General features: G+C 64.4%; 64 protein-coding genes (2 of these 64 only partly in view). 27 read left to right on the forward strand and 37 right to left on the reverse strand.

Going from position 1 to position 55,410, the window contains the following annotated elements:
• The 3 genes in view from MAB_RS06405 to coaA are tightly spaced (at most 42 nt apart) and all read right to left on the reverse strand, a layout consistent with a single transcriptional unit that may run on beyond the window.
• Positions 1–202 carry the beginning of a GMC oxidoreductase gene (locus MAB_RS06405; RefSeq protein ID WP_005084295.1) on the reverse strand. It extends 1,481 nt beyond the left edge of the window, so only the first 202 of its 1,683 coding nucleotides appear in the window; its start codon is at positions 200–202; its stop codon lies beyond the left edge, outside the window.
• Positions 203–244: 42 nt separating this feature from the next.
• On the reverse strand, positions 245–643 hold the full coding sequence (locus MAB_RS06410) for a nuclear transport factor 2 family protein (protein WP_005110027.1): 399 nt from the start codon (positions 641–643) through the stop codon (positions 245–247).
• Between the two features lie 37 nt (positions 644–680).
• Entirely contained in the window at positions 681–1,613 is a 933-nt protein-coding gene (gene coaA, locus MAB_RS06415) for a type I pantothenate kinase (protein WP_005059370.1), read from the reverse strand.
• 53 nt (positions 1,614–1,666) lie between these two features.
• On the opposite strand from coaA, the gene MAB_RS06420 reads away from it, so the two are divergent.
• The 5 genes from MAB_RS06420 (at position 1,667) to MAB_RS06440 (ending at position 7,872) form a co-directional block, all read left to right on the forward strand.
• The gene (locus MAB_RS06420) at positions 1,667–2,875 is read left to right on the forward strand and encodes a DUF885 domain-containing protein (RefSeq protein ID WP_005084297.1); all 1,209 of its coding nucleotides are present in this window, start codon (positions 1,667–1,669) and stop codon (positions 2,873–2,875) included.
• 21 nt (positions 2,876–2,896) lie between these two features.
• A complete protein-coding gene (locus MAB_RS06425; RefSeq protein WP_005110028.1) occupies positions 2,897–4,354 on the forward strand; it encodes a glycine hydroxymethyltransferase in 1,458 nt (485 codons plus the stop codon).
• 136 nt (positions 4,355–4,490) lie between these two features.
• Positions 4,491–5,297 carry an acyl-ACP desaturase gene (locus tag MAB_RS06430; RefSeq protein ID WP_005084299.1) on the forward strand — a complete coding sequence of 269 codons (807 nt, stop codon included), beginning with the start codon at positions 4,491–4,493 and terminating at the stop codon, positions 5,295–5,297.
• Between the two features lie 316 nt (positions 5,298–5,613).
• Complete coding sequence (locus MAB_RS06435) at positions 5,614–6,972, forward strand: PhoH family protein (RefSeq protein ID WP_005088595.1); 1,359 nt, start codon at positions 5,614–5,616, stop codon at positions 6,970–6,972.
• A gap of 33 nt (positions 6,973–7,005) precedes the next feature.
• Positions 7,006–7,872: a polysaccharide deacetylase family protein gene (locus MAB_RS06440; RefSeq protein WP_005084301.1), complete on the forward strand. Its 867-nt coding sequence runs from the start codon at positions 7,006–7,008 to the stop codon at positions 7,870–7,872.
• A gap of 227 nt (positions 7,873–8,099) precedes the next feature.
• On the opposite strand, the gene MAB_RS06445 is transcribed toward MAB_RS06440, so the two are convergent.
• From MAB_RS06445 to MAB_RS06470, 6 genes are all read right to left on the reverse strand, one after another.
• Positions 8,100–8,309: a CsbD family protein gene (locus tag MAB_RS06445; RefSeq protein ID WP_005088593.1), complete on the reverse strand. Its 210-nt coding sequence runs from the start codon at positions 8,307–8,309 to the stop codon at positions 8,100–8,102.
• A 145-nt stretch (positions 8,310–8,454) separates the two neighbouring features.
• A complete protein-coding gene (locus MAB_RS06450; protein ID WP_005084303.1) occupies positions 8,455–9,009 on the reverse strand; it encodes a hypothetical protein in 555 nt (184 codons plus the stop codon).
• Entirely contained in the window at positions 9,006–9,779 is a 774-nt protein-coding gene (locus MAB_RS06455) for a hypothetical protein (RefSeq protein ID WP_005110030.1), read from the reverse strand. Before MAB_RS06455 ends, MAB_RS06450 begins: the two co-directional genes overlap by 4 nt.
• A gap of 2 nt (positions 9,780–9,781) precedes the next feature.
• Positions 9,782–9,964, reverse strand: a complete 183-nt coding sequence (locus MAB_RS06460; RefSeq protein ID WP_005059390.1) for a DUF2273 domain-containing protein — start codon at positions 9,962–9,964, stop codon at positions 9,782–9,784.
• A gap of 247 nt (positions 9,965–10,211) precedes the next feature.
• Entirely contained in the window at positions 10,212–10,505 is a 294-nt protein-coding gene (locus tag MAB_RS06465) for a hypothetical protein (protein WP_005084306.1), read from the reverse strand.
• Positions 10,502–10,969 carry an Asp23/Gls24 family envelope stress response protein gene (locus MAB_RS06470; protein ID WP_005074067.1) on the reverse strand — a complete coding sequence of 156 codons (468 nt, stop codon included), beginning with the start codon at positions 10,967–10,969 and terminating at the stop codon, positions 10,502–10,504. Before MAB_RS06470 ends, MAB_RS06465 begins: the two co-directional genes overlap by 4 nt.
• A gap of 148 nt (positions 10,970–11,117) precedes the next feature.
• Between MAB_RS06470 and MAB_RS06475 the strand changes: the two genes are divergently transcribed.
• Positions 11,118–11,678 (forward strand): RNA polymerase sigma factor, encoded by a 561-nt coding sequence (locus MAB_RS06475; protein WP_005092923.1) that lies wholly within the window; start codon positions 11,118–11,120, stop codon positions 11,676–11,678.
• 71 nt (positions 11,679–11,749) lie between these two features.
• Positions 11,750–12,268, forward strand: coding sequence for a hypothetical protein (locus tag MAB_RS06480; protein ID WP_005084310.1), 519 nt, complete (start codon positions 11,750–11,752; stop codon positions 12,266–12,268).
• A 22-nt stretch (positions 12,269–12,290) separates the two neighbouring features.
• Here MAB_RS06480 and MAB_RS06485 read toward each other — a convergent pair whose 3' ends face one another.
• Together MAB_RS06485 and glpX are read right to left on the reverse strand one after the other, a co-directional pair.
• Complete coding sequence (locus tag MAB_RS06485) at positions 12,291–13,691, reverse strand: class II fumarate hydratase (RefSeq protein ID WP_005088586.1); 1,401 nt, start codon at positions 13,689–13,691, stop codon at positions 12,291–12,293.
• Between the two features lie 30 nt (positions 13,692–13,721).
• Positions 13,722–14,750, reverse strand: a complete 1,029-nt coding sequence (glpX, locus tag MAB_RS06490) for a class II fructose-bisphosphatase (protein WP_005084313.1) — start codon at positions 14,748–14,750, stop codon at positions 13,722–13,724.
• Positions 14,751–14,845: 95 nt separating this feature from the next.
• Here glpX and MAB_RS06495 point away from each other — a divergent pair, with 95 nt between their 5' ends.
• Positions 14,846–15,418 (forward strand): DUF4245 domain-containing protein, encoded by a 573-nt coding sequence (locus MAB_RS06495; protein ID WP_005110031.1) that lies wholly within the window; start codon positions 14,846–14,848, stop codon positions 15,416–15,418.
• 77 nt (positions 15,419–15,495) lie between these two features.
• Here the strand turns inward: MAB_RS06495 and MAB_RS06500 are convergent, their stop codons facing one another.
• From MAB_RS06500 to MAB_RS06515, 4 genes are read right to left on the reverse strand one after another with little or no spacing between them, the layout of a single operon-like run.
• Complete coding sequence (locus MAB_RS06500; protein WP_005092926.1) at positions 15,496–16,578, reverse strand: D-TA family PLP-dependent enzyme; 1,083 nt, start codon at positions 16,576–16,578, stop codon at positions 15,496–15,498.
• 28 nt (positions 16,579–16,606) lie between these two features.
• A complete protein-coding gene (locus tag MAB_RS06505) occupies positions 16,607–16,816 on the reverse strand; it encodes an exodeoxyribonuclease VII small subunit (RefSeq protein WP_005074080.1) in 210 nt (69 codons plus the stop codon).
• Entirely contained in the window at positions 16,813–18,045 is a 1,233-nt protein-coding gene (gene xseA / locus MAB_RS06510; RefSeq protein ID WP_005110032.1) for an exodeoxyribonuclease VII large subunit, read from the reverse strand. The genes MAB_RS06505 and xseA overlap by 4 nt, the downstream gene beginning before the upstream one ends.
• Complete coding sequence (locus MAB_RS06515; RefSeq protein ID WP_005110033.1) at positions 18,038–18,733, reverse strand: lipid droplet-associated protein; 696 nt, start codon at positions 18,731–18,733, stop codon at positions 18,038–18,040. The genes xseA and MAB_RS06515 overlap by 8 nt, the downstream gene beginning before the upstream one ends.
• A 60-nt stretch (positions 18,734–18,793) precedes the next feature.
• On the opposite strand from MAB_RS06515, the gene MAB_RS06520 reads away from it, so the two are divergent.
• Positions 18,794–19,807, forward strand: a complete 1,014-nt coding sequence (locus tag MAB_RS06520) for a 4-hydroxy-3-methylbut-2-enyl diphosphate reductase (RefSeq protein WP_012296404.1) — start codon at positions 18,794–18,796, stop codon at positions 19,805–19,807.
• Here the strand turns inward: MAB_RS06520 and MAB_RS06525 are convergent.
• The 3 genes from MAB_RS06525 to MAB_RS06535 form a co-directional block, all read right to left on the reverse strand.
• Positions 19,804–20,742 (reverse strand): DUF6542 domain-containing protein, encoded by a 939-nt coding sequence (locus MAB_RS06525; RefSeq protein WP_005110036.1) that lies wholly within the window; start codon positions 20,740–20,742, stop codon positions 19,804–19,806. The genes MAB_RS06520 and MAB_RS06525 overlap by 4 nt on opposite strands.
• A 62-nt stretch (positions 20,743–20,804) precedes the next feature.
• Entirely contained in the window at positions 20,805–20,984 is a 180-nt protein-coding gene (locus tag MAB_RS06530; RefSeq protein WP_005074095.1) for a YbdD/YjiX family protein, read from the reverse strand.
• Entirely contained in the window at positions 20,981–23,245 is a 2,265-nt protein-coding gene (locus tag MAB_RS06535; RefSeq protein WP_005084321.1) for a carbon starvation CstA family protein, read from the reverse strand. The genes MAB_RS06530 and MAB_RS06535 overlap by 4 nt, the downstream gene beginning before the upstream one ends.
• Positions 23,246–23,365: 120 nt before the next feature.
• Between MAB_RS06535 and MAB_RS06540 the strand changes: the two genes are divergently transcribed.
• The 4 genes from MAB_RS06540 to MAB_RS06555 all read left to right on the forward strand — a co-directional run bounded on the left by MAB_RS06540 (position 23,366) and on the right by MAB_RS06555 (position 24,765).
• The gene (locus MAB_RS06540) at positions 23,366–23,689 is read left to right on the forward strand and encodes a hypothetical protein (RefSeq protein ID WP_005084322.1); all 324 of its coding nucleotides are present in this window, start codon (positions 23,366–23,368) and stop codon (positions 23,687–23,689) included.
• Between the two features lie 33 nt (positions 23,690–23,722).
• Positions 23,723–23,947: a PspC domain-containing protein gene (locus MAB_RS06545; RefSeq protein WP_005084324.1), complete on the forward strand. Its 225-nt coding sequence runs from the start codon at positions 23,723–23,725 to the stop codon at positions 23,945–23,947.
• A gap of 118 nt (positions 23,948–24,065) precedes the next feature.
• Positions 24,066–24,398 (forward strand): hypothetical protein, encoded by a 333-nt coding sequence (locus MAB_RS06550; RefSeq protein WP_005088575.1) that lies wholly within the window; start codon positions 24,066–24,068, stop codon positions 24,396–24,398.
• Entirely contained in the window at positions 24,382–24,765 is a 384-nt protein-coding gene (locus tag MAB_RS06555; RefSeq protein WP_012296406.1) for a hypothetical protein, read from the forward strand. The genes MAB_RS06550 and MAB_RS06555 overlap by 17 nt, the downstream gene beginning before the upstream one ends.
• 2 nt (positions 24,766–24,767) lie before the next feature.
• Here MAB_RS06555 and MAB_RS06560 read toward each other — a convergent pair whose 3' ends face one another.
• Positions 24,768–25,154 (reverse strand): DUF488 domain-containing protein, encoded by a 387-nt coding sequence (locus MAB_RS06560; RefSeq protein WP_005074111.1) that lies wholly within the window; start codon positions 25,152–25,154, stop codon positions 24,768–24,770.
• A gap of 3 nt (positions 25,155–25,157) precedes the next feature.
• Between MAB_RS06560 and ychF the strand changes: the two genes are divergently transcribed.
• On the forward strand, positions 25,158–26,231 hold the full coding sequence (ychF, locus tag MAB_RS06565) for a redox-regulated ATPase YchF (RefSeq protein ID WP_005059441.1): 1,074 nt from the start codon (positions 25,158–25,160) through the stop codon (positions 26,229–26,231).
• A 12-nt stretch (positions 26,232–26,243) separates the two neighbouring features.
• Here the strand turns inward: ychF and MAB_RS06570 are convergent, their stop codons facing one another.
• Positions 26,244–26,402, reverse strand: coding sequence for a hypothetical protein (locus MAB_RS06570; protein WP_005097949.1), 159 nt, complete (start codon positions 26,400–26,402; stop codon positions 26,244–26,246).
• A 336-nt stretch (positions 26,403–26,738) separates the two neighbouring features.
• Positions 26,739–27,017, reverse strand: a complete 279-nt coding sequence (locus MAB_RS06575; RefSeq protein WP_005110042.1) for a hypothetical protein — start codon at positions 27,015–27,017, stop codon at positions 26,739–26,741.
• A gap of 165 nt (positions 27,018–27,182) precedes the next feature.
• Between MAB_RS06575 and MAB_RS06580 the strand changes: the two genes are divergently transcribed.
• Positions 27,183–27,680, forward strand: a complete 498-nt coding sequence (locus tag MAB_RS06580; protein ID WP_005088566.1) for a PH domain-containing protein — start codon at positions 27,183–27,185, stop codon at positions 27,678–27,680.
• Positions 27,677–29,194 carry a YdbT family protein gene (locus MAB_RS06585; RefSeq protein WP_005084332.1) on the forward strand — a complete coding sequence of 506 codons (1,518 nt, stop codon included), beginning with the start codon at positions 27,677–27,679 and terminating at the stop codon, positions 29,192–29,194. Before MAB_RS06580 ends, MAB_RS06585 begins: the two co-directional genes overlap by 4 nt.
• Positions 29,195–29,336: 142 nt before the next feature.
• On the opposite strand, the gene MAB_RS06590 is transcribed toward MAB_RS06585, so the two are convergent.
• On the reverse strand, positions 29,337–30,860 hold the full coding sequence (locus MAB_RS06590; protein WP_005110043.1) for a multicopper oxidase family protein: 1,524 nt from the start codon (positions 30,858–30,860) through the stop codon (positions 29,337–29,339).
• Between the two features lie 136 nt (positions 30,861–30,996).
• Here MAB_RS06590 and lpqS point away from each other — a divergent pair, with 136 nt between their 5' ends.
• From lpqS to MAB_RS06610, 4 genes are all read left to right on the forward strand, one after another.
• The gene (lpqS, locus tag MAB_RS06595) at positions 30,997–31,416 is read left to right on the forward strand and encodes a putative copper homeostasis (lipo)protein LpqS (protein WP_012296408.1); all 420 of its coding nucleotides are present in this window, start codon (positions 30,997–30,999) and stop codon (positions 31,414–31,416) included.
• Positions 31,417–31,588: 172 nt separating this feature from the next.
• On the forward strand, positions 31,589–32,614 hold the full coding sequence (locus tag MAB_RS06600; RefSeq protein WP_005122125.1) for a PLP-dependent cysteine synthase family protein: 1,026 nt from the start codon (positions 31,589–31,591) through the stop codon (positions 32,612–32,614).
• An 8-nt stretch (positions 32,615–32,622) separates the two neighbouring features.
• Positions 32,623–33,885: an MFS transporter gene (locus MAB_RS06605; protein ID WP_005132388.1), complete on the forward strand. Its 1,263-nt coding sequence runs from the start codon at positions 32,623–32,625 to the stop codon at positions 33,883–33,885.
• Between the two features lie 7 nt (positions 33,886–33,892).
• Complete coding sequence (locus tag MAB_RS06610; protein WP_005092945.1) at positions 33,893–35,713, forward strand: ABC-F family ATP-binding cassette domain-containing protein; 1,821 nt, start codon at positions 33,893–33,895, stop codon at positions 35,711–35,713.
• 156 nt (positions 35,714–35,869) lie between these two features.
• Here MAB_RS06610 and MAB_RS25300 read toward each other — a convergent pair whose 3' ends face one another.
• Positions 35,870–35,995 (reverse strand): hypothetical protein, encoded by a 126-nt coding sequence (locus MAB_RS25300; RefSeq protein ID WP_005059458.1) that lies wholly within the window; start codon positions 35,993–35,995, stop codon positions 35,870–35,872.
• Positions 35,996–36,113: 118 nt separating this feature from the next.
• On the reverse strand, positions 36,114–36,632 hold the full coding sequence (locus MAB_RS06615; RefSeq protein ID WP_005110051.1) for a DoxX family protein: 519 nt from the start codon (positions 36,630–36,632) through the stop codon (positions 36,114–36,116).
• Between the two features lie 39 nt (positions 36,633–36,671).
• On the opposite strand from MAB_RS06615, the gene MAB_RS06620 reads away from it, so the two are divergent.
• The 3 genes from MAB_RS06620 to MAB_RS06630 are packed head-to-tail and all read left to right on the forward strand — an operon-like array spanning position 36,672 to position 40,077.
• Positions 36,672–38,216: an ArnT family glycosyltransferase gene (locus MAB_RS06620; protein WP_005110052.1), complete on the forward strand. Its 1,545-nt coding sequence runs from the start codon at positions 36,672–36,674 to the stop codon at positions 38,214–38,216.
• A 7-nt stretch (positions 38,217–38,223) separates the two neighbouring features.
• Positions 38,224–39,558, forward strand: a complete 1,335-nt coding sequence (locus tag MAB_RS06625) for a wax ester/triacylglycerol synthase domain-containing protein (protein ID WP_005059466.1) — start codon at positions 38,224–38,226, stop codon at positions 39,556–39,558.
• Between the two features lie 30 nt (positions 39,559–39,588).
• Complete coding sequence (locus MAB_RS06630; RefSeq protein ID WP_005092949.1) at positions 39,589–40,077, forward strand: VOC family protein; 489 nt, start codon at positions 39,589–39,591, stop codon at positions 40,075–40,077.
• Here the strand turns inward: MAB_RS06630 and MAB_RS06635 are convergent.
• The 6 genes from MAB_RS06635 to MAB_RS06660 all read right to left on the reverse strand — a co-directional run bounded on the left by MAB_RS06635 (position 40,074) and on the right by MAB_RS06660 (position 46,083).
• The gene (locus tag MAB_RS06635; RefSeq protein WP_005110053.1) at positions 40,074–41,366 is read right to left on the reverse strand and encodes a hypothetical protein; all 1,293 of its coding nucleotides are present in this window, start codon (positions 41,364–41,366) and stop codon (positions 40,074–40,076) included. The two genes, MAB_RS06630 and MAB_RS06635, sit on opposite strands and share 4 nt — an antisense overlap.
• Before the next feature lie 27 nt (positions 41,367–41,393).
• A complete protein-coding gene (locus MAB_RS06640) occupies positions 41,394–41,978 on the reverse strand; it encodes a DUF3558 family protein (protein WP_071997831.1) in 585 nt (194 codons plus the stop codon).
• Positions 41,979–41,999: 21 nt separating this feature from the next.
• Positions 42,000–42,395: a hypothetical protein gene (locus tag MAB_RS06645; RefSeq protein ID WP_005092952.1), complete on the reverse strand. Its 396-nt coding sequence runs from the start codon at positions 42,393–42,395 to the stop codon at positions 42,000–42,002.
• A gap of 118 nt (positions 42,396–42,513) precedes the next feature.
• A complete protein-coding gene (locus MAB_RS06650) occupies positions 42,514–43,320 on the reverse strand; it encodes a hypothetical protein (RefSeq protein WP_005084357.1) in 807 nt (268 codons plus the stop codon).
• Positions 43,321–43,385: 65 nt separating this feature from the next.
• On the reverse strand, positions 43,386–45,734 hold the full coding sequence (locus MAB_RS06655) for a TPR repeat domain-containing protein (protein ID WP_005092955.1): 2,349 nt from the start codon (positions 45,732–45,734) through the stop codon (positions 43,386–43,388).
• Between the two features lie 10 nt (positions 45,735–45,744).
• A complete protein-coding gene (locus tag MAB_RS06660; RefSeq protein ID WP_005084360.1) occupies positions 45,745–46,083 on the reverse strand; it encodes a WXG100 family type VII secretion target in 339 nt (112 codons plus the stop codon).
• Positions 46,084–46,268: 185 nt separating this feature from the next.
• Here MAB_RS06660 and MAB_RS06665 point away from each other — a divergent pair, with 185 nt between their 5' ends.
• On the forward strand, positions 46,269–48,479 hold the full coding sequence (locus MAB_RS06665; RefSeq protein WP_005110054.1) for an MMPL family transporter: 2,211 nt from the start codon (positions 46,269–46,271) through the stop codon (positions 48,477–48,479).
• Entirely contained in the window at positions 48,472–49,107 is a 636-nt protein-coding gene (locus MAB_RS06670; protein WP_005059489.1) for a TetR/AcrR family transcriptional regulator, read from the forward strand. The genes MAB_RS06665 and MAB_RS06670 overlap by 8 nt, the downstream gene beginning before the upstream one ends.
• Here MAB_RS06670 and MAB_RS06675 read toward each other — a convergent pair.
• Together MAB_RS06675 and tpx are read right to left on the reverse strand one after the other, a co-directional pair.
• Positions 49,098–49,910: a nuclear transport factor 2 family protein gene (locus tag MAB_RS06675; protein ID WP_005059492.1), complete on the reverse strand. Its 813-nt coding sequence runs from the start codon at positions 49,908–49,910 to the stop codon at positions 49,098–49,100. The two genes, MAB_RS06670 and MAB_RS06675, sit on opposite strands and share 10 nt — an antisense overlap.
• Before the next feature lie 17 nt (positions 49,911–49,927).
• Positions 49,928–50,422, reverse strand: a complete 495-nt coding sequence (gene tpx, locus MAB_RS06680; RefSeq protein ID WP_005059496.1) for a thiol peroxidase — start codon at positions 50,420–50,422, stop codon at positions 49,928–49,930.
• Positions 50,423–50,479: 57 nt separating this feature from the next.
• Here tpx and MAB_RS06685 point away from each other — a divergent pair, with 57 nt between their 5' ends.
• A complete protein-coding gene (locus tag MAB_RS06685) occupies positions 50,480–51,124 on the forward strand; it encodes a class I SAM-dependent methyltransferase (RefSeq protein WP_005110055.1) in 645 nt (214 codons plus the stop codon).
• 12 nt (positions 51,125–51,136) lie between these two features.
• On the opposite strand, the gene MAB_RS06690 is transcribed toward MAB_RS06685, so the two are convergent.
• Genes MAB_RS06690 through MAB_RS06705 form a run of 4 tightly spaced genes read right to left on the reverse strand, consistent with a single transcriptional unit; the run spans position 51,137 to position 53,925 of the window.
• Positions 51,137–51,946 carry a class I SAM-dependent methyltransferase gene (locus tag MAB_RS06690; protein ID WP_005110056.1) on the reverse strand — a complete coding sequence of 270 codons (810 nt, stop codon included), beginning with the start codon at positions 51,944–51,946 and terminating at the stop codon, positions 51,137–51,139.
• A 13-nt stretch (positions 51,947–51,959) separates the two neighbouring features.
• A complete protein-coding gene (locus MAB_RS06695; RefSeq protein ID WP_005088529.1) occupies positions 51,960–52,481 on the reverse strand; it encodes a DUF1697 domain-containing protein in 522 nt (173 codons plus the stop codon).
• Complete coding sequence (locus tag MAB_RS06700; protein WP_005110057.1) at positions 52,478–53,074, reverse strand: class I SAM-dependent methyltransferase; 597 nt, start codon at positions 53,072–53,074, stop codon at positions 52,478–52,480. The genes MAB_RS06695 and MAB_RS06700 overlap by 4 nt, the downstream gene beginning before the upstream one ends.
• A 2-nt stretch (positions 53,075–53,076) precedes the next feature.
• Entirely contained in the window at positions 53,077–53,925 is an 849-nt protein-coding gene (locus tag MAB_RS06705) for a class I SAM-dependent methyltransferase (RefSeq protein ID WP_005092959.1), read from the reverse strand.
• Between the two features lie 60 nt (positions 53,926–53,985).
• Between MAB_RS06705 and MAB_RS06710 the strand changes: the two genes are divergently transcribed.
• The gene (locus MAB_RS06710; RefSeq protein ID WP_005059509.1) at positions 53,986–54,171 is read left to right on the forward strand and encodes a DUF5302 domain-containing protein; all 186 of its coding nucleotides are present in this window, start codon (positions 53,986–53,988) and stop codon (positions 54,169–54,171) included.
• Here the strand turns inward: MAB_RS06710 and MAB_RS06715 are convergent.
• Positions 54,168–55,410, reverse strand: partial view of an acyltransferase family protein gene (locus tag MAB_RS06715; protein WP_005114093.1) — the 3' portion only. The gene runs 56 nt beyond the window's last position; 1,243 of the gene's 1,299 nt are visible here — the last part of the coding sequence; its start codon lies off the right edge, out of view — the gene reads right to left on this strand; the stop codon is at positions 54,168–54,170. The two genes, MAB_RS06710 and MAB_RS06715, sit on opposite strands and share 4 nt — an antisense overlap.

The raw sequence follows: 55,410 nt of genomic DNA on the forward strand, positions 1-55,410 counted from the left end.
GACGTTGGGGGCCGTAACAGCCCAGCGCCGGTGCCCACATCGCCTTGCGCACGTGCCAGTTATTCGGTGGGAAATCTTCGCGTTTCCAACGTTTTCCCATGTCCAATACGCCGACTCGGTAGCCCTTTTCGGTGAGGCGGAGGGCCGCAACGCTCCCACCGAAACCGGACCCGATGACGACTACGTCGTAGTCATAGTCCATGGCGGCCAACCTACTGGTTGGTCGTGCGCTGCGGGGTGAAAATCAGCCTTGTGCCTGAGCGAGTGCGGCGCGCATCTTCTCGTGGATCGCGTTGATGGCCTGTAGCGGCCGGATCATGACCTTGAACTCGATGATCTTTCCGGCATCGTCGCAGGTGACGATGTCGACGCCGTTGATGTACTTGCCGTCCACGGTGGATTCGAACTCCAGCACCGCCTGATTTCCGGCCAGGACTTCCTTGACGTAGTGGAACCCGCTATCGGGTCCGGCGAGGGTGGCGAAGGCTGCCAGCAAGTACATCGCGGTCACCGGCTTGCCGTGCTGTGGGGTGAAGACCACGGGGGAGTAAAAGACGACGTCGTCGGCCAGTAGATCGTTGAGTGCTTCGGGGTTCGCGCCGGAAATGATGCCGTGCCAGGTTTCAACCACGTTGTTGATCATCAGGCGAATATACCAGTCGGTCTACCTGGATTACCGATTACAGCTTGCGTAGCCGCAGCCGGTTGATCGAGTGGTCGGCATCCTTGCGGAGCACCAGCGTCGCGCGTGGGCGGGTCGGCAATATGTTCTCCAGCAGATTCGGCAGGTTGATCGAATGCCAAATCTCTTGTGCGGCCAGGGTTGCCTGCTTGTCGGAGAGCTTGGCGTAATGGTGGAAGTGCGATGAGGGATTCGCAAAAGAGGTGGACCGCATCGCGAGGAAGCGGGAGATGTACCACTGCTCGATGTCTTCGATGCGTGCGTCCACGTAGATCGAGAAATCGAACAGGTCCGAGACCATCAGCGTGGGGCCGGTCTGCAGCACGTTCAAGCCCTCAAGAATGAGGATATCGGGTTGCTGCACAACATGTTTCTCGTTTTTGATGATGTCGTACAGCAGGTGCGAGTACACCGGCGCGGTGACTTCCCGCGCGCCCGATTTGACCTCGGTGACGAACCGCAGCAACCCGCGTCTGTTGTAACTTTCGGGAAACCCCTTGCGGTGCATGATGTTGCGTCGCGATAGCTCGGCGTTGGGATACAAGAATCCGTCTGTGGTGACGAGGTCCACGCGTGGATGATGGTCCCACCGCGCCAGGAGCGCTTGCAGCACGCGGGCAGTCGTGGACTTGCCGACGGCGACGCTGCCCGCCACGCCAATGACGAAGGGAACCAGACGGTCCGGATGTTGGTCGCCGAGGAAGGTCGCCGTCGCGGCGAACAGCCGCTGCCGGGCGGCTACCTGCAGGTGGATCAACCGTGCCAGCGGCAGATAGACCTCGGCGACTTCGGTCAGGTCGATCTGCTCGCCCAGACCACGCAGGCCGATCAGCTCTTCTTCGGTAAGGACCAGTGGCGTGGATTTGCGCAGCGCGCGCCACTGTTTCCGGTCGAACTCCACGTAGGGGCTCGGCTCGCTCAGCCGCGGCATGAACGCAAGTCTTGCAGGAGCCATTCGTGAACGCGGCACTAGGGTTGTGTGACATGGGCGATAACGACGAGTCGAAGAACAGTGTCGTCACCGAATACCTGCTGCTCGGGCTGCGATTTGACCGTATTGAGAGCGGGTACGTCGACTCCTTCACCGGTGATCCCGCACTGCGGCAGCGTGTCGAGAATGAACCCACGCCCAACCCGGCCGACCTCGCCCGTCAGGCCACCACGCTGCGCGCGGAGCTGGCCGCCAGTGACCTCGACGGGGCGCGCAAGGCGTTCATCGACACTCATTTGAAGGCGCTGGCGTGTGCCGGGCGCAAGTTCGCCGGCGAAGACATCGGATTTGTCGACGAGGTGCATGACTACTTCGACGTGCGCATCGCCAAGGGAGATGAAGAGCGCTACCGGCAAGCCCATGAGGCGCTCGAAAACGTTCTACCCGAAGGCGGTTCACTCTTGGAACGCAAGACCGCCTATGACCGGTCGCAGGAGATCGACCCGAGTCGGCTGCGGGAATGTGTGGACGCCTTCTCCAGCGCGCTGCGCGACCGGGTGCGCGCGGACTTTCCGCTGCCTGACACCGAGACGGTGAAGTACGAGGTGGTCAGCGATAAGCCGTGGTCGGGATTCAACTACTACGAGGGCAATTATCGCTCCACGGTCGCGGTCAACTCCGACCTCAAGCAGTACCTGAATAACGTGCCCGCCCTGATCGCGCACGAGTCGTATCCGGGGCATCACACCGAGCACTGCCGCAAGGAGGCAGGGCTGGTGCGAATCGGAGAACAAGCGGAGCAAACGATATTCCTGGTCAACACGCCGCAGTGCCTGATGGCCGAAGGCCTCGCCGACCTGGCGCTCTATGCCGCCGTGGGCGAGGACTGGGGCTTATGGGCGCAGGAGATCTATGCCGACCTGGGGCTGCGTTTCGACGGCGAACAGGCTCAGGCCATCGGGCGGGCTCGGGCCGGCCTGATCAACGTCCGCCAGGATGCCGCCCTGATGCTGCATGACGAGCACCGCGACGTCGAGGACGTCATCGCCTTTCTCAAACGCTGGCTGCTGGTCTCGGATGAGCGGGCCCGGCACATGCTCAAATTCCTGTCGTCGCCGCTGTGGCGCGCATACATCTCCACGTACGTCGAGGGCTATCAATTGTTGAAGGGCTGGCTGGATCGGCGCCCGGCGGAGCAGTCGCTGACGGCCCGCTTCGGCAGGCTGCTCGATGAGCCCCTGGTGGCGTCCACGTTGGTGTAGCCGCCGACTAGGCTGATGGCCATGACGACTTCAGCCTCCAGCGATATCGCGCAGGGTGCGCAGTATGCCGAGACCGCCAGCGCCGCCTACCGGTCGGCGCTGCAGGTCATCGAGACCATCGAGCCGCGCATCGCGGACGCTACCCGCAAAGAGCTTGCCGACCAACGTGATTCGCTGAAGCTGATCGCCAGCGAGAACTACGCCTCGCCGGCTGTGTTGCTGACCATGGGCACCTGGCTCTCGGACAAGTACGCCGAGGGCACCATCGGTCACCGCTTCTACGCCGGTTGCCAGAACATCGACACCGTCGAGGCGCTGGCCGCCGAGCATGCCCGCGAGCTGTTTGGCGCGCCGTACGCGTACGCGCAGCCGCACTCCGGTATCGACGCCAATCTCGTTGCCTACTGGGCGATCCTGGCCACCCGGGTAGAGGCACCGGCGCTGGCGGATAAGGGCGTGCGCAATGTCAACGACCTGTCCGAGACCGACTGGGAGGAGCTGCGTCACCAGTACGGCAACCAGCGGCTGATGGGCATGTCGCTGGACGCCGGCGGGCACCTGACGCACGGCTTCCGGCCCAACATCTCCGGCAAGATGTTCCACCAGCGCAGCTACGGAACCGATCCGGAGACGGGCTTGCTGGACTATGACGCGCTGGCCGCCGCGGCCCGCGAGTTCAAGCCGTTGGTGTTGGTGGGCGGCTACTCCGCGTACCCGCGCCGGGTGAACTTCGCCAAGCTGCGTGAGATCGCCGACGAGGTGGGTGCCACCTTGTTCGTGGACATGGCCCACTTCGCCGGCCTGGTGGCCGGAAAGGTGTTCACCGGCGACGAGAACCCGGTGCCGCACGCCCACATCACGACCACCACCACCCACAAGTCGCTGCGCGGCCCACGCGGTGGCCTGGTGCTGGCCACCGCCGAGTACTCCGACGCCGTGGACAAGGGTTGCCCGATGGTGCTGGGCGGACCGCTGTCCCACGTGATGGCCGCCAAGGCTGTCGCCCTGGCCGAGGCACGTCAGCCGTCATTCCAGGCTTACGCACAGCGCGTCGCCGACAACGCCAAGTCGCTGGCCGAGGGCTTCCTCAAGCGGGGCGCGCGCCTGGTCACCGGCGGCACCGACAATCACCTGGTGCTCCTGGACGTGCAGTCCTTCGGGCTCACCGGGCGCCAGGCCGAATCGGCCCTGCTGGACGCGGGCGTCGTCACCAACCGCAACGCCATCCCGGCCGACCCCAACGGCGCCTGGTACACCAGCGGCATCCGCTTCGGAACGCCGGCGCTCACCAGCCGCGGATTCGGCGCCGACGAGTTCGACAAGGTGGCCGAGCTGGTGGTCGACGTGCTGACCAATACCGAGGCCGATGGGTCTTCCAAGGCCAAGTACACCCTGGCCGACGCAGTGGCGGAGCGGGTGAAGGCCGCCTCGGCCGAGCTGCTGGCCGCCAACCCCCTGTACCCGGGCCTCACTTTGTAGGGACCTTAGTCCCGCCGACACGCCGCGTTCTGTTGCAAACAGCCTGGACAACCATGCAAAACACGGCGTGTCGGCGCGAGAAGGAACTGTCGCGCGGCGATTTCACATTTCGATTCCGTCCGGTTACTGTTACCGCATGGCACAGAAACCTGTACCCAATGCGCTGACTCTTGAGCTGACGGACGTCGTCGCCGAGAACATCGATCGCCACCGCGACACCGCGGAGCTGTGGTACGCCCACGAGCACGTCCCCTATGACGAGGGCGAGAACTTCGCCTTTTTGGGCGGACGCGACTGGGAGCCCTCCGACGTGAAGCTGCCCAAGGCTGTCGTCGACGCCGTCCAGATCCTGCTGATCACCAAGGACAACCTGGCGGGCTACCACCGCGAGATGGTGGAACATTTCTCCCTGGAGATCATTCCCTGGGCGGACTTCATCGGGCGCTGGACCGCCGAGGAGAACCTGCACGCCATCGCGCTGCGTGAGTACCTCGTGGTGACCCGCAATGCCGATCCCAATGCCGATGAGGACACCCGGCTGGCTCACGTCATGAAGGGCTACCGCGCCGACTCATACAGCCAGATCGAGACGTTGGTGTTCAACGCGTTCTTCGAGCAGATGCACGCGGTGTTCGTGCAGAACCTCGCCGCGCAGACGGAAGACGCTGTACTCAAGGGCCTGCTCGCCAACATCGAGAAGGATGAGCGCCGCCACGAGCAGATGTACAGCAACATCGTGCTCGAATGCCTGCGCCTGCACCCCGAGGACACCATCGCCGCCATCAAGGCGCGGGCCGCGGAGCTGAAGGTCATCGGTGCCGATATCGACGGATACGAGGACAAGGTCGCCACGGTGGCCGAGGCCGGAATCATCGACGGGACCACCGTGCAGGACGTGGTTCGCGAACTCACCGACAAGTGGGGCGTCACCGACCGCCTCTAGAGCTTCGTCGGGCGTTGCCCCGTGGTGAGGTGCATGTGTGCTCTCGTGGGGCAACTCGACACTCGCACGAAATGTGCGTTAACCCGGTGTTAGTCAACACGCTTGATTCGGTGCGCGGCATCTGTGGGTAGGTGCGAGTAGCGTCAAAAGCGATGGCTAGCGACATGCTTTGCTATCCGGGAGGTACTGATCGTGGCGAGAGCGACAGGACCGGCCCCGGTCCTGATGTGGACCGTCTGTATGACGGTTCACACCCAGTACCGACCGCGTCCACGACAGATCGCGTGTGGTGCCGCACGGATGTCAGGAGCGCTCGGTGACTGCTTCAAAGAACCCTGGGACCAAGGCTGATGATCTTCGCGCAAGCGGCTCATCAATCCGTACCTATGTGCTCGACACCTCGGTGTTGTTGTCTGATCCTTGGGCTACAAACCGATTCGCCGAACACGAGGTAGTGATCCCATTGGTGGTGATCAGCGAGCTGGAAGGCAAGCGCCACCACCATGAGCTGGGTTGGTTCGCCCGCACTGCGTTGCGGATGCTCGACGATCTGCGGCTAGAATACGGCCGGCTTGATCAGTCCATTCCTGTTGGGACGCAGGGTGGTTCACTGCGCGTTGAGTTGAATCACACCGATCCCTCGGTGCTGCCGGTGGGCTTCCGCACCGACTCCAACGATTCCCGGATCTTGGCGTGCGCACTCAACCTCGCCGCCGAGGGCAAGCTGGTTACGTTGGTGAGCAAGGACATCCCGTTGCGCGTCAAGGCTGGTGCGGTGGGCCTGGCGGCCGACGAGTATCGCGCCCAGGACGTGGTGAATTCGGGCTGGACCGGGATGACCGAGCTGGACACCTCGGCGGATGTCATCGACTCGCTCTTCGAATCCGGCGAGGTTGACCTGGAAGCGGCGCGAGATCTTCCGTGCCACACCGGGGTCCGCCTCCTCGGTGGTACCTCGAGCGCCCTGGGTCGCGTCAACGCCGAGAAGCGGGTACAGCTGGTGCGGGGCGACCGCGAGGTCTTCGGGTTGCGCGGCCGATCTGCCGAACAGCGTGTGGCGCTGGATATCTTGCTCGACGAGTCGGTCGGCATCGTTTCCCTCGGCGGCAAGGCCGGCACCGGCAAGTCGGCGCTGGCACTGTGCGCCGGACTCGAGGCTGTTCTGGAGCGCCGCAGTCACCGCAAGGTGGTCGTGTTCCGTCCGCTGTACGCCGTCGGTGGCCAAGAGCTGGGATACCTGCCGGGCAGCGAGAGCGAGAAGATGGGGCCGTGGGCGCAGGCCGTCTTTGACACCCTGGAGGGGTTGGCGTCGCCGGCGGTCATCGAAGAGGTGCTCTCACGCGGCATGCTCGAGGTGCTCCCGCTGACCCACATCCGGGGCCGGTCGCTGCACGACTCCTTTGTGATCGTGGACGAGGCGCAGTCACTGGAACGCAATGTGCTCCTGACGGTGCTGTCGCGGCTGGGCACCGGCTCGCGGGTGGTGCTCACCCACGACGTCGCACAGCGCGACAACCTGCGTGTTGGTCGTCACGACGGTGTCGCCGCGGTCATCGAGAAGCTCAAGGGACATCCGCTGTTCGCGCACGTCACGCTGGTGCGTAGCGAGCGTTCGCCGATCGCCGCGCTGGTCACGGAGATGCTGGAGGAGTTCGGGCCCGGGCTCACCGCGTAATGCCGGGATGAACCGGCTACTACGCTGTTGGACGTGCTATCCAAGCGTGACGTCTTTCGTTGGACCATGGTCGCGGCCGCGGTGGGAAGTCTGATCGCGGCCGCGATCGTCGTCACCGACAAGCAGCGCGCCTTCGCCGAGCCGGTGGACTGCCAGCGCGAGAAGTGTGTCGCGCTGACGTTCGACGACGGGCCCAGCCCCTTCACCGATCGGCTGCTGGCCATTCTGCGGGCCAACGGCGCGCACTCCACCTTCTTCGAGATCGGCAATAAGGTGCAGCGCGACCCGGCGGGTGCCAAGCGAGTAGTGGAGGCCGGGATGGAACTCGGCAGTCACACCTGGGAACACCCCAACATGACGACGATCCCGCCGGAGGCGATCGCGGGTCAGTTGAGCAAAGCCAGCGACGCCATCGAAGCCGCGACCGGCCAACGTCCCAAGCTGTTCCGCACCGCTGGTGGACTGATCAATGATCAGGTGCTGGCCGAGGCCAAGAAACAGGGGCTGGCCGACATCAACTGGGATGTCATCCCGTTCGACTGGGCCAACGATTCGAACACCGACGCCACCCGGGCGATTCTGATGTCACAGATCAAGCCGGGATCGGTGGTGCTTTTCCACGACACCTATTCGAGCACAGTGGATCTGGTGGAGCAGTTCTTGCCCGTGTTGAGGGCCAACGGCTATCACGCGGTGACGGTCACGCAGTTGCTCGGCCCCCGTGAACCCGGCACCAGCTATGGCAGCAGAGAGAACGGTCCGCCGGTAAACCTGTTGAAAGACATTCCGGCATCGGAGATCCCACCGTTGCCGAACACTCCGTCGCCGTTGCCCGCGACCAACATCCCCATCACCGACCTGCCCAACCAGGGTGCGGGCGGACCGGCCGTCGGCCAATAGGAGTGTGGAGCGCCAGCTCCGCGCCGCGCACCAGGCCCGAACGGGCCGGACGCGAAAGGCCTTCTGGTGTATGGAAACCCGGATGATTCGAGAAACCTGGCGTATTACACCGGGCACAGGACTTCGATGCCGAGCAGTTGCGCCCGGTGACGGTGCCGCGGCCGTGTGAGCGGTGGCAGGCCCGGCATGGGAGGGTGCGCCACGCCGGGCCCGACACCGGGCGGGAACTACTTGCCGGTCAACTTGTCCTTGACCGCCTCGACGCCTTCTTTCACCTTGTCTGCGGCATCAGAGATCGCCTGCTTCGCGGAGGCAATTCCCTGGTCCGCCTGTCCTTCGGCTTTGAGGTCGTCGTTGTTGGTGGCCGCACCAAAGGCCTCCTTGGCGCGACCTTTCAAGTCTTCGGCCTTGTTCTGTGCGTCGTCGGCTATTCCCATATCGGGGGCTCCTTTCCAGTGGGCGGTGCTTGATCGTTACCTCATCTCGGGGCAGCTCGATTCACGAGTGCACCCAAGCTTTTTCATCCGCGTCGGGAAAGTCGGCGAGAAGGTGTCGGCGAGAAGGTCGCTGAACACGGGGGGCCTAGACAACCTGCGGACGCAGTTTTTCCGGTGCTATGTCCTTGACTACGAGCTGAAAGTCCAGGTCACTGTTGGCTGCATACCGAAGATCGGCTCCGCATCGCCGCGCAAGGCGGCGGATCTCGGTCGTCGGGGTGTGGGGCGAGACGCCGACGGTAACTCTTACCACGGGGCGGCCTTTGTCGCGCAGCGTCATCGCGCGGGCGCTCTGGACGGCAGGGTGACGTGCCAGGTCATCGGCGGCTGCGTCGGCCAATTTGGACAGGTCGACCTGGCTGTCGCTGTCGCCGAGACTGTGCACCGATGTCGGGCGCAGATGGACAAGCAGCAACCATAGGCCGATGAGGACGGTGGCGACTCCGGCTCCAGCGAGCACCGCTGGGAGCCATGGCGATTCGAGTGCGCGGGCCGGGGCTTGCGGGTCGACTGCCGCCGCCGCCCGGCGAGCCAGGCGAGCGTCGGTGCCATAGCCGATCAGCCACACCGCGCCTGTCAGCAACACGACGCCCAATAGGGCGGTGAGTAGCCTGTCGATGAATTGGGTTGTGCGTGTCACTGATTGGTTCCGCCCTTCTTCTCAAGAAGTGCGCGATGTTCGTCGGACCATCGGTGCGCTGATGCATGAGGCACCAAGATGCCGTCGCCCACCGCGACATGGGTGCGGCGTCGCGGCTTCACGGTAAGGACGAGCAAGGTCAGTCCCGCGATGCCCGCCGCCGCTGCTGCGGGCCAGGTCCACCACATCCAATGCGCGTGCTGCGCCCATCGGGTCGCGGCGGCTGCCCACATCGAACCGTCTGCCCACCCCGCACCGATTGCTGCGTCCCGCAATACGACCACGCCCGCGATGACCAGTCCGATGGCGACGAGGATGCTGGTGACGGTTGCCCCGGCCACACGGTGCGGTCCCCGGTATTTACTACTCACCGCTGCTGCGGAATCGGTCTCGTACGGGTCATCGGCTGCTGCGGCATACGCGTCGGCCACTTCGGCCGGCGTGCGATTGCTTTCGATCCGTGCGATACGCACGTAGACGTCAGCCGTTTGTTCGCCGAGCGATTCGTGCAGTTCTCGGGCCACCGCTGTCCGGACCGCCTGGGCAAGATTTCCGCCGTCAATGGGCCAGGTCGCCGCGATCTTGACGTTCACCGTCGGGCGGGTGTCATCGGTTATGGCGATCGACGGCAGCGCTCGACCGGGCGCCAAGCTCTGGTGGCGAACCACTCCAGGTACCGAGAGCACGGCATGCTCAATCAAACGATGGCGTACCCGGTCGTGAACGCGGGTGGCCCCACGCACCGGCACCGTCCCAGTAGTGGTCGCCATCGTCAGCTCCGGTCGCGGCGACCGAGCGCGGTGAGATCGATGGTGCCGTCGAGATGCGCGCCGAGCGCGCCGCCGGCTCCGGCCAACACCACCGCAAGGAGGAATCCGATAAGGCCACCGGTGACCACTGCGATCGCCAGCAGCAGGCCCGCGAAAAGGCCGATCACTGCGTAATTTCCATTCATTCCCGTCATCTCCTCTCGAGATATTTGGTGCGTTGCCGCCGGATACGCCGTCGGCGGGCTGCGTTCGTGAGCGCCCTGAGCCGGCCGCGCCAGGTTGGCTGCACCCGGACCGCAGCGCGCCGCGGGGCCCGTTCCCCGGACAGCGCCTGAAGCGCTGCCATCAGTGCCTCCGCCGATCCACCCGCGTCGGGGTGATGCTTTCGCACGGCCTCACGGCGTGCCTGCCGTTCCACACTCAGCACGGCGATCAGGCTTGTGCTTCGGCGACTGCCACGTCGTCCACCACCACGACGACCGGTACACCCGCTGCCTCGCTGGCGGCCTGGCGCACCCGGGCCGCGACGTCGAGTAGACCCGACCGAAGGTCGAGCACCACGTGAACCTCGCCGCCCTCGGCCCCCAGCCGCACGCCACGCACCGTCCGCCCGGGCAGGTGCGTGGCGGCGACTCCGAGGCCCCCGGAATAGAGGCCGATGACGCCGTCGATGGCGGTCACGGCCGCGACCACGCGATCGACCCGCTCGCCGGTCGCGTCCGTCACTGGACTCGTGGCTCTCCGGCGTCGGACGCGTCGTCATCACTGTCGGCGAAGTGCACGTCATGCACGGTGACGTTGACCTCGGTGACTTCGAGCCCGGTCATGTTCTCGACGGCGGAGATAACGTTGCTGCGAATTCCCTCGGCCAGGTCGTGGATCGCGATCCCGTAATCGGCCACGATCCCGATGTCGATGGCTGCCTGACGTTCGCCGACCTCGACACTCACTCCCTGCGTAAGGCTGGGCGAACCGGGCAGCGTCTCACGCAGCTTGCCCACGACGCGGGCGGCCTGGCCGCCCAGGTCGTAGACACCGTCGACCTCGCGTGTGGCGATCCCGGCGATCTTGGAGACCACCACGTCGGCGATGGTGGTGACGCCGTGGTTGGAGACCTTCTCGACGGCATTACCGGACTTGTCGACTTGCTTCGACGAGCTCAGTTCGCGGGTCTGGGTTGCCGTGGTCATCAGCTTCTCCTTCGACTTGTCTCAATTTCCGGACATTTTTGTCCGGCACAATGAGTTCGTCGGGCAACGGTGGGAACTGCGCACGCCGACGAGACCTAACACACATTTCGTACTCGCGACGACAGGGGACACAGTGGTGCTGCCGCTCTTGCCTCGGGGCGAACTACTGGCGTCGTTGTCGGACGAGATGCTTGCTCGACGCGCTCAGCAAGGTGATTCCGAGGCGTTCGATGTTCTGGTCGTCCGGCATGGCCCCGCGCTGCTGAGATTCGTTGCCCGCACGTATCCGGAGCGGGCCGAGTATGACGACATCGTCCAGGAGACGTTCATCGCCGCATGGAAAGGGCTGCCGTCCTTTGCCTTTCGGTCCCAGTTCCGAACCTGGTTGTATTCGCTCGCCTCCCGGAAAACCGTTGACGCCATGCGGCGGCGCCGTCGCGACTTCGATATCGACGAAGTACCTGAAGTTGCCGATGCCGGCGCGGGGCCCAGTGAACGCGCCTTGGACGGTGATTTCCTTGCGGCGTTGAGCCGCGAGCTGTCGCAGCTGCCCTATGCGGCGCGTGCGGCCTGGTGGTTACGTGAGGTTTATGACCTACCTCTGGCGGAGATAGCGACTGTTCTTCGGACCACTGAGGGCTCGGTTCGCGGCAACTTGCAGCGCACCCGCAAGCGGCTCGCGGAGACGCTTAAGGACTTCCGCCCGTGAGTGAACGCGCAGATCACATTCAATCCGCCCGCTGTACAGCTTCCGGCATATGGCGTAACACTGGAGACCTGATGGATGCGAGAAACGGGGACAATCACGATGCCGTGGCGGATGCCACGGCATGGATCGCCGATGCCACCCGCCGACTGGCTGAGCTCGACGGGGGATCAGATGGCGCTGAACCGACCGCACCGTGGAGCGAAGGCGGATCGGCCCTGGAGCAGCTGCGCACCGCCGTCGCACACCGGATCGCCGCATTGCCGCGCAGGGGCAAGCCGATCAACACCGCAATCCCGGGGATCACTGTCAGTCATCTGGCGTTGGCGAAGGCCTTGACATCGAACCTGGCCGAGCTCGCCGCCGAGGCGTCAGCGGCGATTGCTGCCGTGGACGTGAACGTGGCCGGGCAGGCGGTGACGGCAATACGTATCAACCTGGTGGCTGTTGGTGCAGCCGACCGGGACAGCACCTACATCGACGACGGTGACGCACTGCGGAAGCGAGCTGCCGCAGTGGTCACCGACATCATCGGTATCGAGCCACCGAACATCACCGTCACCTGGGAGGACATCGTCCTGCCGTCCTACTAGGCGCCCGGGGTGACGGGACTGGCTAGTCCTTCACCTTTGCCATGGCGAGCACGTCGAGGCGCTTGTCCAGTTCCTCGATGCTCAGCTTGTCGCCGATGAGGCCGCGATCGATGACCGTCTGCCGAATCGTCTTGCGCTCCTTGAGCGCTTCCTTGGCGACGGCCGCCGCTTCTTCATAGCCGATGGCCGAGTTCAACGGGGTAACGATTGACGGCGAGGACTCCGCCAGCGTCCGCAGGTGATCCTCGTTGGCCACCAGGCCATCGACACACTTGTCGACGAACAGGCGAGATACGTTGGCCAGCAGCGTGAACGACTCCAGCAGGTTGCGGGCCATGACCGGGATGTACACGTTGAGCTCGAAGGCGCCGGACAAGCCACCCACCGTGATGGCGGCATCGTTACCGATGACCTGCGCCGCGACCTGTGTGACGGCCTCGGGCAGCACCGGGTTGACCTTGCCGGGCATGATCGAGCTGCCGGGCTGCAGATCGGGAAGCTGGATCTCGCCCAGGCCGGTGAGCGGGCCCGAGCCCATCCAGCGAATGTCGTTGGCGATCTTGGTCAGCGATGCCGCGATGGTCTTCAGCGCGCCCGAGCCCTCAACCAGCCCGTCACGGGCGGCCTGTGCCTCGAACGAGTCAGAAGCGGTCTTGAGCTCCGACAGGCCCGTCGACTGCTTCAGTACCTCAACAACTTTCGCACCAAAGCCGTCGGGGGCGTTCAGGCCGGTGCCCACGGCGGTACCGCCGATGGGCAGCTCGCCGAGGCGGGGCAGCGTCGCCTTGACCCGTTCTATGCCGGCCTCGATCTGACGGGCGTAGCCGCCGAACTCCTGGCCCAGCGTCACCGGAACCGCGTCCATTAGGTGCGTGCGGCCGGACTTCACGACGGTCTTCCAGGCCTTGGCCTTGGTGGCCAGTGCCTGCTGGAGGTACTCCAGTGCCGGAATCAGGTCGCGCACAGCAGCTTCGGTCGCGGCCAGGTGGGTCGCCGTCGGGAAGGTGTCATTGGAGGACTGCGACATGTTCACGTCGTCATTCGGGTGCACGACAACCGGTGGCGTCGCCTGTGCCGCAATACTGGCGATCACCTCGTTGGCGTTCATATTCGAGCTGGTGCCCGAGCCGGTCTGGAAGACATCGATGGGGAACTGGTCGTCGTGCTTTCCGTCGGCGATCTCCTGTGCCGCAGCGATAATCGCATCGGCCTTCTCCGCAGCCAGCAGCCCCAGGTCCTTGTTGACCTGTGCGCAGGCGCCCTTCAGCAGGCCGAGGGCCCGGATCTGCGTGCGCTCCAGGCCGCGTCCCGAGATGGGAAAGTTCTCGACCGCGCGCTGGGTCTGCGCGCGCCACAGTGCTTCCGCGGGCACCCGGACCTCGCCCATGGTGTCGTGCTCGATGCGGTACTGCTGTTCAGACAATGGTTTTCCTTCTCGTCGTCGATGATGGAATTAGGGGAGGGGGTGGGTGGCGTCGTCGTCGCCCATGAAGTCGACCGCGGAGTATTCGCGGAGTTTGGTGAGGCGGTGGTAGGCCTCGATCATCCGGACGGTGCCGGACTTGGAACGCATCACAATTGACTGCGTGGTGCAGCCGCCGCCGAAGTAGCGGACGCCCTGGAGCAGGTCACCATCGGTGACACCGGTCGCGCAGAAGAAGACGTTCTCGCCGGAGACCAGGTCCTCGGTGGTCAGGATCTGATCGAGGTCGTAGCCCGCGTCGATGGCCTTCTGTCGTTCCTCGTCATCGCGCGGCGCGAGCTTGCCGTGGATGGCGCCGCCCATGCAGCGCATGGCGGCCGCGGCGATGATGCCCTCGGGGGTGCCGCCGATACCCAGCAGCATGTCGGTGCCGGAGTTGGGTCGGGCGGTGGAGATGGCGCCGGCCACGTCGCCGTCGGAAATGAGGCGGATACGCGCGCCGGTTTCGCGAACGTTCTGGATCAGCTCGCCATGACGGGGCCGATCCAGGATGCAGACCGTAATGTCGGAGACGGAACAGCTGCGCACCTTGGCCACGCGCTTGATGTTTTCCGAAACGGGGGCGGTGATGTCGATCACGTCGGCGGCGTCGGGGCCGACGGCGATCTTCTCCATGTAGAAGACGGCAGACGGGTCGAACATGGCGCCGCGTTCGGAAACCGCGAGTACGGAGATCGCGTTCGGCATGCCCTTGCTCATCAGGGTGGTGCCGTCCACCGGATCCACCGCGAAATCGCAGTCCGGACCGTCGCCGTTGCCGACTTCCTCGCCGTTGTAGAGCATCGGGGCGTTGTCCTTCTCGCCCTCGCCGATGACGACCACACCGCGCATGGAAACGGAGTTGACCAGCTCGCGCATGGCGTCGACGGCGGCACCGTCGCCCTTCTCCTTTTCCCCGCGGCCGACCCACCGGCCCGCGGCCATGGCGCCCGCCTCGGTAACTCTGACCAGCTCTAACGCCAGGTTACGGTCAGGGGCTTCTCTGCGCGACGGGCTCATGGGATGTGATTCTTTCATGCGGGCCTGCGAGTATGGGAGGCGTGGCAGGCAGCGCAGATGCAAGCGGAGATCCAGGACCCGACGATCGCATCGCCGTGCCCGCACCCAGGCCCGCCAAGCCGCGTTTGTTCCAGGACGGCCGCGACATGTTCTGGTCGATGGCGCCGCTCGTGCTGGTGTGCATCGTGTTGGCTGGGGTGCTGGGCATGTGCTCGTTCACGCCGAGCGGGCCGACCACGGGTGCGCCGCCCTCCTACGACGCGCACGCCGCGTTGCAGGCCGATGCCCGGCAGTTCTCGTTCCCGATCCGCGAACCGTCGCTGCCCGAGGGGTGGCGCGCGAACTCCGGTGGCCGCGACAGTGTTGACGGAGTACCGCTCTCGAGGGTCGGGTATCTGAGCCCGTCAGGCGCGTATATGGCGGTACTGCAAAGCGGTGCGCCCGAGGAGAGACTCGTGCCGAAGGTGAACACCTCCCTGGTGCCGCGCGGGCCAGAGGACGTCGACGGTGTGCACTGGGTGGCGTACGAGGGCGATGAAGGTGTCGAGCCGCTGTGGGTTACCCGGCTGGGCAACACAGTGACGGTCGGTGTCACCGGGGCCGGGGATACCGATGCCTTCCGGACCGTCGCACGCGCCGTACAGACGGCCACGCCACTTCCCCGTTAGGTCCTGACGCGTCGAAATCGACGAAATGCAGGGTTCTTCTTGGTGTCTTGCTGCAAAACGTTGATCTCGATATCCATCTAGGTGTTGGCGCCCCGTGCCGCCACCGCCCAGTGCCGGACACCATCGGCCGCGTCGATAACCAAGGAGTCGACCAGATTCACCGCGTTGCACAGGTGATTCGGGGCGACGCGCAGGCGCGTGCCGGGAGGTGGTGCGGCGCCGGGAAATTCGATAGTCGCATGGTGCTCTGACAGCGCGACGATACGGGCGTCGGGTTCATCGATCACGCGACCAAAGCCGGTGGCCCAACCGGGTCGGTCGGCGCCCAGGATCTTGCTGCCCGCGTCCACGACCGCGGTCCGGCCGCGAGCATGCACCACGGTGGTGACCGCGGACAGTGCGATGTCATCGAGCGTGCAGACATCCAGCTCCAACTGCTGCGCGTCGTTGAAGGGGTAGACGCCCGGGCGTACCTCGGTGAGTACGGTGTCGTCGGCCGCGCCGACGGTAGGGGTGGAGCCGCCGCTGCGCACCGAGGGATCGATCCCCTGGGCGCGCAGGCTTGCCGCGGCCGTATCGAGCGCGTGTGATTCTTGCGCGGCGACCTCCGCGCGATGCCCCGGCGTATAGCCGTGGCCGGGGAAGGTGAAAATGCCCACGACGTTCAGCCCGGCCGAACGCGCTGCTGCCGCAACCGGACCGGCTTGGTCTGGGGCGACTCCAGTGCGGTGATGCCCGGAATCGACCTCGATGACAACGGTGATGGGCAGATCGCCAAGATGCTCGGCCAACTGTTGAGCACCGGCTGCGGAGTCCACCGCCACACGCAACGCTGCCCGGGACGCCACCTGCCGGAGCCGACGTGCTTTCTGCGCGGTGACCCACAGCGGGTAGGCGATGAAGAGGTCGATGAATCCGGCCTCGGCGAAGACCTCGGCCTCGCCTACCGTGGCGACGGTCAGGCCGATCGCGCCACTGTCAATCTGGCGCCGGGCGATTTCGATGCACTTGTGGCTCTTGGCATGTGGCCGTAGCCGGATGCCGGTGCCGCGCAGACGCCCAGCCAGCCGCTCGATATTGCGGTCCATCACCGCCAGATCGACGGCCAGGAAAGGAGTGTCGAGCCCGTCCAGTCCGCTGTGTGCCGTCGTGTCAGACATGCCGTGACACTACTGGAGCCGCGTGGCGCTAGTCGGAATCCAGGGCGTCCTCGATGCGCTTGCGTGCCCCCGCGAGATGTTCCTCGCAGCGCTTGGCCAGTGCCTCGCCGCGTTCCCAAAGGGCCAGTGAGGTATCCAGATCCAGCCCGCCTTGCTCAAGCTGCTGCACGACCTCGATCAGCTCGCCGCGCGCTTCCTCGTATCCCAATGTGTCTACCGGCTTGCCGGATTCCGTCATGAATCCTCTCCTGTCACGGTCGCGGTCACGGCGCCGTCTGAAACTCTCACTCGCAGCGGTGCGCCGACAGGTGCGTCGGCAACGGTCCGCAGCACCTCCACGGTGCCATCGTCGCGCACGCGCTGCACCACCGAGTATCCGCGGGCCAGGGTTGCCGCCGGGCCCAGCGTGGTCAGCCGCGCGGTCAGATGCTCGACCCGCTGAGACTCTATGTCCACCAGCCGCCGTACATCGCGACGTAAAGCGTTTCGTGCGCCGTCGATTTCGTCCTGCCGTACGGAGACCATCCGGAGTGGATCGGCCAGCACCGGCCGGCTGCGTACCTGATCCAACCCGCGCTGCTCGCGCTGAACCCAGTTGCGCAGCGCCTGCGCCGAGCGCCGCCGCAGATCCAGGATCAATGCCTGCTCGGCCGCGGCGTCGGGCACCAGCTTCTTGGCCGCGTCGGTGGGCGTCGCGGCACGCAGGTCCGCCACCAGATCGGAGAGCGGGTTGTCGGGCTCATGTCCGACTGCGCTCACCACGGGGGTGCGGCAGGCCGAAATCGCCCGGCACAAGGTCTCGTCCGAGAACGGCAGCAGATCCTCCACGCTGCCGCCGCCGCGGGCCAACACGATCACATCCACCGAAGGATCAGCGTCCAGCGCCTGCAGGGCGGCGACGATCTCGGCCACCGCGTGCGGGCCCTGCACCGGGGTGTTGCGTATCGCGAATTGCACTGCGGGCCAACGTGTCGTGGCCACCGAGGTCACATCGTGCTCGGCGGCGCTGGCCCGGCCGGTGATGAGTCCGATGCGGGCAGGCAGGAACGGGACCGGACGCTTCAAGCGCGCATCAAAGAGCCCCTCGGCCGCCAGCAGTTGACGCAACCGTTCGATGCGGGCAAGCAGTTCGCCGATGCCCACGGCACGAATCTCGCTCAGTCGCAACGAGAACGATCCGCGCCCCGTGTAGAAGGTGGGTTTTCCACACACCACCACCTGGGTGCCCTCGGTCAGCTTCACCGGCGCGTTGCGCACCATATCCGGCGGGCACGTCACGGTCAGCGACATATCGGCCGCCGGGTCGCGCAGCACCATGAACACGGTCCTGCTGCCGGGCCGGACGTCGATCTGTGTCAGCTGCCCTTCCACCCACACCTGTCCCAGGCGGTCGATCCACTTGGCGACCCGGGTGGCGACAGCCCGGACCGGCCAGGGATTCTCGGGGCTGGTTCCCGGATCAGCCACGGGCAGCGGCGCGGGTGATCCTGTTCGCGAGCAAGGTTTGATACGGCGCCCGGGCCTTGTGAGCGTCTTCGTAGGCCAGCAGCTCCTCGAGTTCACCCACCGACAGCAACTGCAGCCGCGCCCGCAACTGGGCCAGTGTCAGGTCGTGATAGCCGAGCTCGGTGACGACGTCGGGCGCGTTCGGATCGGCGGATTCGGCGGGCACCGCGGGTGCGGCCTTCTTCGCCGGGGCTTTTTTGGCGGCGGCCTTCTTCGCCGGTGCCTTGCGCGGTGCGGCCTTTTCGGCGGCGGTCTCGGGCTCGGTGGCCGGCGCCGATTCGGTCTCGGGGGCGGCCGGCTCCGATGAGTACAGGGCAAAGCGACCTTGTGTCATTCGCTCCGCGGCGTCCTCGTAAACGGCGGTGGCCTGGGTCTCGTCGTGCTCGGGCGCGTCCAGCTCGTCGAGGTCCTCGTCGAACGTCGCCCACTCCGGCTGCTCTTCGGTCGGCGGGAAGATGTTTTCCCAGGCCTCGTCGCCCTTGATGGCCAGTTCGGTGACGGTCTGCTGGAACCGCATGAAGTTCTGCACCGTCTGGCTCGCGGCCGTCATGGGGTACGTCAGCACCGCCTGAGGCAGCTTGCGAGTCTCTTCGAGAACGGTAGCGGCGACCCCTAGAAGCAACCGGACGCCGAACGGAGGACGAATCATAGGTTCAAGCTTGCCTTACGTCGGTCGTGCAGCGAAAGGCTGGGCCGTAAGCTGGTAACTATGGCTGCAGTCGATATGGGCACTCCGGGGATGGTGAGCACCGCGATGCGCACAGTCGGCCCGGCGATCAGCAAGCGCGTGCTGCTGGCTGAGCCGCGCGGCTACTGCGCGGGTGTGGACCGTGCCGTCGAAACGGTGGAGCGTGCCTTGGAGAAGCACGGCGCCCCCGTTTACGTGCGTCACGAGATCGTGCACAACCGCTATGTGGTGGACACGCTGGCCAAGGCCGGCGCCATTTTCGTCGACGAGACCGATGAGGTGCCCGAGGGCGCCATCGTGGTCTTCTCGGCCCACGGGGTGGCGCCGACGGTCCACGAGAAGGCCGCCGAACGCAATCTGAAGACCATCGACGCCACCTGCCCGCTGGTCACCAAGGTGCACCAGGAAGCCAAGCGCTTCGCGCGTGACGACTTCGACATTCTGCTCATCGGCCACGAAGGCCATGAGGAAGTCATCGGCACCGCCGGTGAGGCGCCCGACCACGTACAACTGGTCGACGGCCCCAACGCGGTGGACAACGTCACGGTGCGTGACGAGAACAAGGTCATTTGGCTGTCCCAGACGACGCTGAGCGTCGACGAGACCATGGAGACGGTGCAGCGCCTGCGTGAGCGCTTTCCGACGCTGCAGGACCCGCCCAGTGACGACATCTGCTACGCCACCCAGAACCGCCAGGTCGCGGTGAAGGCGATGGCCCCGGAATGCGAGTTGGTGATTGTCGTCGGTTCGCGTAACTCGTCGAACTCGGTGCGGCTGGTTGAGGTCGCCCTGAATGCGGGGTCGCGGGCGTCCTACCTGGTCGACTACGCCGAGGACATCGATCCGGCGTGGCTCGAGGGAGTGACCACGGTCGGCGTCACCTCGGGTGCTTCGGTGCCGGAGGTGCTGGTGCGCGGTGTGCTGGAGCGGCTGGCCGAGCATGGATACGGCGAGGTGCAGCCGGTCACCACCGCCAACGAGACGTTGGTGTTCGCGCTGCCGCGTGAACTGCGGGCCTCGCGGCGCTCTGGCTAGCGGTCGTAGTCCCAGGCGTCGTACCGGTCCTGGCGGCGCCGCGGCGGTACCGGCGGACGTTCGTCCCGGTACCTGACGGCAGGCCGGTGCGGCTCGCGTGGGGCCTCTGCCCGCGGCTCCCGGTATCGGGGCCGCTCGTCGTACCCGTAGTCGTCATAGTCGTATTCGTCGCGGAGCCGGCGTGCCGGGCGGCGTTCGGTGCGCATCGGGCGCTCGTCTTCCCAGGGGGTGCCTATCGACGAGGCCCGCCGCGACACGGGCTCGGAATCACGGGTGGGACGGCGGCGTGTCGGGGACTCGTGACGCCCATGGCGTGTCCGTGCGGCGGCCTCCTCGACGCGGGGACGGCGGCTGCGCACGGCAGTTCCCCCGGTCTTGGCCGTGGCGTCGGTCTCCGCGTCGACCAGCGTCTGCACCCGGGTCCGGGTCGTTCGCGGCTTGGCCGACTTGGTGGCCTTGGGCTTGGCGGGTTTGGCGGTTTTGTCCCGGGCCGGCCTGCCGGAGAAGATTCCCCAGTACCAGCGCACCACTCCGATGATCAATACACCCAACGCGGTGCTGATCATCAGCGGGAATCTTTCGATCAGGGGGTACCCGATGGTGATCGCTGTCGACTTGCCCCCGGCAAGCGGTGCCTGCGACATGATCAGGTAGGCCATCGGGATGCTCGCGAAGAGGATGAGCGGCGGCTGCACGACGGCGGTGAAGATCGATGCGTAGCGGACCGCGAGAACCGCCACGACACATCCCGCCGCGTAGCAGCCAGCGAACGCGCCGGTCAGCTTCTCGCCATTGATCATCGCGTCAAGTGCGAAACCAAACAGGGTTCCGGCAACCGCGATGAGGATGGCGCCCCACCATGGCACGCCCGGGATATCGGGGTGTGCCGACCGATGATCGGCTTCCACCGATGAGCGGGCGCGTTGACCTGTCACATGTTGAAAGGTACCGGTGCCGCGCCGGATGTTCGGTAACGGTGCCCGTCAGCGTGCTTGTGTCAGCAGCATCGCGCCGACGGATTCGCGTCGGCATCGGCGTAGCGCGCCCGCCAAAACTCGGCTTCGGTGGGCACCGCAGCACCGGGGTGGCGGCGCCGCAGATGCTCCACGTACCGCTGATAGTCGTGGTCGCCCATGACCGAGGTGAACCACCACACCAATCCCTTGATCATCTTCATGGTGAGGTCCCGGTGAGTTCACGTGCTGACCATTGTTTTTCGACGTGCTTCTCCACGTCGGTGGGCAGGAAGCCGCTGGGCGCGAACAGTGCGGACGGTTCCGCCGGGTCTTCACTGGTCGGTAGGCCGCCCGCCCGGACCGCGCGCAGGCAGGTCCAGGCTCCCGCCGCGACGACGACCAACACCAACGAGGCGAAGATGGCCGACAACGTCCCTTGGACAAACGTGTTGCGAATCACGGCGTCCATGGCCTCGGGGGTCTTGGCGGTCTTGAAACTCGTCAGGCCCGCGTCGCGGGCGGCCGCGTAGAGCTGGTGCTGCTTCCAGTACCCGATGGCCGGGTCCGTGGAGAACAGCTTCTGCCAGGACGCCGTCATGGTGACGATCAGATCCCAGCCCAGGGGTAGGGCCGGAATCCATGCCCACTTGTACAGCCCTTGTTTGACGACGATCGTCGTCACCACCGTGAGGGCGATGGCGGCCAGCAGCTGGTTGGCGATGCCGAACAACGGGAAAAGGGTGTTGATGCCGCCGAGCGGGTCGGTGACACCCATGAGCAGGATCGAGCCCCAGCCGGCCACGACGATCGCCGAGCAGATCCAGGCCCCGACCCGCCAGGAGGCGTCCTTGAAGCGGCGTAGTGGCCCGCCGAGGTTCCCGAGCGAATCGGACAACATGAACCGGGCGACCCGCGTGCCCGCGTCCACGGTGGTGAGGATGAACAACGCCTCGAACATGATCGCGAAGTGGTACCAGAAGGCCTTGAAGCCGCTGCCGCCGAACACGTCGGACATGACATGCGATATCCCGATGGCGAGGGTGGGTGCGCCGCCGGTGCGCGAAACGATGGAGGTCTCGCCGATGTCGCGAGCGGTTTGGGTCAGCTGGTCGCCGGTGATCTTCGGGCCGCTCAGTGGCAGGCCGTTGACGTAGGCGGCCGCGGTCTCGGCGGTCCCCCCGGTGGCCGCGGTGGGAGCGTTGATCGCGAAGTACAAGTGCTGGTTCAGGATTGCCGCGGTGACCAGGGCCATGACGGCCACAAACGACTCGGTGAGCATGCCGCCGTAGCCGATGAAACGAGCCTGGCTCTCCTTCTCCAGCAGCTTGGGTGTGGTGCCCGAGGAGATCAGCGAGTGGAACCCGGACAGCGCACCGCAGGCGATGGTGATGAACAAGAAGGGGAACAGCGAGCCGGCGAAAGCCGGTCCCGCGCTGTTGAAGGCGAATTCGCTGATCGCCGGAAGCTGTGCGACCGGCCGTGCGATCAGGATGCCGATGGCCAGCATGGCGATGGTGCCGACCTTCATGAATGTCGACAGGTAGTCGCGGGGAGCCAGCAGTAGCCACACCGGAAGCACCGAGGCGGCGAAGCCGTAGAACATCATCAGCCAGGCGATGGTGGTCTTGTCGAGGCTGAACAATGTTTCACCCCAGCCCGATTCGGAGACCCAGCGGCCGGAGATGATCGCGGCCAGCAGCAGTGCCACCCCGATGACGGTGACCTCACTGACCTTCCCCGGTCGCAGGTAGCGCAGGTATACGCCCATGAACAGCGCGATCGGAATGGTCATCGCGATGGAGAACACGCCCCACGAGCTTTCGCCGAGGGCGTTGACGACGACCAGGCCCAGCACCGCGATGAGAATGATCATGATGACGAAGATCGCGACCATCGCCGCAATACCGCCGACGGTGCCCATCTCGTCGCGGGCCATCTGGCCGAGGCTGCGGCCGCCGCGCCGGGTGGATATCACCAGCACCAGGTAGTCCTGTACCGCGCCCGCCAGCACGACGCCCACCACGATCCAGATGATCCCGGGCAGATAGCCCATCTGCGCGGCGAGCACCGGCCCCACCAGGGGCCCGGCGCCGGCGATGGCGGCGAAGTGGTGGCCGAACAGCACCCTGCGGTCGGTGGGGACGAAGTCCTTGCCGTTGTCCAGGGCCTCGGCAGGGGTGGCGCGGTCATCGCGCGGTCTGACGAGCTTGCGCTCGATCAGCTTGGCGTAGAAGCGGTAGCCGATCAGGTAGGTGCAGATGGCCGCGACGACAAACCAGACGGCATTGACATGTTCCCCGCGCAGCAGGGCGATCATGGTCCAGGCGAAGGCACCCAGCAGTGCCACCAGCAGCAGGACCACGCGGGCGGTGGGTGAGGGTGCCCGATTGTCGATCACGCCGACCGGTGGGAGCGCGGGATCTGTCCGCAGTAGCTCGACGCCGGGTGGGGGAGTCAGGTCTTGCGGCTGATCGATGGCCATGCGCGTTACCTTAAGTGCCCCTCGCCGGGGCCTGTAGTACCGCGACCCGCTATTCAAGATCAGGGAAAGATAAGGGGCTTCCCTGATGTCTTTCGTGATCTTGATTCATAGCGTCAGCACATGACCAAATCCGGGTATTTCGCAACAGCTTTGGATGCCATGGTGGTAGTTCTCCCTGTTGCGGCAGTGGCGCTGGCGGCTGTTGCGCATGCGGGGCCACAGGGTTACGGCGACGTCGAGGCGTTGATCAGTTCCCTTGAAGAGCAAGGAAATTACGTCATCCTGAACCGGGTGGGGAACCTGCCGCTTGAAGACTGCACAGTAACTCGGGTTCAGGAGGGCGCCCCGGTGTACCTGTACGAGAGGCCTGTGGGGGCCGATTCCAGATCGGTTCCGACCAAGATTCTGGACCACGGAACTGTCTACGTGGACCTGAAATGCTGAGCTTCTACACGGCAAAGATCAGGGACTTCCCCGATGTGCCAGGGCGTTTCGTCGGCCTACGGTGAGTTCATGACTACTACTGCACTGCGACGCCCCCGTACCGGGAAGATGATCGGCGGGGTGTGTGCGGCGTTCGCGCAACGCTTTGGGTGGGATGTGACGATCGTCCGTGTTCTGGCGGTCGCCTCGATTCTGCTGCCGGGGCCGCAGGTGCTGGCCTACCTGGCGTTGTGGGTCCTCATTCCCCGCGAGCAGTGACGGCGGCGTCCGGAAGTTAATTTCTCGTAACCACCGGGTGTATGAGGCTCGGCACGGAGGCAAACCGTGGGTTAGTCTGCCCGACATGCGTCGATACGACTACCCCCTAAGGGTTATCGTGCTGGCGCTTGTCGTGGGCGTGCTGTGCCTGGTGGGCGTCAACCCCGGCAGCGTGATGGGCCAGCCGGGGGCACTGGCCGCAGCGCATGTCGCCGGCCCGGAAGGGGTGGGCGCAGCGCCGGCGGACGCGCCGCAGGTCGATGCCTTTGCCCAGGTCGTGCAGATCACCAAGATGTGCCGCGGGGTGCTGGCCGGGGCGATGCTGCTGGTGCTGGCGTTTGTGCTGCGCTACGTGCTGCTCACGGCGACGCGGGGATCGCCTGTGTTGCAACGGATTGTTGGCCGTTCAGGCCGTGCGGTGTTACTCGGAGGCTGTGTGCATAGGTGCTGACGAGGTCGGTGCGACCCGACCCAATGTCAGTCATACCGCGATGGCGCGGTTCTACACAGGAGCATCCATGTCTTCTCGTTTTGCCATTCCTGCTTTAGCTGTTGCCGGGGCACTCCTCGCGGCGCCGTCGGCGCTTGCCGGCCCGGAGGACGGCGAGAGTGCCGCCGACGTCATCGCGGACCTAGAGGCCCGCGGCAACATCGTGGTCATCAACCGCGTGGGCAGCGGCCCGATGGCCGACTGCAAGGCCACCGCCGTGCGCCCGGGCCGGTTCCTCAACCCGGGAACCGTGGTCAATACGCCCGGGGTGGCCTGGGGCGGCATTCTGTTGCAACACCGTGTCGTCAACGTCGACATCACCTGCTGACGTCAATCGGCTAGGAAGTCCCGCAGCACGATCGCGTGGTTGTGCTGCGGGTCCTTGGCGGCATACAGCAACGTGACGGTGCCGTGCTCACGTTCGAGTTCGTGTGCGGTGTCCACCGCCGGGTTGCCGGCCAGCTCGGCGCGGTACTCGTCGGCGTAGGCGCCCCAGTCGTCGTCGGGTGCGTGGTGCCAGCGGACCCGCAGATCGGGGCTCGGCGCGATGTCCTTGAACCAGAGATCGACCTGCGCGGCGGCCTTACTGACCCCGCGCGGCCACAGTCTGTCGACCAGTACGCGATAGCCGTCGGAGGGGTCGGGGGACTCGTAGATCCGCTTGGTGGAAAAGGTCACCGCACCATTCTTAATCGCCGCGGTCCGTAGACTCTCCATCTCGTGAGCCTGAACCTGGGAATCGTCGGTCTGCCGAACGTCGGGAAGTCGACGCTATTCAATGCGCTGACCCGCAATAACGTGCTGGCGGCCAACTACCCGTTTGCGACCATCGAGCCGAACGAGGGCGTGGTGCCGCTGCCCGACCCGCGTCTGGACAAGCTGGCCGAGGTGTTCGGTTCGGCGCGCACGCTGCCCGCCACGGTGACGTTCGTGGACATCGCCGGAATCGTCAAGGGTGCCTCCGAGGGGGCCGGGCTGGGAAACAAGTTCCTGGCGAACATCCGCGAATGTGACGCCATCTGTCAGGTGGTGCGAGTGTTCGCCGACGACGACGTGGTGCACGTCGACGGGCGGGTCGATCCTGCCGCCGATATCGAGGTGATCGAGACCGAGCTGATTCTCGCCGATATGCAGACGCTGGAGAAGGCGGTGCCGCGGCTGGAGAAGGAAGCCAAGAACAAGAAGGACCGCCAGCCGCTGCTCGATGCCGCCAAGGCCGCGCAGGAGGTGCTCGACGGGGGCAAGACGCTGTTCTCGACAGGTAAAGACTGGTCGTCGGTGCGCGAACTGAACCTGATGACCACCAAGCCGTTCTTGTATGTGTTCAACGCCGACGAGTCGGTGCTGGGGGACGAGGCACGGGTGGCGCAGCTGCGTGCGTTGGTGGCCCCTGCCGACGCGGTGTTCCTGGACGCCAAGATCGAGTCCGAGCTGCAGGAGCTGGACGAGGAGTCTGCCGCCGAGCTGCTGGAGTCGATCGGGCAGGCCGAGCGTGGCCTGGATGCCTTGGCGCGGGCAGGCTTTCACACGCTGAAGTTGCAGACCTACCTGACCGCCGGGCCAAAAGAGGCGCGCGCGTGGACGATTCACCAGGGCGACACCGCGCCCAAGGCGGCCGGCGTCATCCACACCGACTTCGAGAAGGGCTTCATCAAGGCCGAGGTGGTGTCCTACGAGGACCTCATCGAGGCCGGATCGATGGCTGCGGCCAAGGCCGCCGGAAAGGTCCGGATGGAAGGCAAGGAATACGTCATGGTTGACGGTGACGTGGTGGAATTCCGGTTTAACGTCTAGGCGGAAGCGCTACTAATGCCGCGCCGCCGCGAACTTCGGGACGTCTGCCAGGGAGTCGCGACGAGTTTCGGCAGTCGGAACAACGACATTGCAGGTTGGTGGGGGATCGGGGTCTTGTGCCGTCAACCTGGCCCGCCCGGGATTGATCTCGACCTGCGCGCCGATGTCCACGATGTTCCCCTGGCGCGCAGGTACGGCGAGCAATTGGACCGCCAGCTATCTGCCCGGCGCATTCCGCCCGAATGGGTGGCTGGTGCGGCGCTCTCCTTGCGGTTCGTGCCTGATCCCCGTGATTCTGTGATGTGGCAATACACGGTGACCGTGCGCATTCGTGACGATCGGGATCGAGTCTGGTCTGGTCGAGATACCGGGCGGTGCTGGGCTCACGATCCCGCTCGGGAGAGCAGGTCGGCTCGGGCGAGCCGCGATACCTTGGCGTTCCGCTTCAACGTGTAGGCCGGAGAGTCTCTCCGGATGACAACTGTTGTGGTTACGAAACGGCCGTGATCATGTTGCCTGAGGCTCGCCAAGGAGCGAGGCGATGCGCGGTGTGCGTGGAGTAAAGACATCGAGAAGCCCGATGGCGCGTACGGCAGGTGCCAGCTTGCGGAGTTCACGTTCAATGGCTGCGTGTCGTGGATCCGATTGGGCAATGGTCTCCAGCAGTTTGGCGTTCGCGATGAACGCGGCGATGGTGCCCTTACGCACTGTGACGCCATCGACTGTCGTGGAATTGTCGCTGTCGGACAGAACGTCTTCGGGGTGGATCGCGCTGTGTCCGGTCAACGTGGGATGCCCTTCTGGTACGACGTCTGACTGCTATTCAACGCTAACGCGGATCCGATTGTGTCTGGTTCAGCGGACCGGAAACAGCGGTGCATCGACGGCTGCGAGCCCGTGGTGAATGCCCCGCCTATGAGTCTGTCAATTTGCTGCCGATCGTGTTCCCCTATGATCAGCCACGTGGCCACCCCGATGCTTTTTGTCGCACCAGCCAATCGGCTGGGTCCGAATGCGCGCACGTTGTGGATTGTTCAGGGCATTGCCAACTACCTCGTCGTGATCGCATTTATCGTGGGGGTGGGCTTCTTTGCGCCCGGTCGGTTCTGGTGGTGGAGCCTTGCCGCTGTCGTCGGAATTCTGGCGGTACCGTACGTCATTGCGCGCTCTTATCTGCGTCTACGTGTCCACCGGTGGGAATTCAATGAGGTAGCCCTGTATGTCCAAACCGGGTGGATTACGCATGTGCGCACGATCATTCCTATCCAGCGGATCAAGAAGATCACCGAGCAGCGTGGATTGCTGCAGCGCAAGTTTGGGCTCTCATCGCTGACCATCAGCGCCGGTTCGGGCGCTGGCACGATCAACATTGACAACATTGATCACTTGGTCGCGGCAGAGATTGCTAACAAGTCTGCAATCGCCACTGCCCCGGATACCGACGAATGACGCTTCGTCGATCGGCGCGGTGGATTCTGCGGGAGTTCATCGAGACGCTCAAGATCGGCTGGGCCGGCCTGGCCCTGGTCTTGGTCAACGAGTCGTTTCTGCTCCTTTTCCTGGCGTATCTTGTATTGGTCGTTTTGCTGAAGACATGGGCATGGCGAAGAACCACGATCCAGGTTGGCGGCGATGCAGTTGTGCTGGAAGTTCGGGGTGTGACCACCAGGCGAGAGTCCGTCGCGCGCAGTGCCGTTGAAACGCTGGTGGTATCCGCCGAAATGCTGGATCGACTGTGCGGGCTGCAGACCTTACAACTGACCACCAACGACGATTCCAATAATCTGGTTCTGGACGGACTGTCGCCTCAGTCTGTGCGTGACATTGGCGCAAGCCTGGAAACCGAAGTCAGCGAAAAGGCTTCCGATGTTCGGGTGATTGCTGCCTTCAGGCCCGGGTGGTTTGGCTATTCCCTGCTCACTCCCATCGGCTGGGCGGGCGTTGTCGGCGTGGCGTTTCTGGCGAACAGAATTGGTGACCGCTTCGTGAGCCAGTTTGATGGCCTCAGTGCGCAAGCGCGGGCCGCACTTGCCCACATCGCCACGCCGTTGCTCATTGTTCTCGGTGTGGCATCGGGGGTCGCGATCGTATTGTTTTCGTACGCGGCCCGATACGGTGGGTTTCGGCTGGAGGAATCGCCGGGTACGGGTAGTGGCGAGGATCCATTGCTGATCTACCGACGGGGGCTGCTCGAGACGAAAGCAATCACGTTCGCCCGGAGCCGGATTCGTGGAATTAGATTGACCGAGCCTATTCCACTGCGGTGGGCCAAGGGTGCGCGGCTACATGCGGAAATTGTTGGGCACAAAGATATTGAACTGCTGCCACCGACAGCGCGCACGTTCGCGCTCCACATTGCCCGCGATGTGCTTTCCCATCACGGGCTTGATGCCGTTGCTGCCGTCAGTGCGGGTGGTCGGCTTGCCGCCCACGGTCGTGCCGCGCGACGGGTCTCTTTGCAAGAGTCGGCGACTGTTCCGCTCGTGCTTATTGTCGCCGCAGCCGGCGCCGCGGTGATCAATGCCGAGAGTTCCTTTCTGGTGATCCTGGCATTGGTTTTGCTCATTGTCCGGCTGTGCTACACCTGGATTGTTTCTGGACGGCGCGCATCTGCATGGGGGCGGCGCTCGAACCAGCCACTGGTCCTCGCCCAGTCACACCCGCGGTTGGCGCGCAATCTCAGTATCACCACTTGTGATTCAGCCCTGGGTGTTCGCACCCGTCAGAGCTGGCGGCAGCGTAGGGCCGGTGTGGCCGACCTCAGGATTCGATCGAATGCAGGCGACGGAGCGTTGGCGGTGGACTGTCTACCTGTCATCGCGGCAACGAATTTGGCGGTCTGCCTGTGCCCCGTCGCCGCTACCTTTGCACGGCCGGTGTCGCCACCGGCCGATCCGGAACATGCCGTTGCCCGATTCGAAAGGTTCGGCACCCTGCACCATGGCATGGGGATGACCACATAGCCATTCCTGAACTCATCGTGGGTGAGCTAGTCTCCAAGCCATTCTGGATTGTCGGTATGTTCAGCAGAATGCGGCAGGTCAGTTGACACGTTGTCGCTCATAGCCGGGCACTCGCGAGTGCGCTGAGAGCCCGGCGGCAACGTCAGTCCTGCATATACGACACCACCGCCATCATCCCGGTCTCACCGTGATAGATGTTGTGGCAGTGGGTAAGCCACTGCCCGGGGTTGTCGGCGTCGAAGTCCACCTCGACGGTCTTCATGGGTGCGACGAGGACCGTGTCCTTGCGGGCGCGGAACGCGCCTTTGCCGTCGCGCACGGCGAAGGTATGCCCGTGCAGGTGCATAGGGTGGAACATCATCGAGTTGTTGATGAAACGCAAACGCACACGCTGCCCCTCGCGCACGGGCAGGCCATCGCGCGGGTCGTAGGTCTTGCCGTTGATGGTCCATGTGTACTTCCCGCCGGGTCCGGCCAGCCGCACGTCGTGGATCACCCCGGGTTCCCGCCGCGTGAGTTGAACTGCGTCGGCAGCGGTCAGCATCGCGGTATCCAGAGGCACCTGCGACTTCATCAGCATCGCGGCGTCCTCGGCGCGCCCGCGCACCGGGGTATCCCCTGAGCGCAGGATCAACTGCGCGAAGCCCTTTTTCCCTTCGGGAACGGCGATCAAGGGCACCGATGAACCCGGGATGGTGACGACGGCGTCAACTCGTTCGCCCATGGTGACCAGGATGGTGTCGGCCTTGTAGGGCTGCACCGGGAACCCGTCGGTGTGAGTGACCGTCATCGGTACACCCGGGATGCCGACCCGGAACGCCGTGTCGCCACCGGCATTGACCATCCGCAGCCGGACGCGCTGTCCGGCCCGATAGTTCGCGGCCTGCGGATCGGCCGCCACTCGCCCGTTGATCAGGTAGTAGGGATACGTCACATCGCCGGCATCCATCCCCAACGGTGCCGTCGGGTCCGCTCCCATGCCACCCATCATCGAATGATCCATCGGGGGCATGCCCTTGGTGCGTAATCCTTCGAGTACTCGATCGGGATCGGTGCCGGTACCGTCGATCCAGTCATCGAGCGCCACCACCAGTTCTTCGTCATAGTCGGCGCCCTCGTCGGGATCCTCGATGATCAGCGGCGCGTAGAGACCGCGATCGATCTGCGTACCGACATGAGGGTGAAACCAATACGTACCGGCGTGCGGTACCGCGAACTCGTAGTCGAATACTCCGGTCGGTGCGATCTCCGGCTGGGTGAGGCCGGGCACGCCGTCCATGTCATTGCGCAGCGCCAGGCCGTGCCAATGAACACTCGTAGGCGCCGGGAGATTGTTGACGGTCTGTACCCGGAGAATTTCGCCCTTGCGCAGGCGGATTTCCTGCCCGGGTACCCGGCCCCCGTATGCCCAGGTGGATACCCGCGTGCCGGCGAGATCGAGCTCGGTGGGGCCGGCGTTCAGCGCGAATTGGCGGACGGGAGCGCCCCGCCCTCTTCGTGCCGCTTCCACCGCGGCGATGCGTGGCGAATCCGGGTTAACGCGTGGCGATGTGGCAGCTCCCGAGGTGTTTTTGGTGCAGGAGGCCAAGAACCCCGCAGCCGCAGCCGTCATACCCAAACGGAGGAGCTCGCGTCGGTCAAGCCGTGGTGACATGCCAGTGTTCATGACCCCAATCTATACCCCGTAGGGGTATATGAGGCAACCTTGGAAGCATCAATCACATTGAGCGCTCACCACGGATAGGTAGCGATCGGATCACATACCCCGTGAGGGTATGAAAAACAGTGCTAACCTGGCTCCCATGTCGACCCGAACGCGCCGCAGGAGTGGCCGTAGTCGACTGTGGCTTGTCGCGGTCCTGATCGGGATGATGGCGAGCCTGCCGATCCTGCACTGTGTTTCCGGGCATGGCGGTCCCGATGGACCGCATCATCAGGCGACGCATGCGGCACTGCCTGGGCATGGTCCGTCTGCCTCGCATGCGCACCTGGACAACTCGATACACCAGCTGTCATGTCAGACCCTGGACGGAATGGTCGGGCTGACTCGCGGCCTGAACCCGTTACGCGTTCTGATCGTGCTCGCCGCACTGGTGCTGGCCACTGTGGTGTTCCAGCCCGTAGCGGCGCACCTGTCGCGGGGGCCACCGTTGCCCGCCGGCTGTTATGAGGCCCGCACGGGCCGCGACATCCTCACCCATCTCTGCGTTATTCGGCGCTGATCGGCCCTCGGGCACGACGGGCTTTTCCCGTCATGCCCACACGCGCCGCCATCAGCTTCCCGGCCGCTTCGCAGCGGCCCTCACGCAGGGATTCTCCATGAACAACAGCATTGCTCTGTCCTCTCGCCGTAGCTGCACTCATCAGGGCCCCAAGTTCCACGACCCCAACACATTGGTGGGCAACACCCCAGTGCTATGGGTGTCCGAACCCTTCTCGACACCGGGCACCGGTTTTTGGGCCAAACTCGAGGGCCATAACCCCAACGGCATGAAGGATCGCCCCGCGCTGCATATGATCGAGCAGGCCAGGGCCCGCGGTGATCTCAAGCCCGGCGCCATGATTGTCGAATCAACCAGCGGAACATTGGGTTTGGGGCTGGCGCTGGCCGGCATCATCTACCGTCACCCGGTCACACTCGTCACCGATCCGGGTCTGGAACCCATCGTGAGCAGTATGTTGAATGCTTACGGTGCGCAGGTAGATATCGTCACCGAACCGCACCCGATCGGGGGCTGGCAGCAGGCGCGCAAGGATCGCGTCGCGCAACTACTTGCCGCCGAACCGGATTCGTGGTGCCCCGATCAGTATCAGAATCCCGATAACGTCGACGCCTATCGCGGGCTCGCCGAGGAGCTGATCGACCAACTCGGCACCGTCGACACGCTGGTCTGCTCGGTGGGTACCGGTGGACACTCGTCGGGGGTGGGACGGGTACTGCGCGAACATAATCCGAACCTGCGGCTGGTGGGTGTCGACACCATCGGGTCGACGATATTCGGGCAGCCCGCCGGCTCACGGCTGATGCGCGGGCTCGGTTCGAGCATCTACCCGGGCAATGTCGACTATCCCGCGTTCGACGAAGCCCATTGGGTTGCGCCCAATGAGGCTGTCTGGGCCGCCCGCACGCTGGCCGCGACCTATCACGCCAGCGGCGGATGGAGCGTCGGAGCGGTGGCCCTGGTCGCGGGCTGGGTGGCGCGGACATCAGACCCCGGCGCACGCATCGCTGCCATCTTCCCCGACGGCCCGATGCGCTATCACGGCACGATCTACGATGACGATTACTGCCGCAGCCACGATCTGCTGGACCGCCCTCCGGCGCAAGATCCCGACGTGATTGATGATCCATCGGAGCGGGTGGTGGACCGATGGACCAGGCTCACCCGCGTGATCGACCCGATAGGGAGGAGGGCGTGATCCAGACCTTGCGCCAGTTCCGGTCTTTCGATCGGCCCAGCCAGATATTGATGGTGAACCAGTTCGCCATCAATGTCGGCTTCTACATGCTGATGCCGTATCTCGCCGGATATCTGGCCGGGCCCCTGGGCTTGGCCGCGTGGATGGTGGGACTGGTGCTCGGGGTCCGCAACTTCTCTCAGCAGGGCATGTTTCTGGTTGGTGGCACGCTGGCCGACAGGTTCGGGTACAAGCCGCTGATTGTCGCCGGATGCTTCTTGCGGACCGCCGGATTTGCGATGCTGGCGTTCGTCGGTACTCTTCCGGCGATATTGATCGCGTCGGCGGCAACGGGTTTCGCCGGTGCTCTCTTCAACCCGGCGGTGCGTGCCTACCTGGCCGCCGACTCCGGTGAGCGTCGGGTAGAGGCCTTCGCGGTGTTCAACGTCTTCTACCAGGCGGGCATCCTTTTCGGACCGATCGTCGGCTTGGCGTTGACGGCCTGGGACTTCCGGATCACCTGCGCTGTCGCCGCGGCGGTTTTCGCATTCCTGACGGTGATTCAGTTGATGGCGCTGCCGCCGAACCGGGCAGAGTCGGAGCGCAACGCCGACCGTGCTCCGGTGCTGACCAGCTGGCGTTCGGTGGTGTCCAACAAGGCCTTCCTGTTGTTCTCGGGAGCCATGATCGGTTCGTATGTGCTGACGTTCCAGGTGTACCTCGCACTTCCGCTGCAGGCGGCGCTGCTCACCGACGACAAGAAATCCGAAACAGCGCTGGTGACAAGCATCTTCGTGGTGTCGGGGCTGGTGGCCATCGCGGGTCAGGTGCGCCTGACCGGCTGGCTTTCCGCACGCTTTGGTCCCAGTCGCAGTCTGGTACTCGGGATGCTGGTCATCGGAACGGCGTTCGTACCGCTGGTGCTGCTGCCCACAGCGGCGTCGGCAGGGCAACTCGCCGCGATCGCCGCGCTGCTGTTCTCGGCGGCGCTGCTGGCCGTGGGAACCATCGCGACTTTTCCCTTCGAGATGGACACCGTGGTCAGGCTGGCCGACAACCGGTTGGTGGCCACTCAATACGGGCTGTACAACACCATCGTCGGTATCGGCATTCTCGCGGGGAATCTGCTGACCGGCTCGGTGTTCGGCTACAGCCAGCGGCGCGGTGTGCCCTCGTTATTGTGGGTGTCACTGGTGGTTGTCGGGCTGGTGTGTGCTGCCGCGCTCTTCGCGTTGCGGCGGGCGGGACTCCTCGACCGGGGCAGGGAAGTGGCGCCGGCCGCCCGTGCCTGAGTAGTTTGTGGAGGCCATGACCAGCCCCGCCAAACCCATCAACCTCGTCAACCTCGAGAACGTATCGAAGTCGTACGGCGTCAAGCCGTTGCTCTCGAACGTCAGCCTCGGGGTGCAGGCGGGAGACCGCATCGGGGTGGTGGGCCTCAACGGTGGTGGTAAGACCACGCTGTTGGAGGTGCTTTCGGGTATCGAACCGGCAGATCAGGGCAGGGTGAGCCGCGCCGGGGACCTGCGTCAGGCCGTTGTCACCCAGCGCGACGAGCTCGTGGGCGTGACGGTTTTCGACGTGGTGATCGCCCCGCTGGGCGTGGCCGAGCACGAGTGGGCGGGCGACGCACGGATCCGTTCGATCCTGGACGGTCTCGGGGTGGCCGCACTGGGGCTCGATCGGCGGGTGGATCAGCTCTCCGGAGGCCAGCGGCGCCGGGTCGGGCTGGCCGCGGCGCTGGTTCGTGACCTGGATCTGCTGATCCTGGACGAGCCCACCAACCATCTGGACGTCGAAGGTGTGCAGTGGCTTGCCGAGCATCTGCTCGCGCGGTCGGCGGGCAGGAGCGGAGTGACTCGGGGATCTGGCTCGACCGCGTTGGTGGTGGTGACACACGACCGGTGGTTCCTGGATACCGTGGCCACCCGCACCTGGGAAGTGGTCGACGGCAATGTCGAATCGTATGAAGGTGGATACGCCGACTGGACTTTCGCCCGTGCCGAACGCGGGCGACAGGCCGACGCCGCGGAGGCTCGTCGCCGCAATCTCGCGCGCAAGGAGTTGGCCTGGTTGCGGCGCGGCCCGCCCGCCCGCACATCCAAGCCCCGGTACCGCATCGAGGCGGCCGAGGCCTTGATCGCCGACGTGCCGCCGCCGCGAGACTCGGTGGCGCTCACCGCGTTTGCGCGCCGGCGTCTGGGCCGCATTGTCATCGAACTGGAAGATGCGACGGTGGCGACGCCGGCCGGGGACGAGTTGGTGCGGGATCTGACGTGGCGTCTGGCCCCCGGTGAGCGCATCGGCCTGGTGGGGGTCAACGGATCCGGGAAGACCACCCTGCTGCGTGTGCTCGCGGGTGCGGTGCCGTTGGCCGCCGGGCATCGCAAAGAGGGCAAAACCGTAAGCATCGGCTGGCTACGCCAGGAACTGGACGACCTGCCGGAGGACATCCGGGTGCTCGATGCGATTGAATCCATCGCCCTGCGAATCACCCTGGGAGACAAGGAGCTCTCTGCTTCTCAGGTCGCCGAGATGCTCGGGTTCAGCCCCGCGCGCCAGCGCACCCCGGTCGGAGACCTCTCCGGTGGCGAACGCCGCCGGCTGCAGTTGACGCGCGTGCTCATGGCCGAACCGAACGTGCTGCTGCTTGACGAGCCCACCAATGACCTGGATATCGAAACGCTGCAGCAGGTGGAGGACCTGCTAGACGGCTGGGCGGGCACCCTGGTGGTGGTCAGCCACGACCGGTATCTCATCGAGCGAGTATGTGACTCCACCTGGGCGCTGTTCGGTGACGGGAAGCTGACCAATCTGCCCGGCGGCATCGAAGAGTATCTGCGCCGGCACGCCCAGCCGGTCGCCGCGCCTGCCGCGAAAGCCGTGCCCGAGCGCGGCCGCGATGGTGCGGCACTGCGTGCGGCACAGAAAGAACTCGGCCGCCTCGAACGGGCCGTCGCCAAGCTGGGGGAGCGGGAAACTGCCTTGCACGCGCAGCTCGCCGAACATGCCACCGATCCGGACCGAGTGGTGACGTTGACGTCCGAACTGAACGCCGTCGTCGCCGAGAAGGACGCCACCGAGGTGCAGTGGATGGAGCTCGCCGAGGAGCTCGAATAGCGCTGAGGCCGCGCCAATAAAAAGCGAGGGCAGTCGGTGTGACTGCCCTCGCCTGTTGAACGGATTGAGTGAGAAACATCCGGGACTTGGCCCGGCATGCGAGGCGCTACGCGTCTCGCCGATGCGTCCCCCCTCTGGGGGTTCGCCAACCTGCCGTTATACGGCTAGCGGGAACCACTCATCGGTCTGCTCCGTGTTGTCGCCCTCGACCAGCAGCTCGCCGCTGTAGATGGCTTCGAAGTCGATCTCGATGACCGTGGCACCGAATTCCTCGTTCGTCATGTACCTGACATTAGGGGTCACCATTAAGAAATCATTGAGTCACGAATCGGAAAAGTCTGGCAATTTTCGCTGCGGGCATCGCCCCAGGTCATAGACCATGAGCGGCCTTGCTGAACTCTTAAGAAAGCGGATTTGTGCCCTTGACGAGCACCCACGCGGCAATGGCCGCCCCAAATCCGGCCACCACCAGCACCGATGTGACCGCATTCGGCCATTCTTCGCGACCAAAACGCCCGTCCACGGAGATGCGCCCCGGTCCCATAAGAATGACCGCCATGGCCGCGGCAGCGAGTAGAAGCGGGAATTGCACGGCCGTCCCGGACTGCAGGAGATCGTGGCGCACCGAATAGCTCAGAGTGGCGGCATAGAGCATCGACCCCAGCACCGCGCACCCACCGAGGGGAGTGAGCAGTCCGGCGACCAGTAGCGCACCGCCGATGCTGTACGTCCCTGCGAGGACGCGCGCCGCGAGGTCAGCGGATGCGCCCGCCGTCGAGCCCAGCTGCTTGAACTGTTCGGAGGCGAATACGACGTTCAGTCCGTCCCAGCACAGCGTCAAACCAACCGCGACACGCAGGACCAAGAGTCCAATATCGTTGCGGGTCAAGGGATCGCTGTACTGTTTGGCGCTCGGCACGCCGGGATTCTATGGCACGGGCGCTATGGTGAACTCGCTATGGCGGCGGTCACTTCCCGGTACGACGACGGCAACAACATCCCTGGCGTACCGCCTGTGTGCATCGCACGTGCGGACCTGACGGCCATCACCACGCTTACCTTCCTTGTTTTCGGCTGGGCCAGCAGGGGATACGGGTACTTCTTCGACGAGGCCTACTTCGTGGTCGCCGGGCGCGACCACCTGTCCTGGGGATACTTCGATCAGCCTCCGCTGGTGCCGTTCATCGCGGGCGTCGCCGACAACATCGCGCCTGGATCGTTGTGGGTGCTGCGGCTCGCGGCCACCGCCGCAGTGGCGATCGGAACGTTGATGTGTGGGCTGATCGCGGCGGAGCTCGGCGCCGGTCGCCTGACCCAATCGCTGTCGGCGATTGCCCATGCCACCGCGATGTTTCAGATTCTGGCCCACTGGCTACAGACACCAGCGATCGATCCGGCGCTGTGGGCGGTGGTGTGTTGGCTCTTGGTGCGCTGGACCCGGAGCCTGCGGGAAAGGCTGCCCGATGATCGGCTGCTGCTCTGGGCGGGGATCGTCACCGCGATCAGCATGCAGACCAAGTTCCTCATCCCGGCTCTATGGTTTGCGGTGCTGCTGAGCGCGGCGGTCCTCGGGCCGCGGGCGCTGCTGCGTCGACGGCAACTGTGGATCGGGGCGGCTGTCGTGGTCGTGGCCACGGCCCCCACCCTGATCTGGCAGGCCGCGCACGGTTGGCCGTATCTGCGCATGGCCGCAATTGTGGCCGCCGAATCGGAGCGGGGAGCGGCGCTGTTGGGCGGCATGCTCGTCGGCTCCGCTGTTATCGGGCTGGTGTTGTTGCTAGCCGGGATCGTGGGGTTGTTGGCGTCGGCATCGTTGCGCCCGTACCGATACCTGGGATCGGCCGCGGTATTGGTCGGGGCTTTCATGTTCGCCTCGCACGGCCGAGCCCACTACGCCATGGGGCTCTATGCGCTGCTGATCGGCGCGGGTGCGGTGACGTTGTCCCGGTGGCGTCCGGCCCGGCCGGTGGCGCGTGGGGTTGTCTACGGATTTATCGGGACGGTCACGGTGGCATCGGTGGCCATGGCAGTCATCCGGCTGCCCATCGTGTCCGAAGCGGCTGCCGCGCGCTGGTTCGCCTGGGCAGGCGGTATGGGCCCGACCATGCTTGCCGAAGGTGATCACTCCACGGAGGCGTTCCGGCAGGTCGCGCGGGATACCTACGATTCGTTGCCGGCGGACGTACGTCACCGTACGGCTCTCGTCGTGCAGATCTATCCGATGGCCGCCGCCTACGACGTCGAGGCCGGACGCGCGGGAATTTCCCGTGCCTACAGCTTCCACCGCGGCTACTACTACTTCGGGGCGCCGCCGCAATCCATGACGGACATGATGTATGTCGGCGTGGACGATCCCGATCCCAAACTTGCTCAAGGCTTCCGGGGTGTGCAGCGGATCGAGCTGTTGCACGCGGCGGGTGAGGACGAGGCACATGTGTATCGGTACTACGGCAGAATTGCGCCGTGGCAACAGCTATGGGACGACTGGCGCACCTACAAGTAGGCGTTCGATGACGATCGAACAGATGGCCCCGCGCGACGCCCAGATGTATTGGATGTCCACGAAAATCCCCAACGATCAGTTCCTGCTGTTCTGCTTCGATTCGCCGACAGCCGACCTCGATACCGTGCGCTCGGTGATCGCGGCCCGCGCGGCCCGGATCGCGGACCTGCGGGTACGGGCCGTCGACGTCGCCGGGCACCTCGATTACCCGTACTGGGTTCCGCGTGATGAGTCGCAGCTCCCGCTGACGGTGCATACGCTGGCCGATGCCAGCTGGCCGCAGTGTCGATCGGCCGTGGCCGCGCTGCTGTCCAGCACTGTCGATATCCGCGAAAGCCCATGGCATTTACATCTTTTCCCGGGCGTGAAGGGGGCGCCGCAGGTTCCCGGTCCGGCACTTGTCGCGGTGCTGCAGGTGTCGCACGCCCTGGCCGACGGGCAGCGCTCCACCGCTGCCGCGCGCGCATTGTTCGGAGACGGGATGCCGATGAGTGGCTCGTTGCCCGCGGTTCCTGCGCTCGCCACCGTGCGTGCTCTGGTGGGTTTCCCGGTGAAGTTGGGACGATTGCTGCGCGCGAGCAGGGACGGGTACCGGGCCTACAAGAGGCAGCAGGAGCTTGTGTCGGCCGGTGCGTTGGAGCCGGAACCGCAAGGCTTCCCACTGATTTCGCTCAATGCCCGGCCCGATCATCGTCGGGAAATCCGGATGATCGTGCGTCCTCGGGAGGAACTTCGTGCCGCCGGAGTCAGCGTGACCGTCGCGGTCATGACGGCGATTGCCGCCGCACTACCGCGGTACCTACGTGATCACGGCCAGTGGGTGCCGGACAGGTTGGGTGCTGAGGTGACCGTCGCTGAGCCTGGAGAGTCTGCGGCCCGCAACAACTTCCGCAACGTCGGCGTGGACCTGTGCTGGGACGAGCCCGACTTGCGCGTCCGGGCCCGCCGGATCGCCGACGGTATCGAAAGCAGGCGCCGTCGTGCCGCGCACCCGGTCCTGGTGGCCCAGCGTGCGGGTGGCTCGGCACTTCCCGCGCCGATGATGTGGGCGGGCGTGAGCGCCTTCGACGCCGACCTCATGCCGCCCACGGTCGCGGGCAACACCGTGGTGTCGAGTGTGGTGCGCGGTGCCGCCGATCTTGTCCTCGGCGGGGGCCGGGTGGCGTTCACCGCCGGGTTCCCGGCGCTGTCGCCGGTGATGGGGCTGACGCATGGTGTGCACGGGATCGGTGACACTGTCACAGTGAGTGTGCACACGAGTGCGGCGGTGCTGCCCGACGCTGACCATTACGAAGCCTTGTTGGCCGGCGCTCTTGACGAGGTTTCCCGCCAGCTGCGATGAGTTTTGGTACCGGCACCGGTCGATACCGGTATGCCAACAATTACTCCTTGCCTATGGTTCGACACCCAAGCCGAAGAGGCCGCCAACTTCTACGTGTCGGTGTTCCCGAACTCGCAGATTCTCGAAGTAACCCACTACGGGCCGAACACCCCCATGCCTGAGGGCACGGTGCTCACTGTCGAGTTCGAACTGGACGGGCAGCGGTACACCGCCCTCAACGCGGGACCCCAGTTCACCTTCGACGAGGCGATCTCATTTCAGATCGACTGCGCATCGCAGGAGGAAGTCGATCGGTACTGGGCGGCGTTGACCGCAGACGGGGGACAGGAGTCCCAATGTGGCTGGCTCAAGGACAAGTTCGGGCTCTCCTGGCAGGTGGTCTCGCGTGAGCTGATCGATCTGATCTTCCATTCCGATCCAGTGACGGGGAATGCCGCCATGCAGGCCATGATGCAGATGCGCAAGCTCGATGTGGCCGTCGCCCGGGAGGCGGTGGCCAAGGCGCAGGCTGGCTCCTAGTCGTCGTCGCCGAAGTCGACGTTCCAGCCCATGGACTTGTAGCGGCGCTTCTCCGACTCGCGGCGCTGCTTTTCGGCGCGTTCGTGCTCGCTCCAGTCGCCGATGACGCCGGGGGATGCCTTGGGCAGATCGCCGAACAGCTCGTTGCCGTTGTCCCAGTTGATCAGGAACTCCGGGGTCTGGTGTTCGTCGTCCTCTTCGCCGTGGCCGCCGCGCCCGTGCGCACCGCCCATTGGGGCCATGCCCATGCCGCCCATGCCCATTGCGCCGCCGCGGACTCCGGCGCCACCGATGCCGGTGGGGTTTGTTCCCGCTCCGCCGCCGAGGCCGGGAACGCCCGCGCCGCCGCGCAATGCGCCTGGGCCGCTGAGGGTACCGGCGCCTGAACCTGAGCTGGAGGGCGAGCTGTAACCGGCCGCGGTGGTGCTACCCAACGGCAGACCGGAGCCGGTCTTATCTGAGCTGCCACCAAGACCGCTGAGGGCGTTGCCCAGACCGCTGCCCGAACCGCCGGAACCACTTTGGGGGCTGCCGCCGCCCGCACCACTGCCGCTACCGGCACCTGCGCCCTGGCCTTGTCCGCTTTGATTGCCCGAGCCATCGCTGAAGGCGGGCTTGGTGTTCTTGTCGGCGAGTCCGTCGGTGAGCTTGCTCAGATCGCCCGAGCCCTGACCGCCGCCTGAGCCGCCGCCGTTTTGGCCGCCTCCGCCACCGCCGCCGGTGCCGGATTCGGATCCGTTGGCGGGTTGCTGAAGCGTGATGTTTCCAGGGTTATTGCCTTGCGGGGGACGAACATCGGTGACGTTGTCACCTTCGCGCACCACTGGTTCGCTGAACAGGCCGACCATCTGAAGGCGTGCAAAGAACTGCTCTTGGTTTTTCCGCTGCTGTATGTCGGCGTCCGACGATCCGGACTTCTTGAGCTGCGAGATCTGGGCGTCGGACATCGGCGGCTCGATGCTCCGCTTGGCGGCGCTCATCGCGTCGGCAAGAGGGGGCATTCTGTCGGCCACGTGCCGAATGCTGATGATGCCCCTCTCCGAGGCTCGGAAATACTCGGACATGTTGGCCTGTAGGGATTTCGCGGCTGCCCCGCGCCAGTCCTCGACCAGAATGCCCTGCACCTTGCCGCCGAGCGTGTGCATGATGTCGCCCAGTTGCTCGGCGATGCTGTTGATCGATTCCTGTGCTGCCTGCGGGTTGCCGGTCTGGAAAGCCTGGGCGGCGTTGTAGATCGACTGGTGGTCGTGGCCTTCCCAGTGTTCCTTCTGGATCTGCTTCTTCCCCACGTCTTCTCCTCCTGAAAACTATTGGCTCTAAGGTATTTTCGGCTCGATCTGCTTCATGATTTGCAGGGCCAGCGGGCATTGGTCGTAGTGCTGCTCGGTTAAATCCAGGTTCAGATCGACCTGGACGGCGGCGATGGCTTGTTCAGATGGAATGGCCACCGTGCAACTCGCACCGTTGACATTGTGTACGAGCCATCCAGATCGCGTACCAACGGTGACCGGCTCGTGACGGTCCCACTTGTCATTGGGCTGTGCTAGTTGCGACAACGGTGTGTCTACCGCATACACCTTGACGCCCCATTTAGGTCCGTCCCAGATGCAACCTCGAACGTTCTGGCCGAACGCGGTGGCGTGTGCGTCACGTTTGTCGGGTTTTACTTCCCACGTTGCAACATCTGCGTCGGTAATCGCGGTGCACGCATCGAACGTTGTTCCTGCTACCGGGTCGCGGTCGGTACTTCTTGTTGAGGGCGACGCGCTGGCAGACGATGAAGATGAGGTCAACAAGGTTGAGGCGGAACCGGTAGGAGGAGTGCCCTGGATTCCGTCGTGTGTACATCCTGCAACGAGCGCAGTCGACGTGGCGACGACAGCGATCCACTTAATCTTCATTGGTTGAGTCTTCCTGACCTGTCAGCTGGTGGTGGGCGGCGGGTAGACGCCCAGACCATTGCTATCGATCGTGTCGCCTCTAAGCTGCTCGAACGACTCCGCATTGCGGTGCTCGGTATTGTCGTACTCGTTCTGCGCGACCTTGGCCCACTCGGCCCAGGTCTTCACAGTCTTAATATGTGCATCAATGACTGAGGTGACTGAGTCTGACGCGCCGGTTACCAAGTCGTTCAATGCGCTGTTCCAAGACGTGCCTTCTGCGCATGCACCCATGCCGAGTTCAACGTCAAACGCAAGTGCGTCTCGGCGGAGCGCTTCCAGCTTGTCCACGGCGCCGCTGAACTCCTGGGACACCTTCATCGCGGCGCCAGGCGCCAGGTGTAGCTCGTTCATATCGAGCCCTGATTCTCCGGGCATGGACGCTCCCCTCGCTGGTCGTGCGGACATGTTTGTCCTACTAATGGCTACGACGCTAGGGCACGTGGTTCGGTTCCATGTTTTTCAAACGATTTTGAAACAGCAGCTTGAGGCGCTGTTAGGTGCCCGCTGCAGGCCAGCCGGGATCAGCGGGCAGAGTCGGGAAGTCGCTGCGAGGGTGATCGCCGACCGTAATGAAGTTCCCCTGTCCTGTGAGAAGGTCAGGAGCCCGCTCGCCGCAGGCGTTGAGAGTGAGGCGAAAGTCATCCAGTGGCCAGTCTGACCGCTGATCCATCCAGGATGCGATGCCTAGGCTGTCTGCTGCGCGGATTTTCCAGCCGCCGAATATGTCGGTCGAGGGATTGGGTGCGCTCCCCTGTTGAGACTTTTTGGTGGGATCCGGTTCGAACGGTGGTGGCGGCGTAATGGTGATCCGGACAGCCAAGGTGCCGACGCCAGCGCGTACTGACCACATCGAATTCGAGGGAAGCCGGTTCGGGTAGCGGTACTGGCCATTCGGTGCTAGCACTCCAGTGCCCGTATCCCACACACACACTTTTGCCGTGTAACCCGACGTTGGATCGCCGGTCAGGGACAGTATGTGTTCTCGCCAGGTGCCTACGATCGGAGTGGCGATCTGGAAGCCGCGGCGCTCCAGTTGCGAGTCGCCGGTTACGAGCGGCCGTATCAGCGGGCTGACGTTTGGGCCGTTTTGTGGGACGGCGTGCTCGAAGCCGGGGTAGTAGTACGCCGGGTTGGCCATGAGCCCGCCGACTACATAAGACTCGCGGTAGGCGCGGACGATCACGGCAGGACCTGTCAGCAGATCGATGCCGGGCTCGGCAGACCAGCGAATACGCAGGTCTTTAGTAAGCCCGGTAAACGGGATCGGTGGTTGCTCAGTGGGCGTGCAACCCGCCGACATCGAAACGATCGTCGCCAGCAAGCCGAATAGTATGCGGGCCCCTGCGTGCCTTTTCCGAGGGTGGGTCATTCGGTTGTCTTTACAGCGTTGTTGTATGCATCAATCAGCGGCTGAGCAGAGCCTGCATCCCCTGGTATCCGGCGAAGGGCTTCATTGACCATGGTGTGGTATTTGTCTGAAGTCAGGTGCTCGTAAACGGGACGATCGTCCGGTCCCTTCATCTGTCGCAATTCCTCCAAGGTGCCCACCCGCATTACTCCCGGGTGTTTGGGGTCCGGCACGAGCATATTCGGGGGGAACTGTTCGGGCCGTAGGACTCCCGTGGCCGCGTATGCGTTCAGCAGTTGCTGCTGGCCGTACGCCGGATTCAAATTCGGTACCGTCGTGTTTGCGGGCTGGCCGGGTTCGGGCGCCTTCCCGACGATGCTGTCCTTGAGAGCGTCGGACATGATTCCAAAAGGAGTAGCTGCTTCCGCCGGTATCGGCAGGATCTTGGTGATGGCGCCGTACGCGGTCTCTTTCAGTCTCTGTAGGTCCTTAGCGTATTGCTCCTTGGAGACCGTGTCAGCCTTATGTTGTGCATCGTTGCCTGCGGCCAATCCAGCGTCTGCCAGGCCACGGAATCTCCCCGCCTGATCCAGGTCTCCGATTTCGCCTACACCAGAATGCTTTACCGCTTCTGCGTAGTGATTCGTGGCCATAACCGAGTCCCCGTAGAGCGCTCCACCTAGCGTGGTGGCTGCTTCCGCATTCGTGCTCAGCACCTTGAAAAGTGCCTTGGCCTGCGGCATGGAACCATTGCCAATGGCGTCATCGGTATCCAAAGCATTGTCGAAACCTGGAGTGCTGCCGAATATCGCGGGATCGCCGCCACCGATGGCGGCTGTGTATGGCGCCAGGCCCCAGGCCATGCCTTTCACCAACTCGGGGCTGAGTTGGCCGAGTGTCTTCGTTCCTTGGCCGAGGCCCTGGTTGTCGTTGGCGGGCAGCGCGTTCAATTCCTTGTGATCGGCCACATAACTGGCATACGCGTGCGCAGTTTCCCCGGAGAGTTTGGCCTGATCCGCGGAGACTCCCGGCCCCACGTGAGCTGAGTCGTGAGTCCAGCTCATCAAACTGCCCGCAGCCTTGCCGCCGTCGGTGAATTGATGATGCGTCAAATCACCTAGGAACTGGTCATTACGCTTACCTTCCGGGTTGACCATCATGTCGTGATCGACAATGTGGTCCCGGCCAGCCGAAGAGAATATGTTCTGAATCGTCGAGTCCGCGGCGCCTTCGTGGCTGTCGTGATTTTGATTCTCGAAGTGCAAGATGTCTGCACCGCGTTGCATGAGCCTTCGATCGAGCTCGGTACCGTTTTGGAAACCGGGATCCCCGTCTTTGATGACATCCGAAAGCCTGTCCAGGTTGCCAAGGGTTGATCCTTGGGTAATGGGAGCGGTTCCCTGGCCGGGGCCCTGAGACACGTAGCTGAAGCCGGGAGATTTGTCATTCAACGCCTCTTGAACCGAGGTAGGCAGCTTGTCATACCCGCCTGTTGTGAGTTCGGTAGTGGATCCCTGTGCGCCGGGCCGTAATTCGGTCTTCGCGTAGCCGTATTGATTCGAACCCATCATCTGCAGTGCGTTGCCGATAATGCTCTTGTTGTTACCCAACCGCTGTTCGGCCCGGTGAATGTCCTCCACCGACATTCCGTTCATCTGTGCCTGCAGCTGACCCAACACCTGCTGCTGCGGACGCGTCAACTGCACTGGCCGGCCCGCATCGCGATCCGCGATCTGCTCCGGGCTAAGGATTGATGCTGCCTGGACACGCGCCTTTTGCTCTTCGGTGGCGGTTCCGGCGAGAACGTCGTGGACATCGCGTTCGGCTTGTTCAGGTGTCCCCTCAGCGATCTGTTTCTGGGCCATGGTGTGCCCGCCGGTGCCTTCGTCGAGCACCCGAGCCAGGGAGTCGTCCAACATCTCGCCACGGGCCACGAGGCCGGTCACTCGCTGCTGGAGATCCTTCAGCTTGTCGATGACCTTCTGTAGCTGTTCTTTATTCAGCCCGCTGATGTCCGGGGGCGTCACCGCATTGGTCTTGGGATTGATATCCACCTTCGGGGGAGCTGCGGCGTACGCCAAGAAGGCCCCGATGTCATCGGCCAATGTTTGCGACTCTCCATAGGCCTTATTGGCATGCATCGCGACATAAAGCGCCTCGAAACCAGCATTGTCGAAGCGGGCGGCCGAGCGTTTCATCGCGTCCCTTGCGGCCTCGCCGGCATCGCCCTGCCACGTGGACATATCGACGATCGCCTGTACCTTGTCCGCCGCCTGCTGGCTGGCATCACCACGCTTGGATGCCGCGTCTGCGAGCGCCTTGATATGTGGCGGCCATTCCTGCAGTTCGGCCAGTGTCATCCCCATACGAGTCCCCCTAAACCTTGCCTTCCGGTCCCGCGCGCTTGATCAGGTCGCGATTGGCCTCATCGCGCGCCACGAACTTCTGGGCAGACGAGATGTGACCATCGCCGTGACTGGTGAGTTCGGTGTGGTGCTCGGCGCTTTCCTTCTCCCAGTCGGCGATGCGGCTGCTCAACGCACTCGCCGAGCGTGCCGATCCGAAGCCTGCCTGCGCGTCCTTCATCGCCCGGTGCGCAGCGTCGTGCACTTCCTTGAGATCGTCTGCGTGCCCGTGCAGCTGCTTGCCGTGGTTCTGCAGTTCAGTGGGGTCAACGTGGAAAGAATTGCCCGAAGGCCCCGAAACGCTCGGCATGGCTGGCTCTCCCTTGATCGACACAAACCCCTATGTAAATATCCGACGGGGTAGGGGCTGATTCGGTTCCACGTTGTTCAAGATTTCTCTCACCACCTAAGCGGCGCATCCGCCTCAACCACCCTTGACCGTCTAACTTATCGCTGATAACTTAACGCCGTTATTCTCCGGCGGAAGGCGCGATGATGCTCGAACGTTTGGCTCGATCGGTGATCGCGGCGCCCCGCCTCGTTCTCGGGATGGCGCTGCTCATCGCGATCGCGGCGGCCCTCTTCGGCGTTCCGGTGACCAAGCATCTGGCCGCCGGTGGTCAGCAAGACCCGAACTCCGAATCTGCCTATGTGACCAAGGCTCTCCGAGACAAGTTTGATATCAGCGACCAGTCTCTGGTCTTCATGCTCACCAGCGAACAAGGCGTCAAGAGCCCGCAGATGCGTGCCGTCGCAGCAGATCTGGAGCGCCAGCTCAAAGACTCCGGCGTGGTCATCAACCTGACCTCGGCCTGGACGGCGCCGCCACAGGTAGCCGAGGAACTGCTGGGCGCCGATGGCAAGGCCGGATTGATCGTCGCCGGGCTGACCGGGGGCGAGAACGACGCGCAGAAGCACGCGGCAAAGCTCATCAAGTCTCTCGCGGTGGACCGTGACGGGGTAGCGGTCAAGGCCGGCGGTGTCGCCACGCTCTACAACCAGATCGTCACCCAGTCCGAGAAGGACCTGCTGGTTATGGAGTCGATCGCGATTCCGATCAGCTTTGTGGTGTTGGTATGGATATTCGGCGGCCTCTACGCGGCCCTGTTGCCTCTCGTAGTCGGAGTGTTTTCCATCGTCGGCGCCATGTCGATATTGCGCGGGCTGACGTATGTCACCGATGTGTCCGTGTTCGCGCTGAACCTTGCGGTGGCAATGGGATTGGCGCTGGCGATCGACTACTCCCTGCTGATCATCAGTCGCTATCGCGAGGAGGTGAATGCGGGCAAACCGCGCGATGAAGCGCTGGTCCTGACCATGACCACGGCCGGACGGACCGTGCTGTTCTCGGCGCTGACGGTTGCGCTGGCCCTGGTAGCGCTGATCCTGTTCCCGATGTACTTCCTCAAATCGTTCGGATACGCCGGTGTAGCCGTCGTCTTCGTTGGCGCCATCGCCGCGCTGGTCATCGTCCCGGCGGTAGTCACCCTGCTGGGCGACCGGATCGACGCCCTGGACGTGCGCCGCCTGATCCGCAGGGTCCTGGGAAGGCCGGAACCCGTCGCCAAGGACGTCACGCAAAGCTTCTGGTACCGGACCACCAAAAGGGTTATGGCGCGCGCTGTTCCGATTGCCATCATCATCGTCAGCGCATTGGTGGTGCTGGGCCTGCCGTTCCTCGACGGCAAGTTCGGATTCCCGGATGACCGGGTCTTGCCCGCCTCGGCCTCGGCGCATCAAGTCGGCAACGAGATGCGCCGCAACTTCAACAACAACAGCTCCACCAACTTGTCCGTCATCGCCGAGGGCGTCGGTTCGGTGCCGCCGAGGGAGATCGACGAGTACGCCGCGGACCTGTCGAATATCGAGGACGTCAAGGAGGTGGCCGCACCCACCGGTGCGTTCATCCGGGGCATGAAGGTGGGCCCGTCGGCAAGTGCAACCGGAATCAAGAATGACACAGCACTTTTCACGGTTCAGACCGCCGCCAAGCCGTACACGGAGGCCGCCGAGCGCCAGCTCGATGCCATCCACGCACTGCCGGGCCCGGCCGATGTCTTGGTCAGGATCGGCGGGGGAGCCCAGTTGGATCGTGACGCCGTCGACGGCATTGTGCACAAGCTGCCCCTGGTGCTGGCCATCATCGCCGTCGTCACCTTTGTGCTGCTATTTCTGCTAACGGGTTCGGTGGTACTGCCTATCAAAGCGTTGGTCCTCAACGTGCTGTCGTTGACGGCCACCTTCGGCGCGCTGATCTGGATCTTCCAGGAGGGACACCTGGGCGGGTTCGGCACCGAGGTCACCGGCACCATCGTCGCCACCATGCCGATGCTGTTGTTCTGCATAGCTTTTGGGCTATCAATGGACTATGAGGTGTTTCTCATCTCGCGCATCCGCGAGTACTGGATGGCCTCCGGGCGCACCCGGGCCGACAACGACGAGGCGGTGGCGCTCGGTGTGGCCCGCACCGGCCGGGTGGTCACCGCCGCGGCGCTGATCATGGCGATCGCCTTCGCGGCACTGATGGCTGCGCAGGTGTCCTTCATGCGGATGTTCGGTACCGGACTGACCATCGCGATCCTGGTGGACGCCACCATCATCCGGATGCTGCTGGTGCCGTCGTTCATGCGGCTGCTGGGACGGTTCAACTGGTGGGCGCCCAAGCCGTTGGTCACGCTGCATGAACGGATCGGATTCAGTGACTAGGCGGCAGCGCGCGTCCCGCGGCTCGGGCGATCGACTGCGCGACGAAATAATCGACGCCGCAATCGCTCTTGTTTTGGAGACCAAGGAATTGCGTGCACCGTCCATCCGTGAGGTGGCACGCAAGATCGGTGTCACCCCGCCTTCGATCTATCTGCATTTCGCCGACAAGGACGAGCTGATGGATGCCGTCTGCGGCCAGTATTTTCAGCGTCTCAACGACAAGATGGTCGAGGCGGCCCGCGGCGACATCACCGCGCTGGAGCGTCTGCACGCGCAGGGGATGGCATACGTGCGCTTCGCCATCGCGACACCGCTGATGTACCGGCTGGCCACGGTTACCCAGCCAGAGGGTGAGCTCGACGAGACCATGGCCAGTGCGGCATTTGCGCACCTGCACAACGGAGTCAAAGAGCTTGTCACCGAGGGGCTATACCCCGAAGGCGACACAGTGGCGATGGCCCTCCAGCTATGGGTGGCCGCGCATGGTGTTGCCTCGATGCTCGTCACCAAACCGCATCTACCGTGGGGGGATCCCGAGGAATTCGCCAGCGAGGTACTGCGTGCGGCGTGCCTGGGGCAGGCGGTCAGCGATATTGACCTGACAGAAGTGCTGCCGCGTCAGAAGTAGAGCCGCACCGACGCCAACGTGCCCGGCGCCGCCGAATTATCCGAGAACTCGAAGAGTCCAATGCCACGGCGATTACCGAGATGCACCGTGGCCGATACCGAGGGCCCCGCGGCCAGTAGTTTATCCACGGTCAAAGAGCTTGCTGCCGAGGCGAACTCGGCCAGTGATGCCTCGGATACTCCGTCCAGCGACAGTGCGGCCTCGGGTGCGAGCACAGTGGTGACCGTCGGGATATCGCGGGCGGCGAGCGCCGCCGTCAGCTCCTGGACGCGCTGCTTGCCCGCCGCGTGCACGCCCTTGAGTCCGCGCATGAATCCCAGCACCCCGTTGAGTCCCTGGTTCTTCAGCAGCTGCGGTCCCAGCTTGGCGCTGGCCAGCAGCCCGTCACCGCCGGAACCGAGCAACTGGCTGATCATGGCGCGTAGTTCCCAGTAGGCGAATAGCCGGTCGATCTTGAGGGACGAGGCCGGGCCGTCCTCGACGACGTCGTAACGCAGATGCATGGGGATATGCATCGTGACGCCGGTGGACATGGTGGTGTGAATAGTCAGATCGCGCAGCACCGACATTCCGGCGACCACATCGTTTTCTACGTCGAAGACGATCGTGTTGGGCGCGATGAAGGTGTCGTAGAACTTGCCGATGGCGGATTCGCCGATATGTGGCCGCGAACCCACCGGGTCATTCACCTGGCCATAGGTGGCAAACAGGCCCACCCAGGTGTCCTTGTCGTGAGCACCGACTGCTGCTGGCGACGCCTGCACGGTCGCCAGCAGCTCATCGGCAAATGGGGCGCTGGACACGGTTCCTCACAAACCGATCAGGACAGTGCCCCGAGCACCGCGTCGTAGTCGGGTTCCTGGGCGATCTCCGGAACCAGCTCGGTGTAGGCGACGTTGCCGTCGGCGCCGATCACGACGATGGCGCGGCCCAGCAGACCGGTCATCGGGCCGTCGGCGATGGTGACGCCGAAGTCCTCGCCGAACGAGCTCCGGAACGCCGAGGCGGTACCCACGTTCTCGATGCCCTCGGCACCGCAGAAACGCTTCTGGGCAAACGGCAGGTCCTTGGAGACACACAGCACCGGTGCGCCGGCCTCGGCGGCACGCTGGTTGAAGGTGCGTACGCTGGCCTGGCAGACGGGGGTGTCGATCGAAGGAAAGATGTTGAGGATCACCGGCTTATCCCGGTACTGATCGCTGGTGACGGGGCCGAGATCGGCGCCTACCAGCTCAAATGCCGGGGCAGGAGAGCCGACAGCGGGAAGCTCGCCGACCGTGTTGATGGGGTTTCCGCGCAACGTGATCTGTGCCATGGCCCCAGTGTTCCAGAGTTCGGGTGCGGATTGCATCAGCGGGGCTAGGTTGGTGGCATGACGACGCCCGTCAGCTTCGATAACAGATTCTTCTCCGCAACGTGGTCTGCCATCGCGCGGCGCGAACCTCAGGAGATCAAGGAGCTGCGTGCGGAGAATCTGCGCGGCCTGACCGGCCACGTCCTGGAGGTGGGAGCGGGAATCGGCTCCAATTTCCTGCTCTACCCGAATACCGTCACCGCGGTGACGGCGCTGGAGCCCGAATCGCGGCTGCGTCCGCAGGCCGAGGATGCCGCGGCCGGGGCCGCGATTCCGGTGACGGTGACCGCGGGTGTGTTCGAGGATCTGGCCGTGACCGGCGAGGACCGGTTCGACGCGGTGGTGTGTTCGTTGGTGCTGTGTTCGGTCGGCGACCCCGATCGGGCCGCTGCCCAGGCGTTCGAGGTGCTCAAGCCCGGGGGAGAGGTGCGTTTCTTCGAACATGTGGCTCACGACGGCGCGCTCGGGCTGGTTCAGCGCGCGGTCGATGCGACGTTCTGGCCCAGACTGTTCGGGAACTGCCACACGCACCGGGACACGCTGGCCGCGATCGAGCGGGCCGGATTCACGATCGAGGAACGGCGCGACGATTGGCTGAAGGTGATGGGGATTCCCATGCCCTCGTCGTCGATCGTGATCGGACGTGCGGTCAAACCCGCCTAGAGCACCTGTCGCTCAACCGAATTCGACTACCGTCATGGCTGGCCTGATGCGATCTGACAACGGCAGGTTGTAGAACAGCGGCGTGGCGAGCTTGAGAAAAGTGCCGCGCCCGGCGGGCATCCGGACCTCGCGCACCGCACTGACCCCGTCAAGGGCGCGCAGCTGGCCGTATTGGTGGGCGGTGAAGGAGAAGGGCATCGGTGGCACTGTGTAGTGCTCGCTGAGTCGCCAGCCGCGGCGCCGTGAATACACACTCATCAGCCAAGGGATGGTGTCGAAGACCATCCAGCCACCGGGAAAGCGTTTCGCGCAGGCGGCGATGAGGTCAAACACCACGTCGCGCTCCAGGTACATGAACAGACCCTCGGCGGTGATCAATACTCCGTTGGAGTCATCGACCTGATCCATCCACGAGTGGTCGAGCGCAGACTGCGCAACGTACCGGACCCGGTCAGACGGGGGTAGTAACTGCCTGCGCAATCGCACGATGGGTTCCAGGTCTACCGACAGCCAATTCAGCTCGCCGTTGTCGATACGCCAAAAGCTGGTCTGCAGGCCCTCGGCCAGTGCCACCACCGTGGCGCGCGGGTGCTCGGCGAGGTATTCATTGGACACCGTGTCGAATGTCAACGCCCGCAGTGCAATACCCTGATGCGTGCGGCCAAAGTGGTGGTAGTCGTAATCCAGGCTGTCGCGAAGCACGATGGCCATCGGATCCTCGAGAACGCCGTCGGGCCGGTTGGCCTCGGTGGCCCGCTGATTCAGCGTGATGAGTGCGGTCTCGGACACCCCGTCGAGGTGGCGGGCATCAATGGCGGCCATGTACGCCACCCTACTAGCGAACGAGCTTGTGCAACGTGCGTAAGTTGCGGGTGGTGGTCGTCGACTTGTAACGCTTCTTGCCGGTGGTCTTGCCGACGGGGCTGCCCAGGGTCTGCGACTTGGGTACTTGCCAATACAACACCCCGTCACCGGCGGCGATCTGTTCGCTTTCGTCGAGCTCGCTCTCCAGGGCTGCCAACTCGGTAAGCACTACCGGGTCGCTGCAGAACATCACGTACGAATGCACGCCCTCGATCTCTGGCTCCCAGGGGAACGCCGCGATGATTCGGGCGATGGTGTCCAGGTCGTACACCAGCACCCACGCCTCGTACCCGAAACGCTCACCGAGCACTTGCTGCAGACGCTCTTTCACCGTCGCCGCGGGTTCGTCGGCATCCAATAGTACGTTGCCGCTGGCCAGAACCGTTGTCACACCGGCGAATCCGGCGGTCTCAAGAGCATCGCGCACGTCGGCCATCTTCATCGTGATGCCGCCGACGTTCACTCCACGAAGCAGCGCGGCGTATTTGGTCATGATTTCTCCCAGGTGAGCAGGTGACGCCACAGTACGAGGCGCTGTAGCCGGGCGCCGGGCAGCACGCGCTGGGCGATGCGTCGCACTTCGTCGTGGCTGTCCAGGCCCTCGCAGCTGACCGGTGAGGGATGCTCCCACCAGCCGTACCTGAGGCGGTAATAACGGTGCAGCCAGAAACCCAGGCCGTCGTACCAAAGGTCGGTGACCGAGCGGTTGGCGGCGAAGCCGACGATGACGATCCGGCCACCGGGCTTCAGGAGATCCGACATGCGCCGCAGGCCCTGTTCGATATCCATGTGATGCAATGCGGCGACGGCCGCGATGAGGTCGAAAGATTCAGCAGGAAAAGGATGTTCGAGAAAACTGCCGCGAACGTACTCGACATTTGATGCTGACGTCTCCGCACGGGCGATGCGCAGGCTCGGTTCGTGGGGGTCGATCCCGACCACCCGCTGCGCCAGTGGGGCCAGCTCCCGCGTCAGCATCCCGATGCCGCAGCCCACGTCGAGAACGTCGGTCGCATGAGCCGGTACCCTGCGCAGCACCTCGCGCTGGTAGTGGATGTTGTGATTCCATCGGCCGTGGTCAGGCACGTCTACCCGAATTGCAGCAGCGTCATCGAGGGGCGGGTCCGGCGCAGAAAGCCGCGATCAAGGCGCTTGGAGTTGACGAATTTCCAGATGCCGCGGCCACGATGCAGCGGTATGTCGATGGCGGTGACCACTCCCGGGATGGAGATGAGCGCTTCGCCTTCGTCGGGTGTCAATGCGAACGGCATGGGTGGAGCCACATAGCGATCCGACAACTTAAAGCCCTGCAGGGTGCGCCTGCTGAACCAATGCGGGATGCTGTCGAACATCATCTGCCCGCCGGGAAAACGCTTGGCGCAGGCCTCGATTAGTCCGAGAGACTCCTCCGGTTGCAAGTACATCAGCAGTCCCTCCGCGGTGATAAAGGCACCACCGGAGGCGTCGACCTGATCCATCCAACTGAGATCGAGCGCGGACTGCGCCAGCTTGACGATTCGTTCATCGTTGGGCAGCAGTTGGTTGCGTAGCTCCATGACGGGCGGCAAATCCACTGAATACCAGGTGAACTGGGCGGTGGCATCGGCACCACCCAGCCGCCAAAAGCTGGTTTGCATGCCTTCGGCAAGGGCGACGATCGCGGCCCTGGGGTGCGTCGCGAGATACACGCGTGCCTGCGTGTCAAAGGCGAGGGCGCGCAACGCATGAGTCTGCGACGGGCGGCCGAACTTGCGGTAGTCGTACTCGATGGCATCGAACAGCTCCGCGGCCAGCGGGTCCCGGATGACACTGTCGGGACGCTTGGCTTCGGTACCGCGATTGTGCAGCGTCCACAAAGTGGTAGCCGAGACGCCCTCCAGACTGTCCCCGCTGATCCGCGATGAGCCGCTCGGGCGAAGAGCATCGGACTCGGTCATGACGCTGATGCTAGTGAAATGGGGCGACGGCGGGACGGTCCCTTGGCTAGGCTGACCGGTATGACCGATTCGAAGGGGAGCGGCGACTCGGCCGCGGACGAGGCCAAGCGCAAGTTCCGCGAGGCACTTGACCGCAAGAACAGCAAGGCCGGCTCCGCTGCCGACCACAAGGACACCGGAAGCAAGCCGACCCATGCGCATGGCAGGGCCGGCTCGCATCGCGAATTCCGTCGGAAGAGCGGCTAGATCTTCGTCCGATTGGCCAACACCCGGGCGAGGATCAGCCCGGCGAGCACGACCACCCAGCACACCAGACCAAAGCCCTTGAGCCCCCAAACCACTGAGGCCAAGGTGAACCCGCCGGCGAGCATCAGGGCCGTCCCGGCCGCCGCACTGCGTGCCCCAGGACGTGCGATGTAGCCGCCGTCCCAACCGGGCAGCGGATTGTTCTCCAGCGGTCGCAAGGCCAGGAACAGACCGGTCACCAGCAGCATCATCGTCGCGACCTGCAGCACCGATAGCGCGATGAAATCCGGTGCGGTGGTGTCATATCGGTCGAATCCGAGGAAATCGAAGGCCAGATGCATGCCCAGTAGCGCGGGCATATGCCACAGGTAGAGCGTCATCGCACCCGAGTTGCCGATCGCCACGGCCCACCACACCCGAGGGCGCTGCGCCCACCGATTGATGGCCGGCATCGCCGCGCTGGCAAGGGCGGACAGGATGATTGCGTGCCCGGCCAGCACCAGTGACGGCGGAATCATGTTCGGCACTTTCTGTCCGGCCACGCCAACCAAACTGATGGTGTACGGGCCGAACGTCACCAGCGCGACGTTGATCGCGAACACCGTTGCCGCCAGCACCAAGGCCGCTCTCTGGGTGATCAGCTGACGGCGGTACCCCACGCCCAAAACCGCCGGCAGCAGCCACACCACAAAGTTCACGTATCCGATGCCCTTGGGCGCGTCCAGTCCCAACCGCAGCACGTCGATGGCCGCGATGCCCAGGTAGACCGCCGCCAGCGCGGTGAACATGGCGCGGGTCGTCGTGATCCTGGCGAGCAGCGGAATCGCGGCCAGCACCAGCACATAGGCGCCCAGGAACCACAGCAGCTGCGTGCTCACACCGGCGACCGGCTCGTACACGTGCAGCGGCAGGATCTGCCGAAGAATCAGCAGCGCCACCGCCCAGAAACCCAGGTAGTAGAAAACCGGGCGGTATAGCCGGGTGCAGCGATGCATGAGCCATGATCCCCAGCTGGTGCCGGGCTTCCAGGACCCCACGCTGGCGGCGACACCGGCGAAAAAGAACAACGGCATGATCTGGAAAACCCAGGTCAGCGCCTGGAAAACCGGGCGTCCGTTGAGTAGGTTGCCCCACAGCAGCACACCATTGTCGATCGTGCTCACCGCCATGATGGTGTGCCCAAGAACCACGCCGGCCAGCGAGACGATCCGGATCACGTCGAGTGCGCGGTCGCGCGTT

This window comes from Mycobacteroides abscessus ATCC 19977 (assembly GCF_000069185.1).
GTDB classification, from domain to species: domain Bacteria; phylum Actinomycetota; class Actinomycetes; order Mycobacteriales; family Mycobacteriaceae; genus Mycobacterium; species Mycobacterium abscessus.

Coding starts and splice junctions, on each gene's coding strand:
- MAB_RS06685 (WP_005110055.1), top strand. CDS start 50,480: ATGACGACGCCCGTCAGCTTCGATAACAGATTCTTCTCCGCAACGTGG.
- MAB_RS06690 (WP_005110056.1), bottom strand. CDS start 51,946: ATGGCCGCCATTGATGCCCGCCACCTCGACGGGGTGTCCGAGACCGCA.
- MAB_RS25300 (WP_005059458.1), bottom strand. CDS start 35,995: ATGACGAACGAGGAATTCGGTGCCACGGTCATCGAGATCGACTTCGAA.
- MAB_RS06590 (WP_005110043.1), bottom strand. CDS start 30,860: ATGAACACTGGCATGTCACCACGGCTTGACCGACGCGAGCTCCTCCGT.
- MAB_RS06410 (WP_005110027.1), bottom strand. CDS start 643: ATGATCAACAACGTGGTTGAAACCTGGCACGGCATCATTTCCGGCGCG.
- lpqS (WP_012296408.1), top strand. CDS start 30,997: ATGTCGACCCGAACGCGCCGCAGGAGTGGCCGTAGTCGACTGTGGCTT.
- MAB_RS06480 (WP_005084310.1), top strand. CDS start 11,750: ATGGATGCGAGAAACGGGGACAATCACGATGCCGTGGCGGATGCCACG.
- MAB_RS06580 (WP_005088566.1), top strand. CDS start 27,183: ATGATCAGCCACGTGGCCACCCCGATGCTTTTTGTCGCACCAGCCAAT.
- MAB_RS06660 (WP_005084360.1), bottom strand. CDS start 46,083: ATGCCGAGCGTTTCGGGGCCTTCGGGCAATTCTTTCCACGTTGACCCC.
- MAB_RS06425 (WP_005110028.1), top strand. CDS start 2,897: ATGACGACTTCAGCCTCCAGCGATATCGCGCAGGGTGCGCAGTATGCC.
- MAB_RS06500 (WP_005092926.1), bottom strand. CDS start 16,578: ATGTCTGACACGACGGCACACAGCGGACTGGACGGGCTCGACACTCCT.
- MAB_RS06455 (WP_005110030.1), bottom strand. CDS start 9,779: ATGGCGACCACTACTGGGACGGTGCCGGTGCGTGGGGCCACCCGCGTT.
- glpX (WP_005084313.1), bottom strand. CDS start 14,750: ATGAGCCCGTCGCGCAGAGAAGCCCCTGACCGTAACCTGGCGTTAGAG.
- MAB_RS06540 (WP_005084322.1), top strand. CDS start 23,366: ATGACCAAATCCGGGTATTTCGCAACAGCTTTGGATGCCATGGTGGTA.
- MAB_RS06505 (WP_005074080.1), bottom strand. CDS start 16,816: ATGACGGAATCCGGCAAGCCGGTAGACACATTGGGATACGAGGAAGCG.
- MAB_RS06585 (WP_005084332.1), top strand. CDS start 27,677: ATGACGCTTCGTCGATCGGCGCGGTGGATTCTGCGGGAGTTCATCGAG.
- MAB_RS06535 (WP_005084321.1), bottom strand. CDS start 23,245: ATGGCCATCGATCAGCCGCAAGACCTGACTCCCCCACCCGGCGTCGAG.
- MAB_RS06655 (WP_005092955.1), bottom strand. CDS start 45,734: ATGGGGATGACACTGGCCGAACTGCAGGAATGGCCGCCACATATCAAG.
- MAB_RS06620 (WP_005110052.1), top strand. CDS start 36,672: ATGGCGGCGGTCACTTCCCGGTACGACGACGGCAACAACATCCCTGGC.
- MAB_RS06695 (WP_005088529.1), bottom strand. CDS start 52,481: ATGACCAAATACGCCGCGCTGCTTCGTGGAGTGAACGTCGGCGGCATC.
- coaA (WP_005059370.1), bottom strand. CDS start 1,613: ATGCCGCGGCTGAGCGAGCCGAGCCCCTACGTGGAGTTCGACCGGAAA.
- MAB_RS06645 (WP_005092952.1), bottom strand. CDS start 42,395: ATGCCCGGAGAATCAGGGCTCGATATGAACGAGCTACACCTGGCGCCT.
- MAB_RS06650 (WP_005084357.1), bottom strand. CDS start 43,320: ATGTCGGCGGGTTGCACGCCCACTGAGCAACCACCGATCCCGTTTACC.
- MAB_RS06515 (WP_005110033.1), bottom strand. CDS start 18,733: ATGATTCGTCCTCCGTTCGGCGTCCGGTTGCTTCTAGGGGTCGCCGCT.
- MAB_RS06705 (WP_005092959.1), bottom strand. CDS start 53,925: ATGACCGAGTCCGATGCTCTTCGCCCGAGCGGCTCATCGCGGATCAGC.
- MAB_RS06470 (WP_005074067.1), bottom strand. CDS start 10,969: ATGACCACGGCAACCCAGACCCGCGAACTGAGCTCGTCGAAGCAAGTC.
- MAB_RS06665 (WP_005110054.1), top strand. CDS start 46,269: ATGCTCGAACGTTTGGCTCGATCGGTGATCGCGGCGCCCCGCCTCGTT.
- MAB_RS06545 (WP_005084324.1), top strand. CDS start 23,723: ATGTGCCAGGGCGTTTCGTCGGCCTACGGTGAGTTCATGACTACTACT.
- MAB_RS06445 (WP_005088593.1), bottom strand. CDS start 8,309: ATGGGAATAGCCGACGACGCACAGAACAAGGCCGAAGACTTGAAAGGT.
- MAB_RS06460 (WP_005059390.1), bottom strand. CDS start 9,964: ATGAATGGAAATTACGCAGTGATCGGCCTTTTCGCGGGCCTGCTGCTG.
- MAB_RS06625 (WP_005059466.1), top strand. CDS start 38,224: ATGACGATCGAACAGATGGCCCCGCGCGACGCCCAGATGTATTGGATG.
- MAB_RS06530 (WP_005074095.1), bottom strand. CDS start 20,984: ATGAAGATGATCAAGGGATTGGTGTGGTGGTTCACCTCGGTCATGGGC.
- MAB_RS06520 (WP_012296404.1), top strand. CDS start 18,794: ATGGCTGCAGTCGATATGGGCACTCCGGGGATGGTGAGCACCGCGATG.
- MAB_RS06630 (WP_005092949.1), top strand. CDS start 39,589: ATGCCAACAATTACTCCTTGCCTATGGTTCGACACCCAAGCCGAAGAG.
- tpx (WP_005059496.1), bottom strand. CDS start 50,422: ATGGCACAGATCACGTTGCGCGGAAACCCCATCAACACGGTCGGCGAG.
- MAB_RS06560 (WP_005074111.1), bottom strand. CDS start 25,154: ATGGAGAGTCTACGGACCGCGGCGATTAAGAATGGTGCGGTGACCTTT.
- MAB_RS06640 (WP_071997831.1), bottom strand. CDS start 41,978: ATGAAGATTAAGTGGATCGCTGTCGTCGCCACGTCGACTGCGCTCGTT.
- MAB_RS06420 (WP_005084297.1), top strand. CDS start 1,667: ATGGGCGATAACGACGAGTCGAAGAACAGTGTCGTCACCGAATACCTG.
- MAB_RS06710 (WP_005059509.1), top strand. CDS start 53,986: ATGACCGATTCGAAGGGGAGCGGCGACTCGGCCGCGGACGAGGCCAAG.
- MAB_RS06430 (WP_005084299.1), top strand. CDS start 4,491: ATGGCACAGAAACCTGTACCCAATGCGCTGACTCTTGAGCTGACGGAC.